This window comes from Nitrosomonas sp. Nm84, from assembly GCF_003201565.1.
GTDB lineage: Bacteria > Pseudomonadota > Gammaproteobacteria > Burkholderiales > Nitrosomonadaceae > Nitrosomonas.
Window position 1 is genome coordinate 1 of record NZ_QJJP01000028.1, and the last position, 50,684, is coordinate 50,684.

Consider the following 50,684-nt stretch of genomic DNA (forward strand, 5'->3'; position numbering starts at 1 on the left):
GCATCGTAAGAAGTGTATAAAAACCGATTAACCAACTATACCAGGTGGAAACTTTTCGACGCCGATTCCTGGAAAGTTTTCAATGCCGATTGACACACCATGCCGAGAAGGATCACCTTTTTTATAATAATAAATATCCCATTGATAGATATATTCCGGTCCCAACGCATTTTCACCTTGTGTGGGTCGATAAAAATTGATTTGCCCATATTTCTTATCAAACTTATCCGCCGGCAATGTCACCGTTTCATACACTCTAATCCCGCCATCAATGGCGCATAAGCGATCTACCTCGGCATCCAATTGCCCCTTACTCGGCCCGCTTGCACAGGCGATAATCAGTGGCAATATCAATAAAAAGAGAAAGAAAGTTTTCATACGATGAATCTCCATTGGGTGAATGTTCTTATTCCGGTCTCACAAGTTTAGAAAGCTTCAAAGCGCCATCTATGTTAAATGCGTCGTAATTTACTTCGTCAATACAATGGAATGAAACGCGATCAATGTCTTATGCGGGGCTTTGAATCCTTGGTTCTATGATTTTCTATGCGGACAGCATTTTTCCCACTGAACAGGTAAGAATTCCTACAGGACAAGCTTGGCGATAGTACGACTAACCACCGTAAATCAAATTGATGAATGGCAGCTTGTTTACCTGTTATATCTGAAATTCTAAACCGCGAGGCGGAGCAAGGTTGATTGAAAAAACGCAGTTAAAACGACCATCTAATCCGGCATTGACAGTGTAGGTATCCGTACCGACTTCGCCTTCGAGATAGTCATCGCCCTCGCTACCGTTGAGAATGTCATCTCCGCCACCGCCATAAAAATGATTTTCAATCTAATTGTTCGCATCATTGCCACCAAAGAAATAAGGCGGCGTGTTATCGAATAGTTCACCTTGCGAAATCTTATAGCCGGTGGTTACATCCTCGAAATAGTTGTTGATGTTTTGGTAACTGTGATTGCTTGAATTGGATGAAACCGTGGAGTCGAGCGGGTTTTTGTCTTCGATGTTGAACCAGTTCTTGCGGATCAGCATTGTCATGCGATCCACTAAGTACGCCGATGCCAGCGCATCCGTTCCGGTTTCCGGATCAAAGCGATCTAAAGCACCGTTTGAATTGAACACGCTGTAATCAACACCATTTCCTTCCAGCATGGAAGGATTGAGCGCAACCAGCGCGGATTCAAGCGTTTTTTTGGTGGGCGCGCTCGTAGAATCATTGAATGAGCCGTAGTCGATATGCCGCCTCGAATTCCCTGATCAGTCTCTGCTCGTACTTTCGGTGAATAACTGATTTGATTTCTCATCTTTCCTCCTCCCAAATCATTTTATCTTCGAAAAACCCAAGGCGATTCAATCAATCTTTTTAATGGCCGGTTCTATAGGATCAGCTTTCTGGGGTATTAACCTCAGTAGCCGTATCTTGAGTGAGCGCTGTGGCTTCCCGTTTGGGTGGTAGAAGCGGAGTTTGCTCCTGCGTATTGCTAAGCACTAGATCGCGACCAGCGTACTCACCCCCAGCAATCTCCAACTGAAACCTTTCGGTATCACGGCTTCTGATGTCATTTGCAATTATGGCAATTTCTTCTTCAGTTACCCCTAATTCATGCAATGTTGCCTGACCAAAGAGAAACGCGGACTCGAATGTTTCGCGAATTTGGAAATCAACGCCACGCTGAACGAGTTCTCGTGAATGGGTTCTGTCAAAGGAACGTACCAGGAGTTTAGCGAGTGGAAATTCACTTTTAACCAATTCAACGATGCGATTCGATATGCTCTTTTGATCGACGCAGACAAGAATGGCGCGAGCATTATGAGCACCGGAAGCGCGCAGAACATCTAACCGAGACCCGTCTCCGTAATAAATTTTGAATCCGAACTTACTCGCATTTCGAATCATATTTGGATTTGAGTCGATAATTGTTACGTCTACATTGCGAGCCAAGAGCAATTGGCTGATCACTTGTCCGAATCGCCCAAAGCCAATTAGTAGGACACTGCCCGAGAGACCATTCGCGTCCTCTACGTCTTCTTTGGATTCAGCAATGACTGGAGCAAGCTTTTTGTAAATTGCAACGAAGAGTGGAGTCAATCCCATAGACAGAACAACGACCGCAGTCATATTCGCATTCACGGTCGCATCAATGACGCTCGCTGCGGCTGCAGCAGTGAAAAGGACAAAAGCGAATTCCCCACCTTGGGCCATCAAGAACATTCTATCGATCGCGTTGGCATTCGATGTCCCGGAAAGCCGCGCTACAATGTAAATACACAGCGCTTTTATCGCCATCATCGCCAAGGTTGCCGTCAAAATTAGAACCCAGCTTTCGATGACAACATCCAGGTTCAGGGACATGCCGACCCCAATAAAAAATAATCCTAACAAGATTCCTCGGAAAGGCTCGATATCCGCTTCAATCTGGTGACGAAAGGAAGATTCTGCCAAGAGAACCCCGGCAAGAAAAGCTCCCATAGCCATAGAGAGTCCACTGATTTGCATCAGTAAAGCCGAACCAAGCACGACAAAAAGAGCTGCCGCGGTCATAACCTCACGAGCTTTTGCCATTGCAAGAACTCGAAATAACGGGTTCAGAAGCCAAACTCCGCATACGATGACACCTGCGAGCGAACCGACGCCGATTGCAACAGCGAGTAATGAGGAGCCTTGCGCGCTTTCGACAACATTCGGGGACATCAGTGCAACGATTGCTAACAGCGGGATGATTAAAAGATCTTCAAAGAGAAGAATCGCGACGATCTTCTGTCCTCTTGGAAGCGCAATATCTCCGCGCTCCTCGAGAAGTTGCATCACGATCGCGGTTGAGGTTAGTACAAAGCCCATTGCACTGATAAACGAAACCGCGACTGAGAATCCAAAAGCGATACCAATGCCAGTGAGCGCAATCGTACAAAAAATAATTTGTAGCGAGCCCAGGCCAAAAATATCTCGGCGCAAACTCCAAAGATGTGAAGGACGCATCTCTAACCCGATCACGAAAAGGAACATCACCACACCGAGCTCTGCAACGTGAAGGATCGTGTGGGAGTCGGAAAACAGCTGCAGACCGAAGGGCCCGATAATCAATCCAGCGACAAGATAGCCGAGCACTGAGCCGAGACCCAATCTGCGAAAAATTGGGACCATCACGACGGCAGCGCCCAAAAGAGTGACGACTTTTAAAAGATCAACGGGACTGGTTACTTCGCTCATACTTGTCAAGCCTATTTTAAAGTTTATGAATTGTGTGTGGACTAAAGTGATTCCCTGTAACTGAACAACCTGAAGATCAGGTTAAGTTCTGCCTAGGTAGTTAATTAGGTTCAGGCAGCTTGATGAATTGCTGTAAATTGATAATAAACCGCATTGGAGTTCGGTTATCAAGCCCTTGATGAAAACGTTCTTGATTATACCAGCCAAACCGCTGAACCAGATTCTGCTTTATCTCGTCGCATAGCAGTTTCCTGAGCACTCTGTGAAACAGGGTGCCCTTTTTTGTAATCATGAATATTCCATGGGTAGATATATTCGGGTCCCAACACATTTTCGCCTTGAGTAGGTCGATAAAAATTGATTTGCCCATAACTAGAGAAAGTGTCAGTATCCGTGCCGGTTCCGCCTTCGAGATAGTCGCCGCCACCCTTGCCGTCAAAGGCGTCATTTCCCGCGTCACCGATCAGAATATCGCTTTTACTGGCAGCAACGACCCAATCATCGCCGTTCCCTGCAGCGTAATAAATACCGTTATTCACATGATTTTAAGATGATGACGTGAGCTCTCGTTGACTAATATCAAAGAACTCATCGGTGTTTCTGGTCAGTATAGCTATTGACCAATTTAAGATAGTTAATCAACAAGGAGAACGATCAAATGCACAGCAAAACACTAGGGATAAATACCAGAAAATCTGCACTTGAAAACCAACCCGTTCCTATCAATGATAAACATCAATACCAGAACATAACCGCATATTGTCGTACCGATAAACATGATTCCAAAAGCAACAAGAGGGATGCTGCTGAAGATTGGTTCGAAGCTGATGAAGATAGCGAATTAGAAATGTGTGATATCGATGCCAGCGATTTTCAGTTGCCGGAAGACGATTTCTAATAAAGAATCATATAATTGACGTGATATTTCCTAGCAGTTAATAGCAGAAGCTTCAATGCAGATATTTTAAGAACCAACTGGCTGCAAACTGTGCAGCCAGCTCCAGCGTACCGGATTCTACAAATAAATGCGTCGCGCCGGGCACAAGCACCAATTTCTTTTCACATGTCATCAGTGCATAAGCCTGTTCGTTCAGTTCAATCACACCATCATCCTCGCCACCGACGACAAATAATGTCGGCGCAATCACTTGACCTAGCGCAATTTCTCCCGCCAGATCAGGACGCCCGCCCCGTGATACCACGGCGGCAATTGCACCGCCCATCTTAGCGGCGGCTTGTAATGCTGCGGCTGCGCCGGTGCTGGCACCGAAATAACCAATGGGTAAAGTCTTTGCTTCAGAATTAGCCTGGAGCCAGGCAGTGGCGGCAAGCAAGCGATGCGTCAGCAGATCGATGTCGAAGCGCATCGCATCATCCTGGTCTTCCACACGTGTCAGCAGATCAAACAACAACGTACCGATACCCTGTTGCCTCAGCACGTTGGCAACAAAGGTGTGCGCGGACTGAAACGACTGCTGCCGCTGCCGTGCGCGAACAGCACGACACCGGATGTGGCAGGCGGCAATACCAATTCACCGGCCAATTCGACTGCATCGACTGGGATTTTCACGGCTGTCATGCAGCCGCTCCGACTCTGACCGGGATACGCTGTCTACCAAACTGGCCGGCAAATTGTCCAAAGCGGCCTGCAATCGCAGTATTGCAGTTTTCACAGCAACCTTCCTGAGTTAACCGGTATTGCTTGATCTCATACCAGTCGCGCACAATCAGCTCAGTTCCGCATGCCGGGCAATACGTTGTGTCGCCTGCCACATGATGGACATTGCCGGTATACACATACCGTAATCCGGCATCCAGTGCTATCTTGCGCGCCTGAATCAGCGTTTTAGCCGGTGTAGGCGGTTTATCATTGAGTTTGTAATCCGGATGAAAAGCGCTGAAATGCAATGGCACATCGGTACCCAATTCTTTGACGATCCACTCGCTCATCGCGTTGATTTCCTGGATTGAATCGTTCAGACCCGGAATTAATAACGTCGTCAGCTCAAACCATACATTGGTTTCATGCTTAAGATACTGTAACGTCTCCAGCACAGGCTGCAGATGCGATCCGGTCTGCCTGACATAAAATTCATCGGTAAATGCTTTGAGATCAACGTTGGCAGCATCCATCTTGGCAAAAAAATCACGCCGCGGTTGTGCATGGATATAACCCGCCGTTACGGCGACAGTTTTGATGTTTCGGGCGTGACAGGCATCGGCCACATCCATTGCATACTCGGCAAAAATCACCGGATCGTTGTAAGTAAACGCCACACTCTTGCAGCCATACCGTTCTGCACACTGCGCAATAGCTTCCGGACTGGCCTGATCAAGCAGCCTGTCAAAGCTGCGTGATTTGGAGATATCCCAGTTCTGGCAAAATTTGCAGGCAAGATTACAACCTGCCGTGCCAAACGACAAAACGCTGCTACCGGGATAAAAATGATTCAATGGCTTTTTCTCGATAGGGTCGATACAAAAACCGGACGAACGCCCGTATGTCGTCAGCACCATGGCGTCACCGACACGGCCACGGACGAAACAGGCGCCACGCTGTCCTTCATGTAATTTGCAATCACGCGGACACAAATCACACTGAATCCGGCCATCGTCCAATGCGTGCCAGTATTTGGCCGGGTATTGCTCAACGTCACTAATCGGTTCATCCATGCGTACGCTCCTTGCAATAATCCGCTTCACGCCACTTGCTCACGGTATACCGGGATAACTGGATATCCTCAGCCCAGAAATCCTCACTCAACCTGGCTTTCGACTTTAATCTGGCGAGAAACTGCTGCGGTTGCGGCAAGCTTTCCCATACCTGAGGCAAAAAGGTACTGCGGTAAGACCCATACTCAAACACCACCCCGTCAATATCCGGACGCAATTGTGCCAGCGCATCGGCTTCACTGATGAAATCAATCGGTTGCAATTCGGAAAGTAATGACACTTCCACACTGACCGTACCTAACTCATCCGCCGCCAATGGCATGAAACGAGGATCGTATAGCGCTGCTGATACCGCATTATTGCTGACATCTTCGATCAGCGGGTCACACGCCTGCAACGAACCGATACAACCGCGCAACTCATCCCATTGCGTCAGGGTGACAAACGTTGCTCCCGGTCGGGAAAGCCATGGCATATTCTCATTCACTGCCGCAGGCGCGCAAGGTACATGCAAAGCACGGGAAATAGCGGCGCGCGCAATGTGCAACAGTATTCTTCCTTGTTCATTTTTTTCAAGTGACATGCTCGTTCCCCCTATTCGCCAAATGCAATCGCTGCATAACCCACCACTTGATCCCATGATCCTGCCGTATCTCCGGAATTTCTCAAATCCAACAAATGCGGCGTGAGGTGGTGTTTCTGGGCTGCCATGATCAATCCGTTGATGGGGATACTGCCGCAGGCACGTTCATGCTCAATAGGATGCCGCAACTGCAATATCGATTGAACCGTCTCACTGTCGACGCGCTGCGCTGTCGCGTATGGCAAATAATGCGAAAGATCGGAACTGATCACAATCAAAGTTTCCTGCCCACCCCACACGCAATTCAACACCTCAGCCACCTCTTCCGCCGCTGCCATACCGACCGCCAATGGCAGCAAACTAAATTCACCCAATACGCTTTGCAAAAATGGCAACTGCACTTCCAGAGAATGCTCCAACGCATGCGCTTCTTTATTGACAGTCACTTGTGGCAAATGTGTAATCGCATTCACTAAATCCATATCCAGTTTTACGCTGCCCAGCGGCATATCGAATACATCCACGCCCGGCAAAGCTAAACCACGCACAGCAATACGATGTGCAGGCCCAAGCAACACCACACGATAAATATCTGTAGCGACAGCACTTAAATTTGCATACGCCGCCGCAGCGACAGCGCCTGAATAGATATACCCAGCATGCGGAACGATCAATACCTTTGGTTTTAAATCATGCACGCTCGCTTTTGCAAGCAAATGCCGCACATCCTGTTTAAGCTGCCATGCATCAGCGGGATAAAACAAACCTGCCACTGCTGGCGAACGAATCATTGTCATAATGTCTCCCCTTTAGTAATACCCATACCATTATAAGACACAGAATCAAGAAAATAATTGCAGTGATATAACTGCTATCAGCATAAAATATTGTATATAATTCAGCATATTATTTCATGTATCGAATTCTATCTATCTGGTGATACAGGTAAAAATAGACATTTCAGTATTTTTTACATAATCTAAGTTTTTTGCATTGAAACGAACTGATGTTATCCTAAAAATGGATTTTTGCTTTGTCTCTAGACTATCAGATACAATCTGTTAGTCTAGTAAGACGTTAAGAAACAGTAAATTAACTGATTATTACATTAAAAAACAATTCAATGCTTTTGCATTGATATACCCGCCAGCAAACAGCTCTGCTATTAGGTAAAAATCGTAACAGGATTAATCGTTGGTATGACATTTTCGCAAGTAATATATCGCCATCAGATTGTCCTTAAAGACAAGTTAATGGCTGGCGTGGCTATAATGGTTTGGTAGATGTAGGATACTCCAAGCATTTTCGTGTATTCCATGGTGATAATGAATTTGCTCGGGATGGGCATTGCCCTATTAGCGGTATCGAATCGTTCTGGAGCTTTACCAAGCGGCGGCTTGCAAAGTTTAACGGCGTATCAGTTAACTTCGAGCTGCATATAAAAGAATCTGAAGGAAAAAACAACCTGATGAACTTGCTAGTGAACTATGGCAACTCATCAGATATTATTAACTCTGCTAGTCTAGAGCCTTGCTTTTATTCACAATGCTTCTTTATACTTATTCCGGCGATTGTCACAGTTGTCCCAATTTCACGATTGATTGTTGTGATTGTTCTGGTTAAATTATTTTCTACATTGGGCATCTTGGGAGAAAAAATGCATTTCTCTATAATTCAAGACATTGATTGCCCATAATAAGGAAGGAAAAGCGTAAGACCTATTTTTAACAAGGATTGTATATGAAAATCAATACCTCCCTCGTACCTGTGTGTAATGATCATCGCCTAAATATAGTGAAACACAAGCGTGCGATATCTATCGCATTGCTGTTCGTAATAGGCGCCATCTGGACTGCCTGCGGCGTAGCATATGCCGCCGACAATACCAGCCTTTCTGCAACCACTGCGGTTAAGTGGCATCCAGGTCATTACTATACACTTATGGGCGATAAGAATAATCCCAAGTATATGGCGCAAGTGTATAGAGAGCTCAAAAAAACTCCGTTATTACGCGGACTACAAATTCGTTATGATTGGGCAGAACTGGAGTCGGCAGAAAATATGTATGACTTTACATCCATTGAGCAGCGTCTTGCTGAACTTGCTGCACAAAAGAAACGGCTTATTATTTTACTACAAATCAAAACATTCAACCCTTCAACAGCTGCCATACCAGATTACTTGAAGCGTGAAGATAGCACATTTCCTTTTAGCAATTTGGGTAAAAAAGATATTAGAGGATATAATTTAAAGCTGTGGAATCCTGTTGTACATGATCGTCTAGTAGCCCTAATCAGCGAATTGGGAAAGCGCTTCAACTCTCACCCTTACTTTGAAGGTATCGGCCTGCCAGAAACAGCCATAGGACAACCTTTAGTAGAGATACCCAAAAACCAATTAGATAACTTTTACAATAGCCTGCTCAGCATAAATCAGCAGTTACGTAAACACTTTCCCAATACAATGACGTACCAATTCACCAACTATCCACGTCCGATGCTCAAATCATTCGTAAATAAACTAAGAGAAATGGGAACAGGACTGGGAGGTCCAGATACTTTTATCGAAGACCCAGGATTACTCACTAGAGAGTCAAAGAATTCGGCAAAAGGTGTTTATCATTATTATCCTGAGCTTTCTGGAATAGTGCCTCTGACGCCTTCGGTAATGCAAACAAACTATGCGACTACCCGACACGATAAAGCCGGTAAAGCGCCCAGTAGAGCGCCCACTGTCGCAGAGTTATTTTCTTTCGCCCGTGACCGATTGAAAGCTAATTATATTTTCTGGACACGTGCGCCAGGTTATTTTCCCAACGTGCTGGCAATGCTCAATGGACTTCAAACCGGCGACCCCGCCGGTGGCCTGGATTCGACTTGTCCCAAGGCTTATCCCGCTTGCATTGACTGACACACTCATTGAAAAATATGCCTGAAGTGATTGTCGCAAAGCGAGAATGGGTGATCCGGATTAATCCAAGTTCCCATCGAAGTATGTATTGGCTGCTCAATCATTCCGAGTAATGCCCAGTATGCTGATATCTGCAGCTCAGTGTATAGCCGGATGGCGGCCTGCTGTTCCACTTTCCATTTCAACAGCAATGGATAGCTGTTTTTTTAATCAACCCAAGTGATTCGGCAGGCATGGTAATATTTACTTGTTGAATCATCGTCTCGGCCAGAATTGTTAGAAAAACACGACAATTTCTGGTCGAAATTACCCATAGCAATATAAATTTTCAATACTGCTCCCTATTGCTTCGATATTTCTAGCAGCTAAAACATCCTCCTAAACAAGCCCACCGCCACAACCCTTTTCGTCCGAACAAACTACATTATCTTCTTCGATATCCCCGAATTAAATAGTAAAATAGAGTGAATTACATAAACGAAAACCCTTATGGCCTTTATCGCAGACTCCATTACAACCTTCTATGACAAAGAGGAAGACAGACTTAGCTTAATATTCAGCGGCAAAGATAAGAAACAGCTACTGGGTCTTATGACACGTCAGTTTTTTAAAGGCTTATTAATTCAACTGCCTAACTGGCTTTCTCAACAGTATACTGCTGCTATGCCCAAGACATCCGAGCAGCAGTGGGAAATCAATCACCTGCATCATCAGATATCGCAACAGAACGTAGCCGTTACATATGGAAAAATACAACCCGATCATCAGATTGAATCTTTTCTAATTCACACCATCAATTTAACCAAAAGAAAATCGACCGATAGTGATCAGAAAATCAAACTTGAATTCCTGGATTCAAGCAAAGCCACCGAAATTATCTTTGTACTCAATGCTGCACAGCTGCATAAATTAATTGGAGAAATTCTCAAGCAGGTACATGCTTGGGATATTGAGAATCCATGGCAGGAAGAAAATATAACTTCTTTTTCATCAGATACTAAAGATAGAATCGTGCATTGACCCCTCCGCATAGTATTGTGGCTTGTTGCTGCTCAAACGAAATTTAATGGCGTTTTCTACTATTATTTTTTCCACGATCTGTGATATAAGTAAATCATGTGCTGGTCGATAGAGAAAGGAGCGCTGGGAAAGTGATATGCCTTCTCGTGTTGAATTAACCAGTACAGTTTGCAGCAAGTGTTCATATTTTTAATATATCAATATAAAAAAGGAGTCATTGTCATGCGAGCTATATCAACAACGATTGCAGCAGGAACATTAGTATTGTTTATGAGCGCCCAAGTTTGGGCAACTGATGCCGGACATACTTCAGAAGCGATGGAGCATGCTGGAAAATCCCAAGCACATGGCGAAATGGGGCATGCAAAAGAAGCGCTTCAACATGCAAAAGACAGCATGGCACATGCTAAAGAGGCAGGTAAAGGGCATGCCGATGCACATAAACATATGGATGAAGCCGTTAAGCACTTAGAAGAAGCGATTAAACATGCAGAAATGGGTCATGGTGCTGAATCAGCCAAGCATTCCGAAGAAGCGATCAAACATATGCGCAAATCCGGTCATTAATCCTTCGAACCAATAAATACCCTCGGCAAAGCTGGGGGTCAATCTAATAGCTTCTCCTCAGTCAGAATCGCAAGAATCGCCTATTCTCAAGATAGTCACTCGGCATCACGCCTTGATTCCTTTCAACCCTCTGTATTTCTCTTGGTCTTGAATATAGGGTTAAATCAATCTGAATTCAGCCAACAATGGGGTATGGTCAGATAGGCGGCGCCATGGTTGACCTTGCAAGTGCATACAATCAATGACATCAAAACCGCGAAAATAGATACGATCCATCGATAATACAGGCAACCAGGCTGGAAATGTGCGCGCATAAGAACCGTGGGTATTTTTAAAAACTTCCTGAACACCCAGATCCTGGTGCAGGTAATATTCGGCGCGACCGCGCCAATCATTGAAATCACCAGCAATAATCAACGGCTCATCCGATGGAACATGGGATTTGATGCGCTTGGCCAATAATGAAAGTTGGCGTTCTCTTTCAAGTTCAAACAAACCCAGGTGAACGCAAATAATATGAATTTTCTGGTCGTTTTCAGGAACCTGAATTGTTCCATGTAATAAGCTGCGGCTGGCCGATCGCAACATGGAAACATTGATATTCTCCCATTCAATAAAAGGATACTTGCTCAAAATTGCATTACCATGATGCCCTGACTCATAAATCGCGTTCTTTCCATATGCATGATGATGCCAAACCTGGTCGGCCAGAAATTCAAATTGCCGGGTATTAGGCCAGTCGTCAAAGCGATTCTTGGATATGTCGCGTTCACCATGCACTTCTTGTAGACAAACAATATCCGCATCCATGCGACGTAGCGCGTTTTTTATTTCATGCAGAATAAAACGCAGGTTAGTTGCGCTGAATCCCTTGTGAATATTGTAAGTCAGAACTTTTATCGAAGTATCGGGCATTGCATTTCAGAATTTTTGCGCTTTTTACAAGTCATAGTACCCATGCGTTCCTTATACCCTATTTCTTTCCGATTGCGCAGTAGCCATTGCATCTTAGTCATGCATGATCATGCCAAACCACGCTAAAAATCAAATAATTAATTTGCCCAACCTGGTAAGCCTGATACGGATATTCATGGCACCGGTGTTATTTTATTTTGCATTCACTCAGCAGCCGTATTGGTTCATTGGCGTATTAGTATTTGCAGTATTTACCGATGTACTGGATGGTTTTCTTGCCAGAATATTGAATCAGATCACCCCAATGGGCTCGCACCTTGATAGTTGGGGTGATTTCATCATCTATTCAACGATGGCAATCTGCGCTTGGGTATTATGGCCGGATATCATACTACGGGAACAGCTTTATTTCATTATCATTGTCGTTAGCTTCACATTGCCGGTTTGTATCGGTCTCATCAAATTTCACACCGTCAGCAGCTATCACACGTGGAGTGTAAAACTCGCTGTCGCGGTCACTGTGGTAGGTTATATTCTGCTTTTTACCGACCTATCCGATTGGCCTTTCCGATTCGCTGCCTTATTTTGCCTGTATGCAGCCATTGAAGAAATCATGATTACGCTGCTGATCCCACATGAGCTGGTGGATGTCAGAACAGCATGGCAAGCATTGAAGTACCGGCAGAAACATAAAGCAGCTATCAATAAAACTCAGGAAAAAAACCGAAATGCTGAAATCCGATAGAAATAATGGCTTGCGGTTTTGCACACCCACACTATCGGTGTCGCTATCATCTTTATAGAAACACAGTGTATGATCTGTGAAAAGCAGCGTATCGTATTCCTATTCTATTATTTACTCAAAAACAGTCATGAACAGCGCATCCACTATTAAGATTTTGATCCTTGACGATGATACTTTCATGCTCAAGCTATTGACCCAAATGCTTGCCAAACAGGGTTATACCGCTGTCAGTTCTTGCGACAATGGTCGCGATGCGCTCACAAAAATTGATGATGCCGATACTCGTCCTGATTTGATTCTGCTCGATCTCAACATGCCGGATATGGATGGCATCGAATTTGTGCGATATCTGGTTGACCGGCAATATCGCGGCGATCTTATTCTGGTCAGCGGTGAAGATGAACGTATGCTAAAAACTGCCGAGAAATTGGTTCATGCGCATAAAATACCGATGCTTGGCTATCTGCACAAACCCGTTAATCCCGATAAATTATCTGAAATAATGAGTCATTGGGAACCTCATCTTCTAGAAAAGAAACCACAATCCAATAAAAAAATTTATAGTGCAGGGGAATTGCAATCTGCCATTTCCAATCATGAATTAGTAAATTATTATCAGCCGAAGGTATCTGTGAAAACCGGTGAAGTGATTGGTGTCGAAACATTGGTGCGGTGGCATCACCCAACCGATGGCCTAATATTTCCCGATCACTTTATCGGTATTGCAGAAAAAAATCATCTGATCAATGAACTAACCACTTGCGTTCTGACCAATGCCTTGACGCAAGCCAAAATATGGCAAGAAAAGGGATTGAACCTGCGCGTGGCAATTAATCTTTCAATGGATAATCTAGCATCGCTTGATTTTCAGGATCTTGTAGTCAATCTGGTTACTCAGGCAGGTCTGTCACCACAAGGCATTGTATTGGAAGTAACCGAAAGCCAGGTGATGGGCGCTGATGCACGAGTTCCACTCGAAATTCTGACGCGATTACGCCTCAAACGATTTCATTTGTCGATTGATGATTTCGGTACTGGACATTCATCATTAGCCCAATTGCGGGATATTCCTTTTGATGAACTCAAGATTGATCAAAGTTTTGTCCACCGCGCATGGACAGATGACACGCTACGCGCCATCTACGACGCCAGTTTATCCGTGGCGAAACAATTAGGTATGGAAACTGTAGCAGAAGGTGTGGAAGATCAGCATGATTGGGAATTATTACGTCAAACGGGATGTGATTTAGCGCAAGGCAATTTTGTTTCAAAACCACTACAGGCTGCCGATTTTTCCACTTGGACAGAAGAATGGAAAAACAGAGTGCGCAGTGGATTAATAGCTGATTCCGTGTAGTCTTTATGGGTCGATTATTACCAAAAGATTCAAGCGTAGCGGCAACGCGATCGTTTTCCAACGACCTGTTAAAACCTCATACATCTTTTTTATACAATGCAGCCAAATATGTTTCAACTTTGGCCATCTCTACATCAAAACTTGGCAACAATTCTGTCAATGCCTTTGCGTCGCCACTTTTCCCGGCTTTTTCCATGTTCGCACACAATTCACCCAATTCCAGCGCACCCACTGAACGTGATGAAGATTTGAGTTTATGCGCAAGTGCGCCGACTGCCGTCCATTGTCCTGCTTGATAAGCAGCTCGTAGTTCCTTAGCTGTTTTTTCCGCGCTGGTGCGATAATCCTGCAGCATATCTTCGATCATTTCCGGGTCATTACCTACCAGTTGTTCAAGAACATGTATATCCACCGGAATCGGAATCGCAACTGATTCAGTTTCAGAAATGGTCACAGCAGGTTGAGGCGCTGATTCTGTATCTGTAACAGCTTTACTGCTGGATAAGTATTTGTCCAAAATTGATCGCAAGTCTTCAAGCTGCGCCGGTTTGCTCAGATAATCATCCATACCGGTATTCAGGCAATGCTCCCTTTCACCTTTCAGCGCATTGGCAGTCAATGCGATGATGGGAATATGCTTCTGACCCGCTTCTTGCGCACGGACATTCTTTGTCAACTCAAAACCATCCATTTCCGGCATATGCAAATCTGTCAGCAATAGACCGTAATTATCTTTTTGCAGACGCTTCAATGCTTCGCTGCCATCATTTGCAATATCTGCGGCATAACCGAGTAAGCTAAGCTGTTGTTTAATCACTTTTTGGTTAATATCGTTATCCTCAGCCACCAGAATCAGTTTGCCTTGCCGCAAAGCGTCTTCGCGCGAAACGGGTGCGGGTGCAGATTTGCTGAGTGCATCGGCGGATGGTGTTTTTTCCTCATTTAACTCAACCCTTCCCGCTGCGATAGCCATTGCACGAAGTAAGGATTGACGATACATCACATCACCATCCAGCGTAACGATATCAATATCTTCAATGCGCGCTTGCCGACGGCGGCCGCGCTTGATAATGATAAAGTGCGGCTGTATATCAGATTGTACCGCGGCAGACCCAGCAGTTACCGTACGTCCTGACACATTGGAACGGCTAGCAAATATCTTACGTAATTCCTCAATGGATAGCGTTTGTTGTCCAGCATCAATCACAATGAGCCACAAACCGGGAGCCAGACTTTGGATAAGTTGGCGCACTGAATCCGGGTTAGATACCTGTTCGACAGCTGCACCAGCACTTTTCAGATAAACAGCCAGATCACTGCTTAAGCCATCCATGTCACCTAATATCAGGCAATTCAAGCCGGTCAGATCGTCAATCTTGCCATCGGTGATCGAAGTAGCCGGCAACGGTTTAAATGGCATTTGTATAATAAATGTGGAACCTTGCTGTGGCTCACTTTGCACGGCTATTTCCGCATCCATCAGTTCCGTCAAATGGTGAGAAATAGCCAATCCAAGTCCGGTACCGCCAAAGCGCCTTGTGGTTGATGCATCGCCTTGCGAAAAGGATTTAAAGAGCTTTTCCTGCGTTTCTTTATCCATACCGATACCGTTATCACTCACCTGAAATGTAATGATGACCTGATCAGGATGAGATTCAGTCAACAATACCCGCACCGATACTTTGCCGTTTTTCTCCGGTCTACTGGAAAACTTGATTGCATTGTTGATAATATTGATGAGCACTTGGCGCACGCGTAACGGATCCCCCAATACATTTTCCGGAATTGCAGGATCGATAAATAATGTCAACTCCACATTCTTAGTCAATGCCAGATGTGCCAGCATGCCGCAGGCATTTTCCACAACACTGGTCAAGCGCATGGGAATTTTTTCTATTTCCAACTTGCCTGCTTCAATCTTAGAAAAATCAAGAATATCCTCAATAATGGCCAGTAAGGCATACGCTGAATCCCGTATTAAATTAGCCATCTCCATCTGATAGCCACTCAGACTGGTTTGCCTTAGTACATCAACCATCCCAATCACGCCATTCATGGGTGTACGAATTTCATGACTCATGGCGGCAAGAAAAACCGATTTGGCTTTATTGGCCTGCTCGGCTTCAATCCTGGCCTGCTTTAAATCCTTCATGATGCGCACATGCTCGCGGATATCGCGCATCACACCGGTAAAATGCCGCTTTCCGCCAACAAAATATTCGCTGACCGCCAGATACAATTCAATGCGATTTCCATCCTTACGCACGCCCTCAACTTCACGGCCACGGCCAATACCATGCGTACCGGATAAATAGGGACGACCGATATATTCCTGACCATGCCCGGTGCGGCAATAATTTTCCATATAACCGATATGCTTACTACGATCCGGTTCTGGCACGATGATCGAGATGTTCTGTCCGATCATTTCATCATGACTGTAACCAAATAGTTTTCCCATCACCAAGTTAGCGGAAAGAATCGTGCCTATTTCATCAGTAGTAACCACGCAATCCACCATATGCTCAACGACAGAGCGCATTTCTTCTTCTTTAATGGCTAAAGCTGTATTCGCGCGCTGTAAATCGTCAGTACGCGCAGCAACTCTGCACTCCAGCTCTTGATTCAGTTGCAGCAGATTTTCTTCGGCTTTGTTGCGTTGCTGATTACTGGCATCCAGTCGCTCCACCATATTGTTGAACGTATCTGCGAGTTGCCTCATTTCATCCCAACCTTCAATCGCGGCACGTTGACATAAATTGCCTTCGGAAATTTCCAGAGCGCTCTGATTCAAATGCTTTAATGGATCGACAACACGACGATTAAATAACACCGCACCAAATAGCGCCACGAGCAGTGTCAACACCAAGATCACCAATCCGACAAAATGCAGCTTGTGGACAGAAGCAAACGCTTCATCCGCATCGATATGAACTACAACACCCCACTTCATGAGCGGCAAGTAGCGCCATGCGGCGACAACTTCCTTATCACGATAATCCAGCGTCAGCGCGCCACCTGAATCACCGTTCAAAGCATTTTGCATCGCCTCCGCAGCCGGTGTGCCGAGCGGAATTTTGCGTTTCAAAGCAGCATCAGGATCGTACTTTAGGGGCGCCATGACTAAAGCAGAATTATCATCTTCAAGTCGTGCCACAACGGTTTCACCGCTACTGCTAAGCCCAACGTTATTTGCTATCACTGCAAACACACGTTCACTAAAGATTTGCAGCGCCAATACCCCCTTGATTTCTCCATCTATAATTACCGGGGTCGCAACAAATGCCGCGATTGCACCTTTGGAAGGCTGATAGCGTTCAAAGTCGGAGATGCTGCTTTTTGCATTGTCCAACGCGTAGCGGGTAACTTTAGCGAGCCCGGTATCGCGATAAGGGCCTGTGAGCAAGTTGGTTGCAAAATCGGATTCATGTGCTTGCGTGTAAACGATATCGCCCTTAGTGGAAATCAGAAAAATATCGTAATACTTTGCTTCCTCAACAAAGCGTTTGAAATTTTCACGATAACTGGCATCCAATTGACGATAATCATCGGATTCCACGCCACTTTGTTCAAAAATTCTGGAAAATTCTATGAGGGCTGCATGTGTTGTGCTGGAATCACGCACCAAGCTGGAATCAAGAAAGCGTTCCTTCAAGTAGCTTTCAATTTGCTCAATCTTTTTATCAGCAATCGCAGAAAGATTGCTAATCGCGGAATTTTTAATTTCCTTTTCGAAGGTATGCAGCAGGCTATTGCCAATGACTAATATTGGCAGCAAGGAAACCAATGTAAACCAGACAGCGAAACGCTGCGTAAGCGAAGTGAATTTCATCAGTTTCTCCTCACGACAATTGCAACAAAGCTGAATACCTTATTCTCGAGAACAGCAGGAATCATTTTCCCAGCTTGGACTATGTGTTAAAGGCATCATATCATGCTGTTCAAGCAGAGGTAGATACGCGAAGCCATGCGTGCCATCATTGCGTCGTCTGCGCCATCTGAATTACCGGTTGCGCACCCGTTTCCGACAACAATACGGTCATCATATTGGTAACCAGTACGGCACGCTGGTCAGAAGTCAACGATACGATTTTCTTATCCTCGAGGTTTTTCAGTGCCACCTCAACCATACCGACTGCACCGTCAACCAGCTTCTGACGCGCCATCACGACCGCTTCCGCTTGTTGCCGCCGCAGCATGGCATTGGCAATCTCCGGTGCATAAGCAAGATGGGCAATTTTGGCTTCTTCAATCACGATGCCCGCCACATCGACATGTTGCTGAATGGATTCGCGCAACAATCCGGCAATCGCATCCAAATCAGTGCGCAAACTCTTCTTGCGCTTTCCTTCGATTATTTCAGTATCATCATAGGCATGACTGCTGGCAACTTGACGTACCGCCGATTCACTTTGGATTTGCAGATAATTCAAAGTGCTCTCAACATCAAAAATTGCTCGGGCGGTATCCTGCACGCGCCAGGCGATCACTGCCGCAATTTCAATCGGACTACCGCGTTCATCATTGACTTTAAGTACCGGAGTATTCCAATTGTTGATGCGCAGTGACACTCGCGTTCTACGATAAAATGGATTAACCCAGAAAAAACCACTTTCACACACAGTCCCGGTATAGCTGCCAAAAAAAATCATCACCGCCGCCTGATTAGGCTCAAGCGTAAATAAGCCTTTGCAACAAAATAGCGTCGCCACCAATAATACTGCCCCACCGATCAACTTAATGGGGCTACCGGGCGTAGCAACAAGAAAAACTGCAAACAAGAGTGCTGGCAGCAATATCATTAACATGATCCAACCGTTGATACCGGTAATGATCTGTTCGTTGGTGCCAATGGCATTACTACTTGATCTCTGATTCAAAATCATTCTCCTTTAAAACTTGCAAGTTTTAATCCAACAGTTCGTGTAATTTTTAAAAATGCAAAATCAATTGTAGTTAAAAATTTATCAATTAATTTAAAACCCTTCATAACCCATTCATATAAGCAAAGCACCGCTCAATACGCTAAAATATTCCGACTTAAGTCCGTTGATACACGTCTTCGTTTAAAACATATAGATCGAGTACTTTATTATGCGCTCCATTATGATTGGACTATCCCTGATATTCTTCACCTTATCCGCCTTCATCGTATTCAGGGCATCGGAACTTCCAGTTCAGATACCTTTGGCCAATATCCCTTTAGCGGATTTGCCTTTGGTGAATACACCACCAGTTTACACACCTGCTTATCCGGATCAGCCCAACGATGCACCTGTTGAATCAAGTGCTCTAACCCAAAATTCAACTGGGCGTCAAGATGACGGCGGTAGTGCGATTGCTACAGACTTGGAAACAACTAACGCAAAGCCTGAAGACAAGCCAATAACAACAGAAAAGACCAGCGCAAGTATTCATGCCACAGATTTCGCAAATCATCCACGTATCCTGACAGTCTTTGGCGGCCAAACATTTCGTTCCGGTCACGATATTATCAACGATGCCGCCGCTTCCAAGATCGAGAAATTAATCAATGAAATATCAGTATTTCCAAACAGCCTTCTTATTATAGAAGGACATACCGATAATATACCGACGGGTAAATTACATAAGGACAACATGGAGTTATCAGTACGCAGAGCGAAAGCGATTGCGAATATATTGATTTCTCGTGGCATACCGCAAGAACGGATTTCCGTCATTGGGTATGGCGACACTCACCCGATAAGCACCAACAATACAGAAGAAGGTAGAGCAACAAACCGCAGAGTCGAAGTAAAGCTAATGCTTAAAAAAGGGGGAAATTAATGCACATATACGCGCAACACTTCAACCTCAGCATACTCCCATTCGAGAATGTGCCGGATCCACTGTTTTTTTATGACCAGGGCGACCATGCGCGCATCCGCAAGCAGATATCCGGGTCTTTGCAAAGCGGACGAGGATTAATCGTTGTGACCGGACCAATCGGTTCCGGCAAGACAACGCTCAGTCAGATGATAAAAGCTGATTTTCCTGAAAACATCAAATTAATATGGATGGCAGAACCACCCGCGAGTAGTAGCGACCTCTATTTGTTTCTGGCTCAGGAATTAGGATTACAACCCTCTTCATCCGAAAAAACCTTTGTGATGCGGGATATCCGCAATGCGCTCTTAAAGATCAATTCCGAAGGAAAGAAATGTCTGATCATCATCGATGAATCACATCTGATGTCGGATGACGTAATCAATGGCGTCCGTTTGCTCAATAATCTTGAAGAGGGATCCATTAAGCTCATCCAATTGCTGCTCCTCGGTCAGGAAGAACTATTGGAAATGATCAACAGACCAACGATGGAGCCCTTTAAACAGCGAATCGCCGCACTTGAAACGCTGGGGAGGATGAATGTTGATGCCGTCAAAAGATATATCTCCCATCGCATCAAGGTTGCTGGTGGCACCCCTGATCTCATAACGGACACAGGATGGGAAGCGCTTTCCATTGCATTTCAAGGGGGTGGAACACCTCGAACGATTAACTCATTATGCGACAGATCACTGAGTGTTGCATTTGAACGGGAAAAACCCGTTGTTGATGCGCATGATGTTTATGAAGCCACGCAACGCTTAGGATTGAGAACAGACGTTTTTCATTATATTGTTTCATTGAAAAGCCAAGAAAGAAAAACTCAAGAAATGCATGCAGCAGCGCAGCAAAGTGCTTCTGCAACAACATCAACTGAGGCACCGCCACCCAAAGCGTCATCATCTGAAGCACCGCCACCCGAAGTACCATCACCTACCAAGGAACAACAATCTGTTTCTCCCATTAATAGAAAAACAAAACAAAATGCCAACATTGCAATCAATGAAGTTCCGGATGATCTCAGAGAAAGAATGGAAATAGCTGAATCATCCTATGAGGACATGGCCAATGCAATTAAAACGAAATATAGCCAGAAAAGTCTGAAAATGCCGACTGTGTTACTGATCGCATCAATGCTATCATTCGTTGCGAGCCTTGTATTCTTTTGTCATCGAACCGACTCGATAGGATTCATTGGCTGCATAATGGATCTATTCAGCTTTTAAATTACTTTTCGGGAAGCTAGATTCTGCCGCCAATATGCTGGTATTTATCAACGCCAGATGCCATCGACATTAAAATCAAATTTTTCTTGTTGGGTTATGGATTGAAATTGCAAAAAACCTGGTTGATCTCTAGAGCTAGCGGGTCATTGAATTCACAATACGTCTAAACAGCGGTGACAACAGCAGCAAAAGAGCGAAACCGATTGGGAAAGCAATGCTCCACGAATAGAGCCATTCGTTGATGAAAGCATTCGAGAAACCAAGGTTCACCGCGGTAACAGTTGCAGATACACAACCCGTCATTGTCGCCGACATCATTAAGCAATAAACACAATGCGTTAACATTTTCTGTTTCATGCAAATCTCCCAACGTCAAGCCCCAAATATTGCAAATTGTATATTGTACGTAACGTAAGCACACTAGCGCAAAAATACCTTAGTCGGTCCTGCAAAACGCTTGGAAACCGAATAAATGTTCGAATACGTACGAATTAGCAAACACTGAAATCCCTGGGAATTTATACTACTTCCATCGAAACCTAAGGGAATTAGGGGAAACTTAAATGCCGACTGATAATTTTTTGAGATGTGTTGTCAAAAATGCAGTCCATGTGTTTAAGCAGCGGCTAGATTCGCACGATGGTGTAACGAATTTTGTGTAAATGGTCATTTAGCAGGAAACTGCTTATATACCTTTTTGAAGTAGAAATGACTACACGCAAATCCCTACCGACCGACTTAATTGATAGCCTGCTGCCCGATTACAAAAAGCCGAAAGATTTAATCGACGAGAACGGTCTTCTCAAGCAACCCACCAAAGCGCTGGTTGAACGCGCTCTGCAAGCAGAAATCGCCGAGCATCTTGGTCACGATAAGCACGAAACGATAAACAATCTCACTGGGAATGCCAAAAATGGCAAAAGCCATAAGACCGTCCCTTGAGCGGCTCATGGTTTAGAACGTCTTTGAGGCGCTCACCCAATGAATCTCCGGCTTTGCCTAAGGTAATTTAACTTGTGAAATGCTTAGAAATAGCGTGCGATACGGAATTGAATATAATCGTCCTGCCGGTACCCCGTCAGAATTTCAGTTGCGGGTCTATCCGAGGCAATGTGTGAAAAGAATCGGGACTCCAGCTCAATTTTCCACTTTTCACCAATGCGGCGACTGGCCGTTATGGTACCTATTTTGGCCTGAGTCTCAACGTCTGTGGTAACGCCAGCCAATATCTGCGAATTCTGCGTATCATTAAAGGCCAAGCGCACGCCAAAATAAACGTCATTGTTAAAAGGTGTAGGTGGGGCCATTCTGTCACGACCGTCATACAGATATTCCGCCAGCAGGCCAAGATCGATATCACTGTTTAACAGACCATAGTGGGTGTACTCAACACCCGCCACCACCGCTGCGAAGCGTTTACCCTGGCCACTGCGTGTAATGGATTCCAATTTGAAAAGCCAATTCCCCAAAGAAGCCTGAGCGTCTAAACTGGTTTGTTGAATCAGATCATAAATCGGGATCAAGGCTGTCGGCGCGACATTCGGACCGTTATCAAAGCGCGGTAACAATCTGGGTTCTCGCCCTATACCCATAAAATGGGCAATACCAATATCTACGTTACCAAAAGTACGGCTCCAGCGTACGGCCCAATCCGGATGCCAGCGACTGGCGTCACTGAATTCCGAAGCATTCTGGTCTACCGGCGGCACAAATCTCAGCCTTCCCCCTGGTGACGAAAAGGTGCGATCCCGAAAATAGGGCATCAATATGAAATTAAAATTTCCGTACGTACTGGGTATATTCAAATTCAACATCGGCTGACCCAGTTTCTCTTCACCGTTAATATTTTCCACAAAATCGATCTGATTGACGATGTCGACCAGGTGTCGTGACTCAGTAACTCCCCAAAATACCCTGCCAACACCGGCTCGCAAACTCCAATTTTGAGTCTGACGCAACCAGTTAAACTCGCGGATATCAAAATGGGTACGATTCTCGTCAATCGCATCTACCCTGGCAAACGGGATAACGGTCAAGCGATCTATCCCGCCGTTCCATTCATGACGAAACTCAGGCTGTATCATGCCGGATGGCACAAAAAGAAGATTATTTTGCTCCGGAAATGCTGGCGCTTTGACGTACGCGCGAAGATCGATAGCCGCAAAACCAGACCACTCAGCAGCCTGAATATGGGTTACCCCTACGATCATTCCCAAGATGGCGAACATTATTCTTAGCAGCATGACAATTATCCTTAGCAACAGTGCCTGAGATGATTCTATGAACGACTTGGCAATTTAATCCGGCATCCCGATGAATGCCGGGTTAAATTTACTGCAATGACACTTTTGCTATTGATGAGCAACTCATATGGAATCTTGGATCGTCACGAAATCGCTTACTGAGATCAATCCATGGCTCCGGTTGAAGCACAACATAGCAAACGTGTATGTTTATTGAACGTTCTTCAGTGAATTTTCAGAAAAATCATTGTCACTCAGACCGATACGGAAACGATAATTGTTGCGTAACAAGGTAGTACTCTTACCGTTTTGATGGTTGACCATTTCGAGTCGAGCGGCTCTCCAATATTGGCCTAAATACTGATTGTAATCATGGAAAGTCAGTGTTTTAAGTAACGTATTCTTACGATCATAAAACTCAATTTTGCGTGGTTGATAGATGGTTTTGTCAATCCATTCCACTTGACGAACATAACCGGAATATTCGTACGCCGGTATATTCTCGATAACAAAGGAATCGTTACCATCCAAAACCTCATCACGCAAATATTTATAGGTGTATTTTTCCAATTCCCATGAAGCGATGTCTTCGTATGCGAATTCACTACCCATGAACGGACCGGATTTGTTAACTGTCGAAATACGTTTCACTCTCTTTAATTCAGGCAGATATAGCCATTGATCATCGGGTTTTAAACCATGCGCAAAGGTTAATATCGCCGTTCCTTTCACATCTGCAGGCCGATGAAAAACACCAAGCTCTTTATCACCATCGCCCTTGACCTCCAATGTTTTGTATGTAAATTCACGTTTACTTTCTGCGCCTTGCGCATTACGCAGAATCATTAAAGAATCATTGATACTGTCGCCGAAACCGCTATCACGACGTTCAACCTCTAAATTGATTGCATAGCCTTTTTCTTCATCGGTCATCGCATACAACAAACCGCTCATACTGAAAAAAAGGCAAATAAGATAAGTTAGTTTTTTCATTTGATTTCTCCTAATTGAGTAACTACAGGTTTTGAAGGTAAAGCTATCCGACGTTTCCATGACTCTAACGCCAGTAAAATCGGTGGCAATAAAAGGAATTCCGCAAATAATCCCAAGGCGAAGATAATTGCAGTGAGTATCCCCATTTCGTTATTGATCTTGAAACTAGAAAAAGCGAATAGAGAAAACCCCATAATCAGCACCGCGGAAGTAATCCATAATGCACTGCCGACAGTGGCAAACGCATATTGAATGGACTGTTCAGGTTCGAGATTGAGTTGTTTTCTGGCATGCTGGTACTTACTAAGAAAATGCACCGTATCGTCAACCAGAATTCCCAGTGTCATTGCCGCAACAACCGAAGCAGCAAGCCCTACTTGACCGACAATTAATCCCCATAACCCAAAAGCCATTCCCGCAGGAACCAGATTGGGAATCAAACTGATCAATCCCAGACCGACCGAACGCAGCACGAATATCAGAATCAGCGAGATAATCCCTATGGCAACGAGCTCTCCGGTAATCATGCTGGTGATATTACGCTGCCCAATATGCGCAAACAGCAAAGTCGGTCCGGTACCTTCACTGTGTTCCATGGCTGTGGTATTCGCCGCCAGCCATGCCTGTGCGCGCGTTTCGAGATCGATAACCTGCTGACTGGAAATACTATGCAGCGTTACCGTCACCCGCGTTGCCGACTTGCCTACATTGATTCGATCATTGAGATCGAGTCCATACGGCAGAGACATTTCGTACATGAGCAGGATCTGGGCGCTCAATTCCTGCGTGTCAGGCAGGCGGTACCACGCCGGATCATCCTGATGCATATTGCGGTTCAGCCGTTTCAAAATATCCGTGGCGGAATACACATGCATCACTTCCGGTTGCTCCCGGTACCACTGCACAAATGCATCAACCTGCTGCAAGAATTCAGGATCGCTGATACCACCATCGATTTCCCGCCCTAATGAATAATCGATGCGATAAACGCCGGTCAGGTGACTCGTGGTGTAATCGGTATCGCGGCGGAATGCTACGGAATCGTCAAAATATTTAACATACTCATCATCCAGTGTATTCAGCGGAATACAGGCAATCAGCACAATGGTTCCCAGAATGAGAGAACTCAAGGTAGCCGTACGATGTGCGATGATGAACTTCGCTAATCGCGCCAGTGTCTTGCTACCACTGATTTCAGCGCGCCCTTGGTGCATGGGCAAAAGCATCATCACTGCCGGCAGGAAGGTAATCGTCAGTAAGAATGCAACGCCAACCCCCATGGCAGTAATGTTCCCAAGATCCTGGAAAGGCGGAACTTCACTATAATTCATCGACAAAAAACCGACCGCAGTGGTCAGATTTGTAAAGAAAATCGCTTTGAAATTAATCTTGATACTTTCAATCATTGCGTCTTTTCTTGATTGACCGCGCCCCAACGCGCTGTAATAGCCTGTCAGGATATGCACTGCGTCAGCGACAACCACGGTGAGCAGTATGGTCGGTGCCGGAATACTGGAGGGAGAAAACGCAATGTTCATCCAGCCTGCCGAGCCGACTGCCGCACTCACAGCCATCGTCATCATCATGACGATGGCGAGTGTTCCCCATATGGATTTAAGGAACAGCCATAGCGCAATACAAATGATGATCAGCATCGCTGGTGTCAGCGTACTCATATCCTGTTTTGACGACTCTGCGAAGGATATGTCAAGAATAAGTGAGCCGGTAAGGCGTACATCGAGGTCAGGATAATTCTTTTTAAGCGCACCCACTAATTCTCTGGTGAATTCAGTGGCCTGCACGGTTTCAGCATCCTGATCCAAACCAGGCCTGTGAACGACAATGTTGAAACCCATTACCTTCGAATTGGGTGAAATAAGCCGGTTCACCAAGAGCGGTTCATTCAATGCAATGTGACGTCTTTGTTCGATTTCCGTCACAGTCAGCTGATCGGCGTTTCTCACTAAATCTTCCACAACGAGCTCATCACCGATTGCATGACTGTGCTGAAAATTGGTGATCGAATCTACGCGGATCGAATAAGGTGTTTGCCAAAGATGCTTGGTAAGCTTTTCAGCAATGATCAGGTTTTCTTTGGTAAATACATCGCCGTTGGCGGGTGTGATGACCACCAGAATATTGTCATCCCTGACGTAGGTTTTATTCAGTGATTCGAAAGCCATGAGTTGCGGATTATCATCGCTAAAAAACATTCGATAATCACTCTTGAAGTGCAGGAACTGTATACCGTATCCAGCGACAGCGATTAACACGGCACTGACAAGAATGGTCAACCAGCGAAACCGCAAAATCTGCTGGGTATATTGATTTAACATGAGCTATTCCTTTCTATTAATGGGGTGGCTGACGCAACTGTTACCCATGCTCCACGGGCGACGATTACCATCACCACCCTCTTCAACCTTGATGACATTAGTATGAAACTGCGCCGGATTCGGTATGCGCGATCACACGCCCGGCCTTTCTATGCAAATGCTGCAACTCTGTCGCGAGCGTGTCGATGGTATGCACAACTTCTTCTTCCGATAAATTGCAGGTAATGAAAAAGCGCAATCTGGCAGCCGATTCCGATACTGCCGGATACATGATGGGATGAACGTTGATGCCCGCTTGATATAATTTCTGCCCAAGCTTCAAACACAGCACTGAATCGCCCAATATGATTGAAACAACGCCTGTGCCGCTAGCCAAGCCGGTATCAAGCCCACGCATCCGCGCTCGCTGCAAAAACAAAGATGACCGGGCACGCAAACGCTCGGCACGCTCAGGTTCACGTTGCAGAATACGCGCAGCGGTCAAAGCCGCCGCAGTGTTGGCCGGCGAGATACCGACACTGAATAATATGGCGCCGGCTGCGTTGTATCTAAGGTTTTCTATCAAGGCATGTGAACCGCAGATATAGCCGCCGCAACTGGCAAATGCCTTGCTCAGCGTACCCATCCAGATATCCACATCCGCAGCATCGATGCCGAAATGATCATGCGAGCCAAATCCGCGCGGACCAATGACACCCGCAGCATGTGCCTCGTCGACCATCAACAAACACTTGTGTTTTTGCTTGATTGCTATAAAGCGCGGCAAGTCGGGAATATCGCCATCCATACTGTAAACACCCTCAATGATAATCAGGGTGCGCTGATATGCATGGCGGTTTTCTTCCAATATCTTGTCCAGGGCTTCCCAGTCGTTATGAGGAAACGTCATACGCCTTGCGCCGGAGAGTTTGCATCCCGTGATAACGCTGTTGTGAATCAGGCTATCGTGTATCAATAGATCGTTAGGGCCAAACAAATGGCTGATAACCGATACATTGGTTGCATAACCGCTCACCAGAGCCAATGCATCTTCAGTGCCGTGAATCTCTGCCAATATCTCTTCCAATTCACGATGTAGCGGTATTTCCCCGGACACGATTCGGCTGGCGGATACCGAGGTGCCATACCGATCAATCGCTGCTTTAGCGGCTGCGGACACTTCCAGGTGACCCGATAACCCAAGATAGTTATAACCGGAATAATTGATGAAATTTTTGCCATCGATGCGCGTGATATGATCGCTCACCCCTTCATGCGGGCTGAAGTAGGGATTATTCATCGATAACGTTTTGAATATCTTCGCCTGCTCCATCAACATGTTGTAGTCTGAGAACTTATCAAAACGGTACCATGCATCGGGAATCGATTCTGAATCGGAAGCAGTTTCCTGATTATTTTCCTTTTCAGATATCAATTGCTTCAGAAGATCGCGCTTCTCCTCGGGTGACATACCCTCCAGCACACCTGTTTCATTCTTCATAGTAGTAACCTTTGTAAACCAATGTTGTTGTATATACTTGGATGAATTGCTGATACCTGCTCAGAATAAGCGCTATCCGCAGGCAAATCTGTGACAAAAATCACCTTGGTAAAGAAATGAACGCACCGATTGCGCGCTGCTCAGCATGGGCGTAGCACAGAAGCTGAAATCCGGGAAATTCTGGAAGAGGCGGTGCACCTTGGAAAGCGTGTCAAAATCGGACCAGAGCTCGCTGCTTTTGGGCAATGCTTTTTGGGGGGGTGGCTTGATTTTAATGACACTCTTGATCAGGCGCCAACTGCGCCGGCAATGTCCGAATTGCTCGATCGGTATTGAAATACCTATCAGATGGAAAGTGAAAAATTTTTACTTCAAACTGGTTTCAGTGATTTCCGCGAGCGACAACTGCCATCATATCCTTCTTGAGAACATTCGAAGCAGCGACTACTCCACCAAACAGTGCTCCGGCGATACCGCAAGCTGCAACATCCTGGCCTGTTAATAACAAATTCTTTATCGGTGTGCGTGCACCCAGCCAGCGTGCATTAAAACGTTCCGGGGTATGCGCCAATCCATAAATTTCCCCCGTCGGGTAATTTGCAAAATGTTTGGTTGATAATGGTGTTGAAAGCTCCCAATAGTCAATGTTTCCTTTGATTGCTGGCACATGGCGCTCCAATTCTTCTAGCAATCGCTTTGACAACCTATTTTTAAACGCTTCGTATTCTTCGCCACGATGCTGCCAGCGTAAATTTTTCCATTTTTCAAAATGCTTGAATGATGTGAGCGTTATAACTTCAATGGTTGCACGGCCGGGATAACGACTTAAGAAGCTTGGATCCTTCGAGGAAGGAAACGATATATAAAGAAACGGGAAAGGAGCATCGATATTTTCACAAGAACGTGCGAAGTTTAGATCATGGTTACTATCAGGATAGATCCAGAGATTTGAATCTCCATAGTTAGCGATTTCCGGAAGATGCTTGAGGCCCACGTAGAGACCAATATGGCAAAAGGAAGGAGGAATAGCACCCAGCAATTTTTTCTCAGGCATAGATTGCGTTACTCCGGAAGGCAGCAAATTGTGATAAGTATTAATTGCACCAGCATCACTAATGATAGTTTTCGCTCTGATCTCGCGCCCATCTTTCATTTTCACGCCGAAAGCTGTTTTATTTTGGTCCACGAGAATTTCTTCCACGTAAGCGCTTATGGCGATGCATCCACCCCCTTTCTCAATCGTCGAGGCGATAGATTCGGCCATTCTTGATGCACCTCCAATTGGATAGCCCGCCCCCTCAAAATAGTGATGCGCGACTATGCTGTGCATTCCAAAACTGCTTTGGCCTGGTGGCAGACCGTAATCTCCCCATTGTCCAGTGAGTACAGCAGCTAGCTCAGGATTGGACGTATATTCCGCGATAGCTTGTGAGGTGGTTTTTTTTGCGTAACGCAAGAATCCATATCGAAGTAAGCCTCCGATACAGCTGGCAATCGGACTTGGGATAGCTTTTTCTGCAAAATACAAACTGCTCAATTTCTGGGCAGAATGGACAGCACGAATATATTTGTCGATAGCTCGCGTCTCAGATGGAAAATAGGAACACATCTGCTGTCTGAAGCTCTCCGTACCTGTCGGGAAATCAAAAACTTGATTTCCGATGAATATCCGATCATATACATCCGGCATTTTGCTCCATAGCAATTCACCATGCGTAAGATAATCAAAGGCCGCTCGAACTTCCATGGTTGGATCGCTGGTACGACCTATATAATGCACGCCGACATCCCATTCGTAATTAGAACGGTGAAATACATGCGTAAATCCCCCTGCCACTGAATGTTTTTCGAGAACAAGTACTTTTTTATTCCCATGCCGAGAGAGCAGTGCAGCCACCGTAAGTCCGCCAATACCGGAACCGATTACAATGCAATCGTAATTTTCATCCAGTTTATGTTGCTTGTAAGAAATACCGACCTGTTTCATTTTATTTCCAGTTTGTGTTCTTTATGAGAAACACCGGCTTGCTTTATTCGACCTCGCCGGTAGTGTATTTGACTAACCGCCCACAGCTCCTCTACTGACGCCTGCCGTCACACCAGCAGCTTGTGCCAGTAACTGCTTGAGTAATAAATCGACATCCGCCTCGGACATACGATCAATCACTGAATTTTCCTGGATGATCGTTTCTGAAGCTGGCGACGCAACCGACACAATCGCTTTGTCCATGAGCATGTCGGCCAAATACCCTAAATTAGGGCTGCGCATGAATTCCAGGGTAGAAATCCTAACGCCGAAGGTTTTATTGATGACTGCCTGTAATTCTGCGGACATCAGCGAATCGACCCCCATTTGCATCAATGACTGTTCCATGTCGATTCTTTCCGCCGGTATGCGCAGAACGCTTGCAATCTGCTCGGTTAGCGCATGGCACATGGCCGCGCGGCGCTGATCTTCCGGCAGCTGGCTGATCTCTGCACATATGGGTGTCAGTGACGCTTGTTGTTTCTGGCCGGAGCTTTTTACCAGGCTTGCAAACCTGGGAGAATTGCCTCCCGTCGGTTCAAACGCCTGCCATTTCTCCCAATCACAATTCATCAGACCATATTGCGGCAACGCAACATTCAACATATGCGCCCATGAATCCAGCGCTTGATTGGCGGTCAGCATGTACATACCCATCAGATCCAAATGCTTTTTCACTTCTTCACTATTCACCGCCATGCCTGTTGCAATGGCGCCCCAGTTAATACTGGTACCGGCCAGCCCGGCAGATCTGCGTTTGGCTGCCAGCGCATCCAAGAACGCATTGGCGGCAGAATAATTGGCTTGGCGAGCATTGCCAATAATTCCGGAAACCGATGAAAATAATACAAAGAAATCCAATGCGTGATGCTGCGTGAATTGGTGTAGGTGCCAGGCACTCAATGCTTTGGCCCGCATGACATGGGCTACGCGTTCGGGATTCAGTTCAGCAATGGGTGCATCATCCAGCACTGCAGCCGTGTGCAAGATGCCTTTTAATGGCGCTCCTTGGGTTGCAATCTGATCGAACATCGCTTGTACTTGCGCTTTATCCGTAAGATCTGCGGCGATGGACAGCACGTGTACGTCATTTTCCGCCAACATCGTCAGTACTGCCTGTGCAGCGCTATCGACAGCACCGCGTCGACTGACCAGAATCAAATTCTTTGCGCCATGTTTTGCCATCCATTTTGCCGCTTCCAGACCAAAGCCACCGAATCCACCGGTGATCAAGTAAGCAGCCTGTGCGTCAAAAAGCGCCGGGCGTTTCTGCTTATCCGTCACCACAATTGCCGCTTTATCTTTGAGAGATAAGATTTGTGTATCCTGCGTAACTTGATTGTGATCCGCCAATCGTGCAAAACCTTCTTCAGGTGCTAATGATTTTGTTGAAGGAATGCCGGAAATCTGATGCGTCGCAAGCAATCGCGCAACCACCTGTAACAACTGTTCAAACAGTCCCGGCGCGGTCAATGCAAGTTTCAGCGCATCCACATGAGTAAAGCTGCTACTGAATGCATGACCTGACACATTGTCCGCATTGGTGTGTGTGAGTGCGATTTCATGCGTATCCGGTGCCAATAAACCATCCAATCCCTCAGGCTTATCAGTACTTGCACCATGAATCCAGGCGCGCACCGAAACTACGCTTTGCTCACCCTCTTGTTGCTCGATATCATGACCATGATAGAAAATAGGAAATGCACCTAAATACTTTGTAATATCGCGTGCCCCCAAAGCCGTAGTGCCTAATTCAGCATCAATCAATACCGCCTCTCCAGGCACCACACGGGCAATATAATTCAACGCATAATACGTAGGAATCAGTGTGGTTGCCAACGCGGCGATCTGTTCATGAGTAAGCGGTAAATAATCGACTGAAAAAACGCAATTAGCCGGGCTGACAATATGCGATGCAATATTTCCGGTAGTCGCCACCATCACCAGATCTCCCGGGCACCGGTCGGTCACGTTGCTGCCGATTTTGTCGATGACGCCCACTGCAAAGTAGCCGTGTGGCGTATTGTCTTCAGCTTCAGAGAACCGACAATCGGTTAAGTTGATGCATTCCACGGCAATGGTCACTTCATCGGCTTGTGGCATGGGTGCCGGCATTAAACAAAATTCCGGATGCTTTTTCCATTTAAGCTGAAACGCTTCGACATCTTCGCCGCGGTATGAAATCGCTGCGTCATGGACTACAGATTCAACGCGATAGCGTTCCCAGCGATGTACCAATCGATTGGTCCCACGTAACGCCACATCATCTTCCCGATCATCCGACACCAGCTCTTTCACCAGCATGCGTATCTGCTCCAGCGGATTGACCGGATCCAAGTCCACTTGCGTACAGCGGAATAGCGGGTATTCATTGAATGCAACGCGAGCCAACCCAGTCAGCGATGTGAGTGCGACGTCTTGAATATCACTGTTAGCCATCACAGGTTGCGTACCTTGGGTGACCATATACAACCGCGGCGCATGGGTGGTGAATACCTTACCCAGCAGTTGCATGACTTGAAGTGCCACGCTGGTTTGCGCGATACCGACAGGATCATCCTGAGAAGCCGTGGATAATCCCCATAGATAAGACACACCCACACAACTCAATGATTTTTCCTTGACTTTTTTCATCACTTTTTCCAGATACTCAAGCTCATCGGCATTGAATGGTTGCATATGCTCGCACTCCTGCTGATACACTTCATCGATGGCTATGCGTATTACCTGATTGCCGTTACTTTCCAATGCCTGGCATAAGGATCCGCTAATATCGCTGTTATCAGTGAACACCAGCCAACAACCTGTGCGCTTACCTTGCGGTTGTAACGGCTTTTGCTGCCATTGCCATGCATAGGCCCATTCTGCTAATTGTTCGATTGGATCTTTCTTTTCCGTTGTCAAAGCACGGCAGCGTAAACCAGCGACTTCAACCAGCAGATTGCCCAGATCGTCAAATAATCTTAAATCACCTTCAATCGCATGTTCATTGACTTGAGTGAGCTTGCCGTGACACCAGAACGCATTTCCCGGTTTTACATGATAGCTAATACGCTTGATGACAACCGGCATGTAAAAACTATCATCGTCGCTGATTGCCGCGATCAGAGATTGGAAACAGCCATCCAGTAAACTGGGGTGCAGTAAATAATCCGTATTTTCATTGATTAAATCAGCATGCAGTTCGATGCGCGCCAACACTTCGCCTTGGCAACGTTGCAGTTGTTGAATGGTTTGGAAATAAGGACCGTAAAACAAACCACGCTCCTTGAGCTCAGCATACAAATCGCCGACATTCATCTTTTCGGAGCAGCGGTGTTCAATATCGTGACGTTCGATGCGGGCCGATTCAGTGGGTGCTGCCGATACGATTTTAGCCGAAGCATGCATATTCCAATTCGTAGCGGTATCCTGCTGATGGCTATGAAAAGCATATTGGCCGCTTTCCTGATCAAAACTGACATGAATCGAAGGCTCGCCCTGATGATCATTCAACACCAGTGCTTGATGAAAATGTAATTGCTCGATCACACACGCGGTATTTCCGGTCACTTGATGATGGGCAGCCAATGCAGCTTCCACATAAGCCGCGCCCGGCATAACCACCAGCCCATCCACTTGATGATCGTCTAAAAAAGGTAGAAATTGACGATTCACCGCACTTTGCCATACAGGTCGCGGGCCAGATAAACGGCGATCCAATAGTGGATGCAACGGTATGCCAGTGCGATCGGTGATCGAATCCTCATCCTCGTGCCAATAAGTTTCTCGTTGCCAAGGATACGTAGGCAATTTGATGTAAACAGAATCACTGGGATACAAATGCTGCCAGTCGATTTGACAAGCCGCGGTATAAAGCCCGGCCAGCGCCATATTAAAAGTATGCTGCTCAGGTTGTTCGCGGCGTAACGAAGCAAACGTCTGCGGTTTGATATTTTGTTGCTGACAACACTCCTTGATCGCACTCGATAATACAGGGTGCGGACCGATCTCAAGAAAAACGCGATGGCCGTCCCGCAACAAGCTCGCCATGGCTTGCGCAAAATAAACCGGCTCACGAATGTTATCGCACCAGTACTCGGCATCATAGCTCACGGTATCGGTGAGCTCGCCGGTTACTGTCGAATACAACGGCACCAGCGGCATGACAGGATGCAGATCTGCCAGGCTGGCTCTGATTTCCGGCTTGAGATGTTCCAGAAACATGCTGTGATAAGCCATCTCAACTTGCAGGAAACGATTGAATTCTCCTTGCTCCGTTAAATGCGCTGATATCTTTTCCAGTGCATCGCCATCGCCTGAGAGCGTTACCATTGAAGGACCGTTGACCGCAGCAATGGAAACATTGTCTTGAGTCAAAGTAGCCAGCAATTCGATGCACTTTTCCATACTCACGCCAACCGCCAACATCTTTCCAGAGCCGGCTGCTTTTTTCAGGATGCGGCTGCGTTCATAGCTCACCTTGACTGCATCTTCCAGGCTGAGCACGCCCGCAGCATAGGCGGCGCTGATCTCACCGACGCTATGCCCGACAATAGCACCCGGTTCAATACCCTGAGCACGCCACATGGCGGTTAACCCAACCTGAATCATAAAGTTAGCGGGTTGAGCGATTTCAGTCACGGTTATTTTTGAATCTTTCTCATCCGCTAACATCTCGTCAAGAATAGACCAGCCCGATAAATCACGAAAAATCGCATCGCATGCTTCGACGGCTTTACGATAAATAGCATTATGTTCATACAATTCCCGTCCCATCGCCCACCATTGCGGCCCCATACCTGTATACACGAATACCGGCTTTGACGATGCCTTGCTGTCGGCCTTACCGGATACCCAGCCAGAATCCGGTTGCCCAGCTACAAAAGCGGTCAGTTTTTCATGCATGGCTTTCCATGAATCACCCATGATTGCCAATCGATAATCATGATGACCGCGGCGGCATGCTGCTGAATAACACAAATCTTTTAATGCGCCCGGATAGTCTGCAGGAAACTTGGCAAGCCAGGCTTTGGCTAAGTCAGTGAGCGCCGACTCACTGCGCGCTGATAATGGCAGCAGGTACACCGCGCCGGACATATCGTCTTCGCGCAGCAACTTGGGCAATGGCGGTGCATTTTCCAGAACTACATGAGCGTTTGTTCCGCCATACCCGAATGAATTAACGCCGGCATAAATCTGTTGGGAAGTGGAAGCCAGGGATTCCAGTTTTATTGGCAAGCGCAAACCCAATTCATCAAAAGGAATATTGGGATTCGGCGTTTCCAGATTGGCCTGAGGCGGTACCTGGCGATGCGCTAAGCACAGCGATGTTTTAATGATCCCTGCAATACCGGCAGCAGCTTCCAAGTGCCCGATAGCGCCTTTGACAGAACCCATCAGGCACGCTTTAGCACGCTTAGCCGTTGAATCAATCACTTCGCCCAGTGCCTTAGCTTCAAGCGGATCGCCCACGGGTGTTCCGGTACCATGCGCTTCAAAGTAGCTGATATCGCTGGCATCGACACCGTACTTGGTACACACGGAACGAATCAATGCAGTTTGTGAAACCGGATTGGGAACAGTGATCCCGTTGGTCCTGCCATCCTGATTGACACCCGTGCCCCGTACCAGCGCATAAATGGAATCGCCATCTTTCAGAGCGGCTGATAAAGGTTTTAGCACAACCACCCCCGCACCTTCGCCACGACCATAACCATTAGCGCTCGCATCAAAACTCTTGCTGCGTCCATCCGGCGCAAGAAACCCGCCTTTGCACATGGCAATCGGGTATTCCGGGCGCATCATGACATTGACGCCGCCCGCCAGTGCCAAATTACACTCACCACTCCAGATTGCCTGACTGGCCAGATGTAATGCGACCAAAGAAGAAGAACAAGCGGTATCCACACTCATGCTGGGACCGTGCAGATCCAAAATATAAGAAATGCGATTGGACAGTATGGTCATGGTCGAACCGATCGCGGTATGCGTGCCGATCAGATCGCGATTCATTTTACCCATCTGGGTCAGCTTATGATCCAGGGTGAACGCCCCAACAAAAACACCGGTATTTGAACCGACCACCGATTCATGAGGGATGCCGGCATCTTCCAAGGCTTCCCAACTGGTCTCTAATAGCAGACGTTGCTGTGGATCGATACACTCGGCTTCACGTGGCGTAATCCCAAAAAATAATGCATCGAACTCATCGACACGCTGCTGCAGGAATCCTCCTTGTTTGACATACATTTTCCCAGGCTTATTCTGGTCAGCATCATAAAAACGCCGTAGATTCCAACGTTCCGGCGGAATATCCACAATGGCATCGCTTCCCGTAACCAACAAATTCCAGAAGCTTTCCGGATCATGCGATCCTCCCGGGAAGCGACAACCAATCCCGACCAGCGCAATCGGTTCGTAAGTCTCATTATTACTGATTTTTAGTTTCTTTTTTCTCATGCTATATGCTCCCTGGAAAGATAAAGTGTTGATCATTTGTCAAATGCTGCTTGAGACTTACTTGATTGTGTAACCCACGGGTAAATCAGCGAAATGCGCTACGCGTGCTGTGAAGCGATTCTTGGTTGCAAATCTGGAGGATTTCTTAATGTAGTAAAGTCCTTTGCAGTCGGCATAGGCCAACCTAACTCTCGATACAACTTATGCGCACGTTTCCGGAATGTCAGCCAATCGCAGTAGTAAGCATGTCTGGGAGAATCGATCATGTGTATCGGTCCCCTTAAATCTCCCTGCTCTTTTTCTGCAATCTCACGTAAGCGCTTGTCTTGCCCAGTTTGTTGCTGCTGACTCAGGAGGTAGCGAGCCACCATTGAGGCAAATAACTCCAGATGAGGAAATACTGCCGCATTGCCTTCATAAAATCCCAGCGTAAATAAATTTGGATGCTTGCGGGAAAAACAGGTCATAAAATGCCCTACACCATGACCCGCCCATTCAATATGTTCCGCATCAAGATAAGGAAAGGATGCTTTATAACCGGTGGCGAAGACTATTTGATCAACTTCTATCGATGATCCATCAACGAAATAGACGGTTGAGCCATCAAACCTCTGAATATCCGGTTTAGGCTGTAAGTCGCCATGTGCAATGCACGAAAGGATATCTGAGTTCATAATTGGCTGCGACTCAAGTACACGATGCATCGGTTTTTGTAATCCATACTGTGTAAGGTCACCCAGCAGGGCGTTCAGCATATGGCCAAATACCCATTGCCTAAAACGGAAAGGCATCCACGCATTCTCACGTTCATAAATGTCTGCGGGCTTACCAAACATTATTTTAGGAAGAAAATGATAGCCCCTGCGCATACTGATGTAGGCTGCTTTCGCGTTTCTCGCTGCTTCAGTCGCAATATCGCAACCCGAGTTACCAGCACCCATGATCAAAACACGCTGGTTCTTAAATTCATCAGGACTGGAATAATCCTTAGAATGGCGCTGCCAACCAGCAAACGTTCCTGGGATTTCGGGAAAACTGGGTTCCCAATGCATTCCGGAAGCACAAATCACACCGCGATAAATTCGTGTTTGATTTTGTACCGTCACTAACCAGAAACCATCTTTGGGTTCAACTTTCTCAACTTCGCTTGAAAAATTAATATGTCTTCTCAGATCATAAGCATCTGCAAAAGCATGCAAATACGCGATAATTTCATTGCGCTTAGGAAAGGCAGCTCCGGGTGGAAATGGGAAATCCATGAAACCGGACTCTGTTCTTGAAGAAACAAAGTGTGTATTTTCATACACCGGTGTGCCGGGATTCTGAATATCCCAGAGTCCCCCAATATCCGTATGGCGTTCAAAAACATCAAATGGTAAGCCAAGTGCTAGAAAAGCTCGCGCTTGCGCTAACCCGGAGGGGCCTGCGCCAATAATACAATATCGATCTTTACAATCAATAATAGTGGTGTGCATATCGTTTTCCTTTGGTTTTATCGGGTATTTGTCAGCAACAATCTCAGCCATGAATAGCTGTTTGATTCTGCGTGTAGCTTAAATTTTCTACTGAAAAAATAATGTGATAAAACTCACGAGACTCAGAAAAAAGGAAAACGGGGCTGATCTTGGCTATATCGCAATCGATAGTTGAATTGAGCGTCCCTTGAGTATCCGCATATAAAAATAGCAAGCAAGACTATGAGAACAAAGGAAATAGAGAATTCCGCCAAACAGCAGGAAATAGAACGCTAATGGATTTAAACTTTGGTAGGCTGTGAGTCGGCTGATCGGATCAATTCGAACGGAATCAATGCCTCGTCATTTATTTTTGATCGCTATAGCGACTTGATGGCATCCTTCATAATCAGTGCCAGCTTGATCCGATCTGAAACATGCAATTTACGAAAAACTTCTGTTAAGTGTGCTTTGACGGTTCGTTCGGTAATGCCCAATTGCTGCGCAATTCTCTTATTACTTTCTCCGCGCCGAACCAGCATGGCAATTTCATACTCACGATGCGTGAGACCCTCCAGCGAATCATGAATGACTCGCTTAATTCGATCTTTTTCATAGGTCACTTTGACCAGTTCATTCAATATTTGGTTAGTCAGCGTGCGGCGAATCCACAATTCTCCCTGCAGGATCGCATCAGCAACACGTTTGATGCGCTCAGGCTGCATCGTACGCAAGCAACACCCTTTGATACCTGTCTTAAATAGTCTCCACTCAATCTCATCGGATAATTCCGGGCCAAATACCACAATTCTGGTTTCTCTCCCTAGCGTTACCAATTCCGCGATGGAGCGCTGATGTTTCAAACCCGGTAATTCATAATCAAGAAACAATATTTCAGGTTGCAGTTTGGTTATTTTTTTAGTCAGCGACATAAAGCCATGCGTGGTGTACACAGCAGAAAAACCGAACAAGCCTTGCTCCCAGCGCAGTAGAATTTCCTTGTTAGCGCTAGCTAAGAGAATCAAGATTGGCCTCGGAAGAATCGCGCTGTGCTGCTGAAACGATCTGATGCATGATTTTCCCAGTCATCTTACGTGACAGCCAGGCTTCGCCGCGATGAACCGCCATGGCCACTTTAGAGAAATCGAGCGAATCCAGATTATTCGTGATGACCCCCCGAGCACCACAGGTGAGTGCTTTCAGGAGATAGTCCTCTTCGATCGGCTCATTGACGACTAAAATTGCTTGTGTATTTGGACACTGATACTGTAAAGCAAGCAACAAATCACAATATTCATCCAATAATTTATTGGCATTAACCAATAAAATGTGTGGATTCAGGCGCTTTATCCTGGCGATGGCGTTCTCAACCGGCGTAATACCATCACGCGGCATCTGTCTTCGCTCTACCGTATAAGCACGATCCGATCGCGTATCAGTGAGTAACTCTACAGCCGTTTCTTTATGTCGCAATAACTCGCCAACCGGCACCTGCTGATCCTGACCAATCTCAACGACGGCCATAGTGATAGGTTGCATATTCTCCCTTTATTGATATTTTTATACCTATATCATGTAGTTTAATCTTTCCCGCCATGAATCACTAATTGTGCAAACGGTATCGTCCATTGCTGTCGATTACAAACTTCAACGGCATAGCGCTGCAAGGCACTCGTAATCGAGTAGAGCTCACCAGCTGCCGCACCGTCAAAGGTGGCGATGATTTTATAATCCAGCGAAGAAGTGTTGGCTTTGGTAAAGTGGACTGACACATCTTTGAGTGAAGTACCATAGGTTTCCTGCAGTAATCCGCGCCTGATTCCTTCGCGCATTATGTCAGGCACATCGGTGATACAGTTTGCCTGGTATTTATAATCAATGCCAAAATCAGCTACCGCAACAAATCCCTGCGAATAATTTCTCGGTTTAGCCGCCAAAAAATCGGTAATGGTAAACGTTCTTGGCATGGTACCATCAGATAAAGATAATACAACATGCTCCAGTGTAATACATTTAACCATGTCATAAACATCGTCCGAAAGCATGACGTAGTCCCCTACTTTGCATGGAAACCAAGGCTCATTATCTGAAAATGGCCGGGAAACATAATGAGCTAATTCCGCCAATGTCAAGCGTAGTTCTAATTCGGGGAGTATCGGATTAATCAGTTTGGTGTAGTAATTCAGGCTCTCGATCTGCATGGGAATGCCATTGTATAGGATGCATTCGCCTTCCCTCACCGGACCGGCATTGAGCAATACTCTTAATTCATTGATATAACTTGGGATAGAGCTTTTAAGTAGCCAAATGATACTCAACAGCAGTAATACTGTAATACCAATCAGTACTTGATCATCACGCACACTCAGCACATAAAACATAGCCGTGATCGCCAATATCCCCATCAAGAAATGATAGGAAAGTGTAATAATGCGCTGGTAGTAGGTGCTTTTCCCCACCCTCTTGCGATTACCGATCCATTTCAAGAGCCTCAGCAACAACAGCATCGAAGCATACACTGCGACGAAGGCTGCTAACGCCATCAATAATGTAGCACCCCGCCCGGCTGCAAATTGTCGGGCATGTTCACTCATTGAAATTTCCTTGGCAGACTGAGATTTAATCATTTCATCGAGTTGTAGCCGTGCAACTTCCAGCAGGTGTTTAGTGTCTTCTTGCTGATCTTTCCATTTTTTGTCAATACGCTCAAATTCAATCAGCGCATCCTTCTCAAAGCCTTGTTTGTTAATTTTCGTGAGGTGCGTAAGTACTTCGTCAATGTCCCTGATTTGGGATTCATAAAAAGCAATCTTTTTGTACAAATTGTCCAGCTTGCGTTTGTTTTCTGTCAATTGACGCAGCTCGCTCATGATCGGTTGTACAATTTCAAGCAAATCCCTCTGCCAATCGAAGTCTTTTTTTTCCGCAACATCCTCTTTATTGAGTTCAAAACCGGCAGTCAGTATCATTTCGAATGAAGATTCCTGTTCAACAATGGCATCGCCTATTTCATTCAATTCCGCCTGAAGCCTAGCTTTTTCCTGCTCAGTTTTTGCTTTCATCAAGGATTCTAATTTTGCATCGACTTCCACTTTCTGCAGTTTGATACTTTTAATAATGTCATTGAGCTTGGCGGCGGTCTGTTCTTTTTTTAATGTGTGTTCATTGGCAACGAACGGCAGCCTATCGGCACCGGCATGACCGTTGCATATAAAAATTGTCATGCCCAATAAAATAACCAATACATTTCTCATAGTGTCAGCTCTCATGATCCTTTAAGCAAAGTGACGCTTCCGCTGCATTCGTTACCGCCGCACTGGATTATTTGTCATTGTCAACACTGAAAAAACGCTCAACTTCCGTCAATTCACGGGTGCGCTTCATCGGCGGCAAGCTTTGCCATATTTGTTTACCATACGCTTTGGTAGTCAAGCGCGGATCGCAAATCATCAATACACCGCGATCCATTTCATCCCGAATCAAACGTCCGGCGCCTTGCTTCAAGCTGATGACAGCACGCGGTAATTGGTATTCCATAAAAGCATTGCGGCCTTCGTTATTTATTTTCTCAATGCGGGCCGACAGCACTGGATCATCAGGCGGCGCAAACGGCAGTTTATCAATGATTACCAACGACAACGCTTCGCCGCGCACGTCCACACCTTCCCAGAAGGACTGGCTGCCAATGAGGACAGCATTATTCAATGCGCGAAAACGCTCCAGCATATAAGAGCGCGAACCCTGCCCTTGGAGCAGCAATGGAAAATCAAATTCATCGGCTGCGAGCAGTAACTCATACACACGCTGCATCGCCCGCAGACTCGTACACAGAAAAAAAGCTCGCCCTCGGCTCGCGCGCAATACCGGCAGTGCTGCTTGCACGACATGATCGGTATAGGTTTTATGATGCGGCTCCGGCAATCCGGTCGGTACATACAGCAATGCTTGCTCGGCAAAATCATAGGGACTATCCCAGCAAGCTGTTTGCGCGGCAGCCAACCCCATTTCATCACTATAATGTGTGAAATTCTTTTTTACCGATAGCGTGGCTGACGTAAAAATCCAAGCACGCGGCGATGCAACCATTTGTTTCTGAAAAATGCCGGCAATGGATAATGGCGTTGCATTCAACTGCAATGCCTGGTGATAGACTTCAATCCAACGCACATGGTCTTGCATTTCGGTTTCATCGCGCCAGCGCTGTATGAGGTACAAATGGCTGGCTGCCCTCTGCCGGCAATTTTCCAACCCCTCGGATCGTTCCGCCTGATGCTCCAGCAATTTTGTCAGACTGCTCAATTTCTCCAGCAAGTTGTCCAACGCGTCGCAAAACCCCGAATTCTGTTTAATTGCCGCCAGCGACAACCGCGTATTGTCTACCGCAATCGCCAAGCGCAAATCACGTGCAGCCTTTTCCACCGCGGCAATGGCATCCGGCAGTCCCAAAAAATCCCCGGCGGCCTGTATGGCTTCGACTTTGGCATCACGCGCCAGATCCAATATCTGGCCGGTGCTAATGGATTCACCGAAAAACAAACTGGCCGTTTCCGGTAATTGATGCGCTTCATCAAAAATAACGGTATTGCAGGCAGGCAATAACTCGGACAAGCCTTCATCGCGTAGCATGACATCCGCAAAAAACAAGTGATGATTAACTACCACGATATCTGCCATCAAGGCTTGCTTGCGCGCTTCCATCACAAAACACTTTTTATAGCTGGGACATTCCGAACCCAAACAACTGTCGCGCGTTGAAGTGACTTGCTGCCAAATGGCAGCATTCTCAGGTACTTCGCTGAGTCCGCTTTTATCGCCATTTTTGCTGATACTGGCATAGCGTTCTATTTGTTGCAGATACTGGATTTCGTCTCGATTAATAAAACTGAAGTGCGTATCTTGCACACTTCTTTCCAAATGATAATGACAAATATAATTGGCGCGACCTTTTAATAATGCAACCGTCACCGGTACTTTGAGCGCCGCTCGCACACTGGGGATATCCCGTTTAAACAGTTGATCCTGCAATGTTTTTGTTCCGGTGGAAATAATAACTTTGCCACCTCCCAACAACGCTGGCACCAGGTAAGCCAACGTTTTCCCCGTGCCGGTGCCTGCTTCAGCAACGAGCATCTGATGCTTTTCAATCGTATCGGCAATTGCCTGCGCCATTTCCAATTGTTGAGGACGCGTGCGGAATCCTGTAATTTGCTTGGAAAGAATGCCATCCGAAGAAAAAATAGATTTTAAATCAAACATAAAATAAGAAAATTATGGGTTCTTAAATAGAACCTATAAATTTAAAGCACTTCAATTCGCCAGTTTATTCATAATACCCAACTTGAGTCTGTTTTCTTGGCATAAGCGCTTCTTCGATAGATATCTTGTTAAGAGAAATAGTACAATGCTCGATTAATTTGAATAAATAATACTTACCAACCAGTTAGTATAGATTTTATAATGGCAAAAACGGAGTACTGATAATTGAGTCAACTCAACAACTGTCGCCTGCATGTGTCGAATTCACGTCAATTTCAATTCGATTGATCGTGCGCGATCAAACCCGTCAAACGATGTGAAATACTGGTAGATATAGGAAAAGTACATTTTGTTTAAGTTTTCTGGTTTCCAAGCTGATGATCCCATAGTGAATATACAATTCATTCGCAACCTATTTATTTCATTATTATTACTTATTTTCCCATTAACAGGATCGGGTAATGAATTATCTATTCAACCGGGAAATGAACAAAAACCAGTGATTAAGCCTCAAAGAAAACCAACATCTATTGTGGCCGATCGCATTACAGGCTATTACAAACAGGAAATAGAAGCAACTGGTAATGCAGAGTTGCATCACGGCGATAATATCTTGACTGCCGACCGCATGAAGTACTTCCAAACGACGGAGGATACTGAAGTGGAAGGAAATGTTCGCTTAGATCGACCCAAAGATACTTTGAAAGGAAATCACCTCGAGCTCAACTTACAGACTGAAGAAGGTCGCATGTCTGAACCGCGTTATTATATCAAAGATGGTAAAGGGCGCGGCGCAGGCAGCCTGTTGTTATTTGAAGGCAAGGATAACTATCGCCTGAAAGACGCGAACTACACCACTTGCCCTGAAGGCAATCATGACTGGTATGTGCGCGCTAAAGATCTGGAAATTGATAACAAAAAAGAAGTCGGTACGGCACGCCATGTCAGCATCATGTTTAAAGACACGCCTATACTGTATTCACCGTGGATCGATTTTTCCTATAGCGGTAAACGTAAGACGGGATTGCTGGCACCTGTTGCGGGTTATAACGTAAAAACCGGGTTTGACGTGGCACTTCCGGTCTATTTAAATATTGCACCCAACATCGATGCCACCGTCGCGCCGCGCATCATGACTGAACGCGGTTTCTTGTTAAGTAATGAATTACGGTATATCGGCAATAACAACATGAGTGGTCACCTGTTGTTTGACATCCTCCCTATGGATATCAAGACCAACGAAACGCGATGGGGTATCTTATACACACATACGCAAAGTCTCGGCAAAGGCTGGCAAGGTTTTATGAATTACAACCAGGTTTCTGATGATCGTTATTTCCGCGAACTCACCCCTAATCTTGCTCAGACCAGCTTGACCAACCTGTCGCGGCAAGGCGGAGCTACCTATAACGGCAGATTAGGCACGGATGGCGCTGTCAGCTTTACCGGTTTCGTGCAAAGTTTCCAAACCCTTCAGGATAGATTTCCAGGTGCTCAAATTGTTTCTCCTTACGACCGATTACCCCACTTTTCCATGAACGCTATTAAGCGCAATATAGGAAAATTGGACTTTGAGCTCAACAGCAGTTGGACAAACTTTTATCATTCAACGCTGGTCGATGGAAATCGTACAATACTTTATCCCACTGTCAGTGCTCCATGGCGTAATGAGTATGGTTACATTACACCTAAATTCGGCTTGCACTATACACATTATAGTCTGAATGCACCCGTCGATCATAAAGGGGAAAATATAGACCGCACGATTCCTATTGTCAGCCTGGACAGCGGCATCGCATTTGACCGTCAAATGGAATTGAGTGGCAGGAAGTTTATCCAGACACTCGAACCACGGCTATTCTATGTCTATGCACCGTACCGAAATCAGGATTATTTACCTAACTTTGACTCTGCAGTAAATGACTTCAGCTTTGCACAAATGATGACCGAAAATCGGTTTAGCGGCGGTGATCGCATTAACGATGCTAATCGCGTTATGGCCGCACTGACATCGCGGTTTGTGGAACAGGAAACGGGTATTGAACGTTTGCGGCTTGCAATAGGTCAGCGGATCAATTTTACGGATCCTCGAGTATTGCTGCCCGATACTCCGCTTAATCCCCAGGTCACCAGTGGAAAATCCGATTTTATTGCTTCTATTTCTGGGCGCTTGACGCCTCATGTCAGCACGGATGCCAATATTCAAATGGATGAGTCCAGATTGTTCATTGAAAAAGTGCGTAGCGGTATCAGTTATCAACCGGATACGGGCAAAGTACTAAACCTCGGCTATCGATTTACGCGAAATGTCCTGGAACAAGTGGACAGTTCAATTCAATGGCCGATCAGCGGCAATTGGCATGGCGTTGCACGGGTCAATTATTCGCTGAAAGATGATAAGATCCTGGCAGGATTGGCAGGCTTTGAATACAACGCGTGTTGTTGGGCCTTGCGGGTTGTCATGCAACGACTCACAACAGCCACGCAAACCACCACTACCGCAGTCTTTGTACAGTTGGAATTAAAAGGCTTGATGGGAATCGGCAATAATCCACTGCAAGTACTACAGCAAAGTATTCCGGGATACACCAGCGTTCACTGATTATTAGTCCTACCCCATTGTACTCACCAAGTCTCACATTTATGCATAACAGAAGCTATTCCTACATCGTGCTGCTACTCATGGTATTCATGCCTTCTTATGCCACAGCACAAGAAATGGAATCTATTCCGATAGTCAAGCCGATTGATCATATCGTGGCCATTGTCAATGAGGACGTCATTACTCGACAAGAGCTTAATGAAGCGATCAAAGTAGCCATCGATCGACTGCAATTACAAGGCATGCAACTACCCGACCAACACGTCTTGCAAAACCAAGTGCTTGAGTCCATTGTAACAAAACGAGTCCAGTTACAGTCTGCCAAAGAAGTGGGACTATCCGTCGGCGAAAGCGAGGTGGATGAAACGGTCCAGCGGATTGCGCAAGAAAATAAATTATCCTTGCCGGAGTTTTATGCGGTACTCGAGAAAGATGGCATCAGCTTTAATAAGTTCCGTGAGGAAATACGTGATGAAATGATCATGGCGCGACTGAAAGAACGAGAAGTTAAACACCAAGTCAATGTAACAGAAGGTGAAGTTGATAACTTCCTCCGCACCCAAGAAACATCTGCTGTGGGTAATGATGAATATCGTCTCTCGCATATTTTGATTTTGGTTACTGAAAACATGAACTCGAGCCAAATGGAACAAAGAAGCGAACGCGCTAAAATGGCACTCGCGAAACTAAAAGAAGGCGTGGAATTTTCCCAAGTAGCGGCTGAATTCTCGGATGCCGCCGATGCTTCAAAGGGAGGAATCATCGATTGGCGTCCTATTGATCAAATGGGGCCTAAATTTGCCGAACTATTGGAATCGCTTCAACCTGGAGATTTGACACAGATCGTGCAAAGCCCGTCCGGTTTCCATATTTTCAAATTACTCGGTCGGCGTACTCAGGAAGCACCCACAGTCATCATTGATCAAACACATCCGCGCCATATACTGATTAAAATTAATGAATTGACTTCTGAAAATGATGCCAAACTTAAAATTAACCAGCTCAAGGAACGGCTTGATCGGGGAGAAAATTTTGAAGAACTGGCAAAACTTTATTCTGAAGATTCCAGTGCCGCATCAGGCGGCGATCTCGGCTGGCTTTCACCGGGCGATACCGTGGCTGCTTTTGAGCAAGCCATGAATGCACTGCAGCCCGGTCAAATCAGCGAACCCGTGCAATCTCAATTCGGGTGGCATATTATCCAAGTTTTGGAACGCCGCTCGCAAGATGTCAGTCTTGACCGGCGCAGACAGGCGGCGCGTCAAGCAATACGCACGCGCAAGGCGGATGTTGTGGTGCAGGAATGGCTACGGCAGTTACGTGATCAGGCTTATGTTGAGCTCCGCTTAGATGATGAGCAATAGTTTCATTCCCACACTGGCGCTGACTTCTGGCGAACCTGCCGGAATTGGTCCCGACTTATGCGTGCAAATTGCACAACAATCGTTAGCATGTAAGTTGGTGGTTATTGCCAATCGTGAATTGTTGCTGACGCGCGCGCAACAACTCAAGCTCCCACTTGATCTCATTGACGTCTCTGCAACGACTCCAGGTCCACATGCAGCCGGCAGCCTGCAAGTTTTGCATGTTCCGTTGGCCGAGCCCGCACTACCCGGCGTATTGAATCCGGCCAATGCATCTTATGTCCTGACGATGCTCAACCATGCGGTCGAGGGTTGTCAAACAGGTCGATTTGACGGCATGGTCACCGCACCGATACACAAAGGAGTGATTAACGATGCAGGCATTCCTTTTACCGGCCACACGGAATATTTGGCAGAATTGACACATAGCTCGGTTGTCATGATGTTGGTGGGCGGAGGTATGCGTGTAACTCTGGCCACCACGCACTTACCCCTCAAAGATGTTGCAGCCGCGATCACAGCGGACAGCTTGGAAAGTAAATTACGCATCATCCAAGGGGATCTCGTCACGCGCTTCATGTTGGACAAACCTCGCATCGTCGTGGCAGGACTCAATCCGCATGCCGGTGAATCCGGTCATCTGGGGCGCGAAGAAATTGACATCATTATTCCAGTGCTCCACAAACTTCGTGCTGAAGGAATGCATTTAACCGGCCCCATTCCAGCAGATACCTTGTTTAATCCGTCACAACTCAAGCACTATGACTGCATTTTTACCATGTATCACGACCAGGGGTTACCGGTACTGAAACATGCCAGTTTTGGCGGCGGTATCAATGTCACATTAGGATTACCCATTGTCCGCACTTCGGTGGATCATGGCACCGCGTTGGAATTAGCCGCAACAGGACGTGCGCACTCGGGTAGCTTACTCGCCGCTATTGAAATGGCCATCCAATTGGCCCGGAACCACACAGCGTTTCTCCATAATGCGCCATAATCCGCGTAAACGTTTCGGTCAGAATTTCCTGATTGATCAGCAGATCATTGCTCAAATTATTGCTGCAATCTATCCGAAAAAGAATGATCGAATCATCGAAATTGGCCCGGGTCTCGGCGCGTTAACAAGACCTCTACTGCAAGCAGTTAATCATCTTGATGTGGTAGAAATCGACCGCGACATTGTCGCCAGACTCAACAAAGAATTCTCGCAAGAAAAATTGACCATTCATGCAACCGATGCACTTAAGTTTGATTTTTCCGCTTTCGGCAACAACTTACGCATCGTCGGCAATTTGCCCTACAACATTTCAACACCGTTGTTGTTTCATTTGAGCCAATTCTCCGAGCACATTGTCGATATGCATTTCATGCTGCAAAAAGAAGTGGTGGACCGCATGGTAGGTATGCCGACAACATCCGATTATGGGCGCCTTTCCGTGATGCTACAGTATCGTTTTGATATGGAGCATGTTTTTAGCGTCCCGGCAGAATCCTTCAGTCCTGCGCCCAAAGTTGAGTCAGCCATCGTGCAAATGATTCCACGCCCCAAATCATCGATGCATGCTCAAGATGAAGTATTATTGTCACAGGTGGTCTCAGCGGCATTCTCACAACGCCGAAAAACTCTGCGTAACACGTTGCGTGATTTTCTGAATACTGATGATTTCTGTGCTCTAGGTATTGATTCCGGACTACGCGCAGAGAATCTATCAATGGAACATTTTGTCGCTATTGCAAATTTCCTAGAAAAGCGCTTAGAGAATCGTGTAAAATGACGCACTTTTTTCTATTCCAATACTTTGTGAGTCAGTAATTCGTGGCATTTTACGTACAAAAATATGGTGGCACATCGGTCGGTAGTACCGAACGGATAAAAAATGTGGCTCGCAGGGTCGCCAAATTTCATTCGCAAGGACATCAAATTGTCGTTGTGGTTTCTGCCATGAGCGGCGAAACAAACCGATTGATCGCGCTGGCGCACGAAGTCCAGGAGAACCCGGATCCGCGTGAATTGGATGTGATGGTCTCAACGGGTGAACAGGTATCCATCGCACTCCTGTCCATGGCATTAACAGCACTCAATGTTAAAGCAAAAAGCTATACCGGATCACAGGTCAGAATTCTGACGGATAGCACACACACCAAAGCGCGAATATTGAATATTGACGAAACCAAAATTCGAGCAGATTTGGACGCTGGTTATGTCGTCGTCGTTGCCGGCTTCCAAGGCGTGGATGAAAAAGGCAGTATCACTACGCTTGGGCGCGGAGGATCCGACACCACCGGAGTCGCATTGGCAGCTGCTTTGAAAGCCGATGAATGCCAAATTTATACAGATGTCGACGGAATTTATACGACAGACCCACGGGTAGTCGCCGAAGCCAGAAGACTGAATACCATCACTTTTGAAGAAATGCTTGAAATGGCAAGCCTTGGCTCGAAGGTTCTACAATTAAGATCGGTCGAGTTTGCAGGAAAATACAAGGTCAAGTTGAGGGTTTTATCCAGTTTTGAAGATGAAGGGCAAGGCACTCTGATCACTTTCGAGGAAGATGAAAATATGGAGCAAGCAGTCATTTCCGGTATCGCTTTTAATCGTGATGAAGCTAAAATTACTGTTTTAGGTGTCCCCGATCACCCCGGTATTGCTTATCAGATTCTAGGGCCGGTCGCGGACGCAAATATTGATGTCGACATGATCATCCAGAACGTGGGGCATGATGGTTTGACAGATTTCTCATTTACAGTTCATCGCAATGAATTCAAAAATACGATGAATATCTTAAGAGAAAAAATTCAACCGCATATTGGTGCACGCGATGTACTCGGAGGTGATAGAATCGCAAAAGTTTCTGTCGTGGGTGTCGGTATGCGTTCCCACGCCGGCATTGCCAGTAAAATGTTTCGCGTATTAGCGGAAGAAGGCATTAACATTCAGATGATCGCTACTTCTGAAATCAAGGTATCGGTCGTTGTTGATGAGAAGTATATGGAATTAGCTGTCAGAGTGCTTCATAAAGCATTTGATCTGGAACAAGCGCTCTAATTTATTATAATACTTAACATTTAGCAGGCTAATGCAATTGCATTACCCTGTCGCATTAAAATCCGGAGAGATGGCCGAGTGGTCGAAGGCGCTCCCCTGCTAAGGGAGTATAGGCACAAAAAGCTTATCGAGGGTTCGAATCCCTCTCTCTCCGCCAATTATCTACCAATAGATACCCAGAAACACCAACAAGACCCGCGCAAATGATAAGTTTAGCGGGTTTTTTGTTAACCATAGTCAATTACGTGAAATGTGAGTAACAAGATAAATTTGTGAGTAAGTTCGTGAGTAACTACAATACTCACTAGAAAGTTACTCACATATTTGTGCAAGCTACTGGCAGAGGGTGTTTTCACATGAAGCTGACTGCCCCAATCAT

39 protein-coding genes, 1 tRNA gene and 2 pseudogenes are annotated in these 50,684 nt (G+C 46.0%); 17 read left to right on the forward strand and 25 right to left on the reverse strand.

The features are described 5' to 3' along the window. Nucleotides 1–27: 27 nt before the first annotated feature. From C8R34_RS12875 to C8R34_RS12890, 5 genes are all read right to left on the reverse strand, one after another. Nucleotides 28–378 carry a hypothetical protein gene (locus tag C8R34_RS12875; RefSeq protein ID WP_110341251.1) on the reverse strand — a complete coding sequence of 117 codons (351 nt, stop codon included), beginning with the start codon at nt 376–378 and terminating at the stop codon, nt 28–30. Nucleotides 379–658: 280 nt separating this feature from the next. Next, nucleotides 659–841, reverse strand: coding sequence for a hypothetical protein (locus C8R34_RS17420; RefSeq protein ID WP_165872574.1), 183 nt, complete (start codon nt 839–841; stop codon nt 659–661). Then, entirely contained in the window at nt 842–1,162 is a 321-nt protein-coding gene (locus C8R34_RS12880; protein WP_110341253.1) for a hypothetical protein, read from the reverse strand. Between the two features lie 232 nt (nt 1,163–1,394). Then, the gene (locus tag C8R34_RS12885) at nt 1,395–3,218 is read right to left on the reverse strand and encodes a monovalent cation:proton antiporter-2 (CPA2) family protein (protein WP_110341255.1); all 1,824 of its coding nucleotides are present in this window, start codon (nt 3,216–3,218) and stop codon (nt 1,395–1,397) included. 194 nt (nt 3,219–3,412) lie between these two features. Continuing rightward, complete coding sequence (locus C8R34_RS12890; protein ID WP_110341257.1) at nt 3,413–3,757, reverse strand: hypothetical protein; 345 nt, start codon at nt 3,755–3,757, stop codon at nt 3,413–3,415. A gap of 119 nt (nt 3,758–3,876) precedes the next feature. Here C8R34_RS12890 and C8R34_RS12895 point away from each other — a divergent pair, with 119 nt between their 5' ends. Then, the gene (locus C8R34_RS12895) at nt 3,877–4,116 is read left to right on the forward strand and encodes a hypothetical protein (protein WP_110341259.1); all 240 of its coding nucleotides are present in this window, start codon (nt 3,877–3,879) and stop codon (nt 4,114–4,116) included. A 52-nt stretch (nt 4,117–4,168) separates the two neighbouring features. On the opposite strand, the gene C8R34_RS12900 is transcribed toward C8R34_RS12895, so the two are convergent. Genes C8R34_RS12900 through amrB form a run of 5 tightly spaced genes read right to left on the reverse strand, consistent with a single transcriptional unit; the run spans nt 4,169 to nt 7,271 of the window. Continuing rightward, complete coding sequence (locus C8R34_RS12900) at nt 4,169–4,657, reverse strand: dienelactone hydrolase family protein (RefSeq protein WP_309146191.1); 489 nt, start codon at nt 4,655–4,657, stop codon at nt 4,169–4,171. Further along, nucleotides 4,651–4,797: a hypothetical protein gene (locus C8R34_RS17300; protein ID WP_309146192.1), complete on the reverse strand. Its 147-nt coding sequence runs from the start codon at nt 4,795–4,797 to the stop codon at nt 4,651–4,653. Before C8R34_RS17300 ends, C8R34_RS12900 begins: the two co-directional genes overlap by 7 nt. Beyond that, a complete protein-coding gene (gene amrS / locus C8R34_RS12905) occupies nt 4,794–5,891 on the reverse strand; it encodes an AmmeMemoRadiSam system radical SAM enzyme (protein WP_110341261.1) in 1,098 nt (365 codons plus the stop codon). The genes C8R34_RS17300 and amrS overlap by 4 nt, the downstream gene beginning before the upstream one ends. Further along, nucleotides 5,884–6,474 carry an AmmeMemoRadiSam system protein A gene (gene amrA, locus C8R34_RS12910; protein ID WP_110341263.1) on the reverse strand — a complete coding sequence of 197 codons (591 nt, stop codon included), beginning with the start codon at nt 6,472–6,474 and terminating at the stop codon, nt 5,884–5,886. Before amrA ends, amrS begins: the two co-directional genes overlap by 8 nt. An 11-nt stretch (nt 6,475–6,485) precedes the next feature. Next, nucleotides 6,486–7,271: an AmmeMemoRadiSam system protein B gene (gene amrB / locus C8R34_RS12915; protein WP_110341265.1), complete on the reverse strand. Its 786-nt coding sequence runs from the start codon at nt 7,269–7,271 to the stop codon at nt 6,486–6,488. A 310-nt stretch (nt 7,272–7,581) separates the two neighbouring features. Between amrB and C8R34_RS17425 the strand changes: the two are divergent. The 4 genes and pseudogenes from C8R34_RS17425 to smbP all read left to right on the forward strand — a co-directional run bounded on the left by C8R34_RS17425 (nt 7,582) and on the right by smbP (nt 10,971). Further along, nucleotides 7,582–7,986, forward strand: a pseudogene (locus tag C8R34_RS17425) (hypothetical protein). A 228-nt stretch (nt 7,987–8,214) separates the two neighbouring features. Then, nucleotides 8,215–9,384 carry a glycoside hydrolase gene (locus tag C8R34_RS12925; protein ID WP_110341267.1) on the forward strand — a complete coding sequence of 390 codons (1,170 nt, stop codon included), beginning with the start codon at nt 8,215–8,217 and terminating at the stop codon, nt 9,382–9,384. Between the two features lie 489 nt (nt 9,385–9,873). After that, complete coding sequence (locus C8R34_RS12930) at nt 9,874–10,404, forward strand: hypothetical protein (RefSeq protein ID WP_110341269.1); 531 nt, start codon at nt 9,874–9,876, stop codon at nt 10,402–10,404. Between the two features lie 222 nt (nt 10,405–10,626). Beyond that, nucleotides 10,627–10,971, forward strand: a complete 345-nt coding sequence (gene smbP, locus C8R34_RS12935) for a small metal-binding protein SmbP (RefSeq protein WP_110341271.1) — start codon at nt 10,627–10,629, stop codon at nt 10,969–10,971. 159 nt (nt 10,972–11,130) lie between these two features. Here smbP and C8R34_RS12940 read toward each other — a convergent pair whose 3' ends face one another. Continuing rightward, on the reverse strand, nt 11,131–11,886 hold the full coding sequence (locus C8R34_RS12940; protein ID WP_110341273.1) for an endonuclease/exonuclease/phosphatase family protein: 756 nt from the start codon (nt 11,884–11,886) through the stop codon (nt 11,131–11,133). Nucleotides 11,887–11,995: 109 nt separating this feature from the next. On the opposite strand from C8R34_RS12940, the gene C8R34_RS12945 reads away from it, so the two are divergent. Both C8R34_RS12945 and C8R34_RS12950 read left to right on the forward strand, forming a co-directional pair. Then, nucleotides 11,996–12,631 (forward strand): CDP-alcohol phosphatidyltransferase family protein, encoded by a 636-nt coding sequence (locus tag C8R34_RS12945; RefSeq protein ID WP_110341317.1) that lies wholly within the window; start codon nt 11,996–11,998, stop codon nt 12,629–12,631. Nucleotides 12,632–12,758: 127 nt separating this feature from the next. Next, nucleotides 12,759–13,988, forward strand: a complete 1,230-nt coding sequence (locus C8R34_RS12950; protein WP_110341275.1) for an EAL domain-containing protein — start codon at nt 12,759–12,761, stop codon at nt 13,986–13,988. Nucleotides 13,989–14,064: 76 nt separating this feature from the next. Here the strand turns inward: C8R34_RS12950 and C8R34_RS12955 are convergent, their stop codons facing one another. Then, nucleotides 14,065–17,820: an ATP-binding protein gene (locus C8R34_RS12955; RefSeq protein ID WP_110341277.1), complete on the reverse strand. Its 3,756-nt coding sequence runs from the start codon at nt 17,818–17,820 to the stop codon at nt 14,065–14,067. Between the two features lie 145 nt (nt 17,821–17,965). Next, entirely contained in the window at nt 17,966–18,868 is a 903-nt protein-coding gene (locus C8R34_RS12960) for an SPFH domain-containing protein (protein ID WP_207896477.1), read from the reverse strand. 214 nt (nt 18,869–19,082) lie between these two features. On the opposite strand from C8R34_RS12960, the gene C8R34_RS12965 reads away from it, so the two are divergent. Further along, on the forward strand, nt 19,083–19,796 hold the full coding sequence (locus tag C8R34_RS12965) for an OmpA family protein (protein WP_258364500.1): 714 nt from the start codon (nt 19,083–19,085) through the stop codon (nt 19,794–19,796). Further along, nucleotides 19,796–21,061, forward strand: coding sequence for an ExeA family protein (locus C8R34_RS12970; protein ID WP_110341283.1), 1,266 nt, complete (start codon nt 19,796–19,798; stop codon nt 21,059–21,061). The genes C8R34_RS12965 and C8R34_RS12970 overlap by 1 nt, the downstream gene beginning before the upstream one ends. A gap of 135 nt (nt 21,062–21,196) precedes the next feature. On the opposite strand, the gene C8R34_RS12975 is transcribed toward C8R34_RS12970, so the two are convergent. After that, a complete protein-coding gene (locus C8R34_RS12975; protein WP_110341285.1) occupies nt 21,197–21,418 on the reverse strand; it encodes a DUF2798 domain-containing protein in 222 nt (73 codons plus the stop codon). 351 nt (nt 21,419–21,769) lie between these two features. On the opposite strand from C8R34_RS12975, the pseudogene C8R34_RS12980 reads away from it, so the two are divergent. Next, nucleotides 21,770–21,997 (forward strand): annotated as a pseudogene (locus C8R34_RS12980) (transposase); the annotation flags it as partial. An 89-nt stretch (nt 21,998–22,086) separates the two neighbouring features. Here C8R34_RS12980 and C8R34_RS12985 read toward each other — a convergent pair. The 4 genes from C8R34_RS12985 to C8R34_RS13000 form a co-directional block, all read right to left on the reverse strand. Beyond that, nucleotides 22,087–23,304: a hypothetical protein gene (locus C8R34_RS12985; protein WP_132467103.1), complete on the reverse strand. Its 1,218-nt coding sequence runs from the start codon at nt 23,302–23,304 to the stop codon at nt 22,087–22,089. A gap of 210 nt (nt 23,305–23,514) precedes the next feature. Continuing rightward, the gene (locus tag C8R34_RS12990; RefSeq protein WP_110341289.1) at nt 23,515–24,297 is read right to left on the reverse strand and encodes an outer membrane lipoprotein-sorting protein; all 783 of its coding nucleotides are present in this window, start codon (nt 24,295–24,297) and stop codon (nt 23,515–23,517) included. Continuing rightward, nucleotides 24,294–26,633, reverse strand: a complete 2,340-nt coding sequence (locus C8R34_RS12995; protein WP_110341291.1) for an RND family transporter — start codon at nt 26,631–26,633, stop codon at nt 24,294–24,296. Before C8R34_RS12995 ends, C8R34_RS12990 begins: the two co-directional genes overlap by 4 nt. Nucleotides 26,634–26,730: 97 nt before the next feature. Next, nucleotides 26,731–28,113: an aminotransferase class I/II-fold pyridoxal phosphate-dependent enzyme gene (locus C8R34_RS13000; protein ID WP_110341293.1), complete on the reverse strand. Its 1,383-nt coding sequence runs from the start codon at nt 28,111–28,113 to the stop codon at nt 26,731–26,733. Between the two features lie 129 nt (nt 28,114–28,242). On the opposite strand from C8R34_RS13000, the gene C8R34_RS13005 reads away from it, so the two are divergent. After that, nucleotides 28,243–28,449, forward strand: coding sequence for a plasmid stability protein (locus tag C8R34_RS13005; protein WP_110341295.1), 207 nt, complete (start codon nt 28,243–28,245; stop codon nt 28,447–28,449). A gap of 46 nt (nt 28,450–28,495) precedes the next feature. On the opposite strand, the gene C8R34_RS13010 is transcribed toward C8R34_RS13005, so the two are convergent. The 7 genes from C8R34_RS13010 to C8R34_RS13040 all read right to left on the reverse strand — a co-directional run bounded on the left by C8R34_RS13010 (nt 28,496) and on the right by C8R34_RS13040 (nt 43,290). Beyond that, on the reverse strand, nt 28,496–30,100 hold the full coding sequence (locus tag C8R34_RS13010) for an NAD(P)/FAD-dependent oxidoreductase (protein WP_110341297.1): 1,605 nt from the start codon (nt 30,098–30,100) through the stop codon (nt 28,496–28,498). A 72-nt stretch (nt 30,101–30,172) separates the two neighbouring features. After that, complete coding sequence (locus C8R34_RS13015; RefSeq protein ID WP_165872572.1) at nt 30,173–36,580, reverse strand: type I polyketide synthase; 6,408 nt, start codon at nt 36,578–36,580, stop codon at nt 30,173–30,175. 98 nt (nt 36,581–36,678) lie between these two features. After that, nucleotides 36,679–38,055: an NAD(P)/FAD-dependent oxidoreductase gene (locus tag C8R34_RS13020; protein ID WP_165872573.1), complete on the reverse strand. Its 1,377-nt coding sequence runs from the start codon at nt 38,053–38,055 to the stop codon at nt 36,679–36,681. A gap of 359 nt (nt 38,056–38,414) precedes the next feature. Then, nucleotides 38,415–39,059, reverse strand: coding sequence for a response regulator transcription factor (locus tag C8R34_RS13025; protein WP_110341303.1), 645 nt, complete (start codon nt 39,057–39,059; stop codon nt 38,415–38,417). Then, entirely contained in the window at nt 39,043–39,573 is a 531-nt protein-coding gene (locus C8R34_RS13030) for a response regulator transcription factor (RefSeq protein WP_132467104.1), read from the reverse strand. The genes C8R34_RS13025 and C8R34_RS13030 overlap by 17 nt, the downstream gene beginning before the upstream one ends. A gap of 41 nt (nt 39,574–39,614) precedes the next feature. Continuing rightward, on the reverse strand, nt 39,615–41,303 hold the full coding sequence (locus tag C8R34_RS13035; protein WP_132467105.1) for a hypothetical protein: 1,689 nt from the start codon (nt 41,301–41,303) through the stop codon (nt 39,615–39,617). Between the two features lie 52 nt (nt 41,304–41,355). Continuing rightward, entirely contained in the window at nt 41,356–43,290 is a 1,935-nt protein-coding gene (locus C8R34_RS13040) for an ATP-dependent DNA helicase (RefSeq protein ID WP_110341309.1), read from the reverse strand. Between the two features lie 388 nt (nt 43,291–43,678). On the opposite strand from C8R34_RS13040, the gene C8R34_RS13045 reads away from it, so the two are divergent. The 6 genes from C8R34_RS13045 (at nt 43,679) to C8R34_RS13070 (ending at nt 50,462) form a co-directional block, all read left to right on the forward strand. After that, nucleotides 43,679–45,892 carry an LPS-assembly protein LptD gene (locus C8R34_RS13045; protein WP_258364501.1) on the forward strand — a complete coding sequence of 738 codons (2,214 nt, stop codon included), beginning with the start codon at nt 43,679–43,681 and terminating at the stop codon, nt 45,890–45,892. A 41-nt stretch (nt 45,893–45,933) separates the two neighbouring features. After that, nucleotides 45,934–47,256, forward strand: coding sequence for a peptidylprolyl isomerase (locus C8R34_RS13050; protein WP_110341313.1), 1,323 nt, complete (start codon nt 45,934–45,936; stop codon nt 47,254–47,256). After that, a complete protein-coding gene (gene pdxA / locus C8R34_RS13055) occupies nt 47,246–48,256 on the forward strand; it encodes a 4-hydroxythreonine-4-phosphate dehydrogenase PdxA (RefSeq protein WP_110341321.1) in 1,011 nt (336 codons plus the stop codon). Before C8R34_RS13050 ends, pdxA begins: the two co-directional genes overlap by 11 nt. Next, nucleotides 48,246–49,034, forward strand: a complete 789-nt coding sequence (gene rsmA, locus C8R34_RS13060; RefSeq protein ID WP_181415503.1) for a 16S rRNA (adenine(1518)-N(6)/adenine(1519)-N(6))-dimethyltransferase RsmA — start codon at nt 48,246–48,248, stop codon at nt 49,032–49,034. The genes pdxA and rsmA overlap by 11 nt, the downstream gene beginning before the upstream one ends. Nucleotides 49,035–49,075: 41 nt before the next feature. After that, nucleotides 49,076–50,305, forward strand: a complete 1,230-nt coding sequence (locus C8R34_RS13065; RefSeq protein WP_110341315.1) for an aspartate kinase — start codon at nt 49,076–49,078, stop codon at nt 50,303–50,305. 64 nt (nt 50,306–50,369) lie between these two features. Further along, nucleotides 50,370–50,462, forward strand: a tRNA-Ser gene (locus C8R34_RS13070). Nucleotides 50,463–50,684: the final 222 nt, after the last annotated feature.

Coding starts and splice junctions, on each gene's coding strand:
- C8R34_RS12875 (WP_110341251.1), bottom strand. CDS start 378: ATGAAAACTTTCTTTCTCTTTTTATTGATATTGCCACTGATTATCGCC.
- C8R34_RS12880 (WP_110341253.1), bottom strand. CDS start 1,162: ATGCTGGAAGGAAATGGTGTTGATTACAGCGTGTTCAATTCAAACGGT.
- C8R34_RS12885 (WP_110341255.1), bottom strand. CDS start 3,218: ATGAGCGAAGTAACCAGTCCCGTTGATCTTTTAAAAGTCGTCACTCTT.
- C8R34_RS12895 (WP_110341259.1), top strand. CDS start 3,877: ATGCACAGCAAAACACTAGGGATAAATACCAGAAAATCTGCACTTGAA.
- C8R34_RS17300 (WP_309146192.1), bottom strand. CDS start 4,797: ATGACAGCCGTGAAAATCCCAGTCGATGCAGTCGAATTGGCCGGTGAA.
- amrS (WP_110341261.1), bottom strand. CDS start 5,891: ATGGATGAACCGATTAGTGACGTTGAGCAATACCCGGCCAAATACTGG.
- amrA (WP_110341263.1), bottom strand. CDS start 6,474: ATGTCACTTGAAAAAAATGAACAAGGAAGAATACTGTTGCACATTGCG.
- amrB (WP_110341265.1), bottom strand. CDS start 7,271: ATGACAATGATTCGTTCGCCAGCAGTGGCAGGTTTGTTTTATCCCGCT.
- C8R34_RS12925 (WP_110341267.1), top strand. CDS start 8,215: ATGAAAATCAATACCTCCCTCGTACCTGTGTGTAATGATCATCGCCTA.
- C8R34_RS12930 (WP_110341269.1), top strand. CDS start 9,874: ATGGCCTTTATCGCAGACTCCATTACAACCTTCTATGACAAAGAGGAA.
- smbP (WP_110341271.1), top strand. CDS start 10,627: ATGCGAGCTATATCAACAACGATTGCAGCAGGAACATTAGTATTGTTT.
- C8R34_RS12940 (WP_110341273.1), bottom strand. CDS start 11,886: ATGCCCGATACTTCGATAAAAGTTCTGACTTACAATATTCACAAGGGA.
- C8R34_RS12945 (WP_110341317.1), top strand. CDS start 11,996: ATGCCAAACCACGCTAAAAATCAAATAATTAATTTGCCCAACCTGGTA.
- C8R34_RS12950 (WP_110341275.1), top strand. CDS start 12,759: ATGAACAGCGCATCCACTATTAAGATTTTGATCCTTGACGATGATACT.
- C8R34_RS12955 (WP_110341277.1), bottom strand. CDS start 17,820: ATGAAATTCACTTCGCTTACGCAGCGTTTCGCTGTCTGGTTTACATTG.
- C8R34_RS12965 (WP_258364500.1), top strand. CDS start 19,083: ATGCGCTCCATTATGATTGGACTATCCCTGATATTCTTCACCTTATCC.
- C8R34_RS12970 (WP_110341283.1), top strand. CDS start 19,796: ATGCACATATACGCGCAACACTTCAACCTCAGCATACTCCCATTCGAG.
- C8R34_RS12975 (WP_110341285.1), bottom strand. CDS start 21,418: ATGAAACAGAAAATGTTAACGCATTGTGTTTATTGCTTAATGATGTCG.
- C8R34_RS12985 (WP_132467103.1), bottom strand. CDS start 23,304: ATGCTGCTAAGAATAATGTTCGCCATCTTGGGAATGATCGTAGGGGTA.
- C8R34_RS12990 (WP_110341289.1), bottom strand. CDS start 24,297: ATGAAAAAACTAACTTATCTTATTTGCCTTTTTTTCAGTATGAGCGGT.
- C8R34_RS12995 (WP_110341291.1), bottom strand. CDS start 26,633: ATGTTAAATCAATATACCCAGCAGATTTTGCGGTTTCGCTGGTTGACC.
- C8R34_RS13000 (WP_110341293.1), bottom strand. CDS start 28,113: ATGAAGAATGAAACAGGTGTGCTGGAGGGTATGTCACCCGAGGAGAAG.
- C8R34_RS13010 (WP_110341297.1), bottom strand. CDS start 30,100: ATGAAACAGGTCGGTATTTCTTACAAGCAACATAAACTGGATGAAAAT.
- C8R34_RS13015 (WP_165872572.1), bottom strand. CDS start 36,580: ATGAGAAAAAAGAAACTAAAAATCAGTAATAATGAGACTTACGAACCG.
- C8R34_RS13020 (WP_165872573.1), bottom strand. CDS start 38,055: ATGCACACCACTATTATTGATTGTAAAGATCGATATTGTATTATTGGC.
- C8R34_RS13030 (WP_132467104.1), bottom strand. CDS start 39,573: ATGCAACCTATCACTATGGCCGTCGTTGAGATTGGTCAGGATCAGCAG.
- C8R34_RS13035 (WP_132467105.1), bottom strand. CDS start 41,303: ATGAGAGCTGACACTATGAGAAATGTATTGGTTATTTTATTGGGCATG.
- C8R34_RS13040 (WP_110341309.1), bottom strand. CDS start 43,290: ATGTTTGATTTAAAATCTATTTTTTCTTCGGATGGCATTCTTTCCAAG.
- C8R34_RS13050 (WP_110341313.1), top strand. CDS start 45,934: ATGCATAACAGAAGCTATTCCTACATCGTGCTGCTACTCATGGTATTC.
- pdxA (WP_110341321.1), top strand. CDS start 47,246: ATGAGCAATAGTTTCATTCCCACACTGGCGCTGACTTCTGGCGAACCT.
- rsmA (WP_181415503.1), top strand. CDS start 48,246: ATGCGCCATAATCCGCGTAAACGTTTCGGTCAGAATTTCCTGATTGAT.